The 57671-nt window shown below is 43.0% G+C and carries 50 protein-coding genes (1 of these 50 running past the window's edge); 29 read left to right on the forward strand and 21 right to left on the reverse strand.

The window, feature by feature from the left end; translation table 11 throughout:
- The first annotated feature begins 339 nt into the window (after positions 1 to 339).
- Positions 340 to 741 carry a DUF2569 domain-containing protein gene (locus tag LG003_RS14460; protein ID WP_262981025.1) on the forward strand — a complete coding sequence of 134 codons (402 nt, stop codon included), beginning with the start codon at positions 340 to 342 and terminating at the stop codon, positions 739 to 741.
- A 1111-nt stretch (positions 742 to 1852) separates the two neighbouring features.
- Here LG003_RS14460 and LG003_RS14465 read toward each other — a convergent pair.
- Together LG003_RS14465 and metK are read right to left on the reverse strand one after the other, a co-directional pair.
- On the reverse strand, positions 1853 to 2377 hold the full coding sequence (locus tag LG003_RS14465; protein ID WP_262981026.1) for a SprT family zinc-dependent metalloprotease: 525 nt from the start codon (positions 2375 to 2377) through the stop codon (positions 1853 to 1855).
- Between the two features lie 275 nt (positions 2378 to 2652).
- Entirely contained in the window at positions 2653 to 3825 is a 1173-nt protein-coding gene (gene metK / locus LG003_RS14470) for a methionine adenosyltransferase (RefSeq protein ID WP_011147846.1), read from the reverse strand.
- A 632-nt stretch (positions 3826 to 4457) separates the two neighbouring features.
- Here metK and speA point away from each other — a divergent pair.
- Both speA and speB read left to right on the forward strand, forming a co-directional pair.
- A complete protein-coding gene (gene speA / locus LG003_RS14475) occupies positions 4458 to 6362 on the forward strand; it encodes a biosynthetic arginine decarboxylase (protein ID WP_112878574.1) in 1905 nt (634 codons plus the stop codon).
- Positions 6363 to 6533: 171 nt separating this feature from the next.
- On the forward strand, positions 6534 to 7457 hold the full coding sequence (gene speB, locus LG003_RS14480) for an agmatinase (RefSeq protein ID WP_112878573.1): 924 nt from the start codon (positions 6534 to 6536) through the stop codon (positions 7455 to 7457).
- 230 nt (positions 7458 to 7687) lie between these two features.
- Here speB and LG003_RS14485 read toward each other — a convergent pair whose 3' ends face one another.
- Positions 7688 to 8455, reverse strand: a complete 768-nt coding sequence (locus LG003_RS14485; RefSeq protein WP_262981027.1) for an AraC family transcriptional regulator — start codon at positions 8453 to 8455, stop codon at positions 7688 to 7690.
- Between the two features lie 105 nt (positions 8456 to 8560).
- Between LG003_RS14485 and LG003_RS14490 the strand changes: the two genes are divergently transcribed.
- Positions 8561 to 9730 carry an MFS transporter gene (locus LG003_RS14490; protein WP_262981028.1) on the forward strand — a complete coding sequence of 390 codons (1170 nt, stop codon included), beginning with the start codon at positions 8561 to 8563 and terminating at the stop codon, positions 9728 to 9730.
- Between the two features lie 4 nt (positions 9731 to 9734).
- On the opposite strand, the gene LG003_RS23505 is transcribed toward LG003_RS14490, so the two are convergent.
- The 8 genes from LG003_RS23505 to leuA form a co-directional block, all read right to left on the reverse strand.
- A complete protein-coding gene (locus tag LG003_RS23505) occupies positions 9735 to 10001 on the reverse strand; it encodes a hypothetical protein (protein ID WP_158537788.1) in 267 nt (88 codons plus the stop codon).
- A gap of 210 nt (positions 10002 to 10211) precedes the next feature.
- A complete protein-coding gene (locus LG003_RS14500) occupies positions 10212 to 10925 on the reverse strand; it encodes a TerC family protein (RefSeq protein WP_112878569.1) in 714 nt (237 codons plus the stop codon).
- A gap of 92 nt (positions 10926 to 11017) precedes the next feature.
- Positions 11018 to 11704, reverse strand: a complete 687-nt coding sequence (gene mutH, locus LG003_RS14505; protein WP_262981030.1) for a DNA mismatch repair endonuclease MutH — start codon at positions 11702 to 11704, stop codon at positions 11018 to 11020.
- A gap of 584 nt (positions 11705 to 12288) precedes the next feature.
- A complete protein-coding gene (gene sgrR / locus LG003_RS14510) occupies positions 12289 to 13950 on the reverse strand; it encodes an HTH-type transcriptional regulator SgrR (protein WP_112878567.1) in 1662 nt (553 codons plus the stop codon).
- Between the two features lie 448 nt (positions 13951 to 14398).
- Positions 14399 to 15004, reverse strand: a complete 606-nt coding sequence (gene leuD, locus LG003_RS14515; protein ID WP_112878566.1) for a 3-isopropylmalate dehydratase small subunit — start codon at positions 15002 to 15004, stop codon at positions 14399 to 14401.
- Positions 15005 to 15012: 8 nt separating this feature from the next.
- Entirely contained in the window at positions 15013 to 16422 is a 1410-nt protein-coding gene (gene leuC, locus LG003_RS14520; RefSeq protein ID WP_112878565.1) for a 3-isopropylmalate dehydratase large subunit, read from the reverse strand.
- A 1-nt stretch (position 16423) separates the two neighbouring features.
- Positions 16424 to 17515: a 3-isopropylmalate dehydrogenase gene (leuB, locus tag LG003_RS14525; RefSeq protein ID WP_262981031.1), complete on the reverse strand. Its 1092-nt coding sequence runs from the start codon at positions 17513 to 17515 to the stop codon at positions 16424 to 16426.
- A gap of 2 nt (positions 17516 to 17517) precedes the next feature.
- The gene (leuA, locus tag LG003_RS14530; RefSeq protein ID WP_262981032.1) at positions 17518 to 19080 is read right to left on the reverse strand and encodes a 2-isopropylmalate synthase; all 1563 of its coding nucleotides are present in this window, start codon (positions 19078 to 19080) and stop codon (positions 17518 to 17520) included.
- A gap of 957 nt (positions 19081 to 20037) precedes the next feature.
- Between leuA and leuO the strand changes: the two genes are divergently transcribed.
- The 3 genes from leuO (at position 20038) to LG003_RS14545 (ending at position 23955) form a co-directional block, all read left to right on the forward strand.
- Positions 20038 to 20982, forward strand: coding sequence for a transcriptional regulator LeuO (leuO, locus tag LG003_RS14535; RefSeq protein ID WP_112878561.1), 945 nt, complete (start codon positions 20038 to 20040; stop codon positions 20980 to 20982).
- 237 nt (positions 20983 to 21219) lie between these two features.
- Positions 21220 to 23019: an AMP-dependent synthetase/ligase gene (locus LG003_RS14540; protein ID WP_262981043.1), complete on the forward strand. Its 1800-nt coding sequence runs from the start codon at positions 21220 to 21222 to the stop codon at positions 23017 to 23019.
- A gap of 369 nt (positions 23020 to 23388) precedes the next feature.
- A complete protein-coding gene (locus LG003_RS14545) occupies positions 23389 to 23955 on the forward strand; it encodes an RBBP9/YdeN family alpha/beta hydrolase (RefSeq protein WP_262981033.1) in 567 nt (188 codons plus the stop codon).
- 153 nt (positions 23956 to 24108) lie between these two features.
- Here LG003_RS14545 and LG003_RS14550 read toward each other — a convergent pair whose 3' ends face one another.
- A complete protein-coding gene (locus LG003_RS14550; RefSeq protein WP_262981034.1) occupies positions 24109 to 24678 on the reverse strand; it encodes a tetratricopeptide repeat protein in 570 nt (189 codons plus the stop codon).
- 462 nt (positions 24679 to 25140) lie between these two features.
- Complete coding sequence (locus LG003_RS14555) at positions 25141 to 25320, reverse strand: hypothetical protein (protein ID WP_205072949.1); 180 nt, start codon at positions 25318 to 25320, stop codon at positions 25141 to 25143.
- A gap of 446 nt (positions 25321 to 25766) precedes the next feature.
- On the opposite strand from LG003_RS14555, the gene ilvI reads away from it, so the two are divergent.
- The 19 genes from ilvI to lpxC all read left to right on the forward strand — a co-directional run bounded on the left by ilvI (position 25767) and on the right by lpxC (position 47482).
- On the forward strand, positions 25767 to 27494 hold the full coding sequence (ilvI, locus tag LG003_RS14560; protein WP_112878555.1) for an acetolactate synthase 3 large subunit: 1728 nt from the start codon (positions 25767 to 25769) through the stop codon (positions 27492 to 27494).
- A 2-nt stretch (positions 27495 to 27496) separates the two neighbouring features.
- Positions 27497 to 27988: an acetolactate synthase small subunit gene (gene ilvN, locus LG003_RS14565; protein WP_167405300.1), complete on the forward strand. Its 492-nt coding sequence runs from the start codon at positions 27497 to 27499 to the stop codon at positions 27986 to 27988.
- Between the two features lie 87 nt (positions 27989 to 28075).
- Complete coding sequence (cra, locus tag LG003_RS14570; protein WP_112878554.1) at positions 28076 to 29083, forward strand: catabolite repressor/activator; 1008 nt, start codon at positions 28076 to 28078, stop codon at positions 29081 to 29083.
- A 596-nt stretch (positions 29084 to 29679) separates the two neighbouring features.
- Entirely contained in the window at positions 29680 to 30138 is a 459-nt protein-coding gene (gene mraZ / locus LG003_RS14575; protein ID WP_011147826.1) for a division/cell wall cluster transcriptional repressor MraZ, read from the forward strand.
- Between the two features lie 2 nt (positions 30139 to 30140).
- Positions 30141 to 31085: a 16S rRNA (cytosine(1402)-N(4))-methyltransferase RsmH gene (gene rsmH / locus LG003_RS14580; protein ID WP_112878553.1), complete on the forward strand. Its 945-nt coding sequence runs from the start codon at positions 30141 to 30143 to the stop codon at positions 31083 to 31085.
- Positions 31082 to 31402 (forward strand): cell division protein FtsL, encoded by a 321-nt coding sequence (gene ftsL, locus LG003_RS14585; protein WP_041380284.1) that lies wholly within the window; start codon positions 31082 to 31084, stop codon positions 31400 to 31402. Before rsmH ends, ftsL begins: the two co-directional genes overlap by 4 nt.
- A gap of 28 nt (positions 31403 to 31430) precedes the next feature.
- The gene (locus LG003_RS14590; protein ID WP_262981035.1) at positions 31431 to 33197 is read left to right on the forward strand and encodes a peptidoglycan glycosyltransferase FtsI; all 1767 of its coding nucleotides are present in this window, start codon (positions 31431 to 31433) and stop codon (positions 33195 to 33197) included.
- A complete protein-coding gene (gene murE / locus LG003_RS14595) occupies positions 33184 to 34671 on the forward strand; it encodes a UDP-N-acetylmuramoyl-L-alanyl-D-glutamate--2,6-diaminopimelate ligase (protein WP_112878550.1) in 1488 nt (495 codons plus the stop codon). Before LG003_RS14590 ends, murE begins: the two co-directional genes overlap by 14 nt.
- Positions 34668 to 36047 (forward strand): UDP-N-acetylmuramoyl-tripeptide--D-alanyl-D-alanine ligase, encoded by a 1380-nt coding sequence (gene murF, locus LG003_RS14600; protein WP_112878549.1) that lies wholly within the window; start codon positions 34668 to 34670, stop codon positions 36045 to 36047. The genes murE and murF overlap by 4 nt, the downstream gene beginning before the upstream one ends.
- The gene (mraY, locus tag LG003_RS14605; protein ID WP_011147820.1) at positions 36041 to 37123 is read left to right on the forward strand and encodes a phospho-N-acetylmuramoyl-pentapeptide-transferase; all 1083 of its coding nucleotides are present in this window, start codon (positions 36041 to 36043) and stop codon (positions 37121 to 37123) included. Before murF ends, mraY begins: the two co-directional genes overlap by 7 nt.
- A gap of 2 nt (positions 37124 to 37125) precedes the next feature.
- The gene (murD, locus tag LG003_RS14610; RefSeq protein WP_262981036.1) at positions 37126 to 38436 is read left to right on the forward strand and encodes a UDP-N-acetylmuramoyl-L-alanine--D-glutamate ligase; all 1311 of its coding nucleotides are present in this window, start codon (positions 37126 to 37128) and stop codon (positions 38434 to 38436) included.
- Positions 38436 to 39629, forward strand: a complete 1194-nt coding sequence (ftsW, locus tag LG003_RS14615) for a cell division protein FtsW (RefSeq protein ID WP_112878547.1) — start codon at positions 38436 to 38438, stop codon at positions 39627 to 39629. Before murD ends, ftsW begins: the two co-directional genes overlap by 1 nt.
- Positions 39626 to 40693: an undecaprenyldiphospho-muramoylpentapeptide beta-N-acetylglucosaminyltransferase gene (gene murG, locus LG003_RS14620; protein ID WP_262981037.1), complete on the forward strand. Its 1068-nt coding sequence runs from the start codon at positions 39626 to 39628 to the stop codon at positions 40691 to 40693. The genes ftsW and murG overlap by 4 nt, the downstream gene beginning before the upstream one ends.
- Before the next feature lie 55 nt (positions 40694 to 40748).
- Positions 40749 to 42224 (forward strand): UDP-N-acetylmuramate--L-alanine ligase, encoded by a 1476-nt coding sequence (murC, locus tag LG003_RS14625; RefSeq protein WP_112878577.1) that lies wholly within the window; start codon positions 40749 to 40751, stop codon positions 42222 to 42224.
- Entirely contained in the window at positions 42217 to 43137 is a 921-nt protein-coding gene (locus LG003_RS14630; RefSeq protein ID WP_112878545.1) for a D-alanine--D-alanine ligase, read from the forward strand. Before murC ends, LG003_RS14630 begins: the two co-directional genes overlap by 8 nt.
- 1 nt (position 43138) lies before the next feature.
- Positions 43139 to 43945 carry a cell division protein FtsQ gene (ftsQ, locus tag LG003_RS14635; RefSeq protein ID WP_262981038.1) on the forward strand — a complete coding sequence of 269 codons (807 nt, stop codon included), beginning with the start codon at positions 43139 to 43141 and terminating at the stop codon, positions 43943 to 43945.
- Positions 43946 to 43986: 41 nt separating this feature from the next.
- Positions 43987 to 45243, forward strand: a complete 1257-nt coding sequence (ftsA, locus tag LG003_RS14640; RefSeq protein WP_011147813.1) for a cell division protein FtsA — start codon at positions 43987 to 43989, stop codon at positions 45241 to 45243.
- 62 nt (positions 45244 to 45305) lie between these two features.
- Entirely contained in the window at positions 45306 to 46466 is a 1161-nt protein-coding gene (ftsZ, locus tag LG003_RS14645; RefSeq protein WP_112878543.1) for a cell division protein FtsZ, read from the forward strand.
- 98 nt (positions 46467 to 46564) lie between these two features.
- The gene (lpxC, locus tag LG003_RS14650; protein WP_112878542.1) at positions 46565 to 47482 is read left to right on the forward strand and encodes a UDP-3-O-acyl-N-acetylglucosamine deacetylase; all 918 of its coding nucleotides are present in this window, start codon (positions 46565 to 46567) and stop codon (positions 47480 to 47482) included.
- A gap of 143 nt (positions 47483 to 47625) precedes the next feature.
- Here lpxC and LG003_RS14655 read toward each other — a convergent pair whose 3' ends face one another.
- Positions 47626 to 48153, reverse strand: a complete 528-nt coding sequence (locus tag LG003_RS14655; RefSeq protein ID WP_112878541.1) for a DUF721 domain-containing protein — start codon at positions 48151 to 48153, stop codon at positions 47626 to 47628.
- 32 nt (positions 48154 to 48185) lie between these two features.
- Here LG003_RS14655 and secM point away from each other — a divergent pair, with 32 nt between their 5' ends.
- The 3 genes from secM to mutT all read left to right on the forward strand — a co-directional run bounded on the left by secM (position 48186) and on the right by mutT (position 52009).
- Complete coding sequence (gene secM / locus LG003_RS14660; protein ID WP_112878540.1) at positions 48186 to 48710, forward strand: secA translation cis-regulator SecM; 525 nt, start codon at positions 48186 to 48188, stop codon at positions 48708 to 48710.
- 83 nt (positions 48711 to 48793) lie between these two features.
- Positions 48794 to 51505, forward strand: coding sequence for a preprotein translocase subunit SecA (gene secA / locus LG003_RS14665; protein WP_262981039.1), 2712 nt, complete (start codon positions 48794 to 48796; stop codon positions 51503 to 51505).
- 111 nt (positions 51506 to 51616) lie between these two features.
- Positions 51617 to 52009: an 8-oxo-dGTP diphosphatase MutT gene (gene mutT / locus LG003_RS14670; RefSeq protein ID WP_112895352.1), complete on the forward strand. Its 393-nt coding sequence runs from the start codon at positions 51617 to 51619 to the stop codon at positions 52007 to 52009.
- A gap of 38 nt (positions 52010 to 52047) precedes the next feature.
- Here mutT and yacG read toward each other — a convergent pair whose 3' ends face one another.
- The 7 genes from yacG to nadC form a co-directional block, all read right to left on the reverse strand.
- The gene (gene yacG, locus LG003_RS14675; RefSeq protein WP_011147806.1) at positions 52048 to 52245 is read right to left on the reverse strand and encodes a DNA gyrase inhibitor YacG; all 198 of its coding nucleotides are present in this window, start codon (positions 52243 to 52245) and stop codon (positions 52048 to 52050) included.
- A gap of 30 nt (positions 52246 to 52275) precedes the next feature.
- Complete coding sequence (gene zapD / locus LG003_RS14680) at positions 52276 to 53028, reverse strand: cell division protein ZapD (RefSeq protein ID WP_262981044.1); 753 nt, start codon at positions 53026 to 53028, stop codon at positions 52276 to 52278.
- Positions 53021 to 53644 carry a dephospho-CoA kinase gene (gene coaE, locus LG003_RS14685; RefSeq protein ID WP_262981040.1) on the reverse strand — a complete coding sequence of 208 codons (624 nt, stop codon included), beginning with the start codon at positions 53642 to 53644 and terminating at the stop codon, positions 53021 to 53023. Before coaE ends, zapD begins: the two co-directional genes overlap by 8 nt.
- Before the next feature lie 91 nt (positions 53645 to 53735).
- The gene (hofC, locus tag LG003_RS14690) at positions 53736 to 54935 is read right to left on the reverse strand and encodes a protein transport protein HofC (RefSeq protein WP_112878535.1); all 1200 of its coding nucleotides are present in this window, start codon (positions 54933 to 54935) and stop codon (positions 53736 to 53738) included.
- Between the two features lie 2 nt (positions 54936 to 54937).
- Positions 54938 to 56380, reverse strand: a complete 1443-nt coding sequence (gspE, locus tag LG003_RS14695) for a type II secretion system protein GspE (RefSeq protein WP_262981041.1) — start codon at positions 56378 to 56380, stop codon at positions 54938 to 54940.
- 45 nt (positions 56381 to 56425) lie between these two features.
- Entirely contained in the window at positions 56426 to 56848 is a 423-nt protein-coding gene (ppdD, locus tag LG003_RS14700; RefSeq protein WP_112878533.1) for a prepilin peptidase-dependent pilin, read from the reverse strand.
- A 326-nt stretch (positions 56849 to 57174) separates the two neighbouring features.
- Positions 57175 to 57671 carry the 3' portion of a carboxylating nicotinate-nucleotide diphosphorylase gene (gene nadC / locus LG003_RS14705; RefSeq protein ID WP_112878532.1) on the reverse strand. The gene runs 394 nt beyond the window's last position, so the window shows 497 of its 891 coding nt (coding positions 395-891); its start codon lies off the right edge, out of view; its stop codon occupies positions 57175 to 57177.

Raw genomic sequence — 57671 nt, forward strand, 5'->3', positions numbered from 1 at the left:
TAAATCTATGGTCACCCTCGTTGTTGCAACACGCATTTTGATGAATTTGGGGCTTGCTTATGCTTAAATCTATCCGGCGTCACTATAGGCAAGGATGCCCGCGCCTGATGTTCCTAAAAAACCACTCGGCTTTTAATAAGCCATCTTAACCTTTAGGTTTCTCATCAGGCCGATAGGCCGTTCATGTCATCAATTATCAGTCTTCGCAAAACCAGTGGGGTAACGTTTAAATTTATTCATAATGACGCAGGATCAGGCGTCAAATACCGTGTGCTGTGTCGTGATTAGGGGTCACGTCAAGCTGGCTTTGCCCGGTATCCAACTGTCAGACAGGAGGAGATGCTGAGGTTAAGGCAAAACTATTTGTCATTGATAAAAGGGATGTGCACTTTATTTTTGGAGTTGCACTTTATACATCTGTTCTTTTCTTTAGAAAAAAGAATACCTTTATTTTATATTATCCTTTTGGTTTTTACTTCATTATTTGTAATAACCGATTTAACATTGGCTCATTATGTATATAAAATAAAACTGGATTATAATTATCTTTTCTTGCTTTTTAGAACTGTGTTTTATACATATATATGGATACCTTATTTTATTATATATATTACGATTAAAAGAACATTTATACCCGTCATCTTTCAAGTTGCCTCTTTGTTGGCTGCACTCGCTCACCCCGGTCACATAGTTATCTATGCTCCCGGGGATTCACTCCCTTGCCGTCGCGATGCATCTTGAAATCCATTGGGTATATAAAGTAATGATTAAAATTAAACTATTTTGCAAACAATATTCAGCAAGAAACAAGAGCAGGTAAATTTTTTGTAACTAATATTTATTTAAAAAATATGACAGTCAAAACTATCCTAGCCTTGTGAATTGTTCTCAAAAATTAGATAATTTAAATCACGCGTTCATTAAGGTCTGAGTCCTGTATTTTTCTGGGTCCAGACTATTTAATTTCTACCTGATTCGTAAGCGTGTGGAAAAAAGGGTAACAGTGTTATGGTCAAGAAAATGTAGCAGATTTCTTGGATGAAGGTTATGAGATGAATTATATTGGTAGTGTTAGTAAATTGGATAAATATGTTGGTTATGGAATGAAAAAGGAAAATTTGTTTTTTGCATCTCTCCAGAATTCACCTCTTTATCTAAAGTGAAAGGAATTTGTAGTTCAGTTGTTAATAGTGGCTATAATGGAGTAATGATTTTGGCGCCTAATTCTTTCTTTACAGCTAAACAATTAGTTGAATATTATACCGAGATTATCAAGGCCGGGGAAGGGGATAATTCAAAGGTTTTATAGACTTCCGGAAATAATTTCATCATTAAATAAATATTAATATATTTTAAGATGTAAAAGGTGGTTAATTGATTCCTATCAGATAGATGTTCACTCTATACCCAATGGATTTCAAGATGGATCGCGACGGCAAGGGAGAGAATCCCCGGGAGCATAGCAAACTATGTGACCGGGGTGAGTGAGTGCAGCCAACAAAGAGGCAACTTGAAAGATGACGGGTATAAATGTTATCCCTTTCTTCCCTATACAAGGCTTGTATCTGGACTATTTGAGATAGATATGATCCATTATTTTTGTGGTTTATCTTAGACTCAGTTTTTTAACCTGATGGTAATACAGAACCTTAACAGGATTAACTTTAAAATTAATTATTGCTTAATTTTCTTATCTGGAGATTTTAATTTTACTTAAAAAACTTCTTGCTTTTTTAAAATGAGAATCTTTATAAGAATTTTTTGATATAATAAGATGTTGGTTCAATATTATTAGTGTGATTTATATTCAGACAGTGGGGTAATTAAATCATATTTTTATTATTATAAATCTTTATAAATTAGGATTGAAAGAGTCAATTGATTTAACAATAAGCTTTTCTCCGCATTTTTGACAGATATAATGACTTTCTTCTCGCAGAATTTTATTATGGCGTCGTAGGGTTAGTTCATGTTGTTGGCAACTACAGTAATAAGTAAAAGTTTGACTACGTACTGAGTCGACTTTAAATTTGTGTGTACGGCTAGCTGGAACGTTCAGTACTTTTTCCATCATCCAACGCCACTGTTTTCCATGTGGGGGCACTTTCCCAAAGTAGCGATAAACCAATAGATGAGCTAATTCGTGAGGCACAACTTCATTAATAAAAGTTTGTTGATTTTCAATCAATAATACTGGATTAAGGCGGATTTCCCAATTTTTTATATAGGCACTGCCCGCAGTAGTTCCCCTCTGGCGGTAGTTTATTGTAGGTTCAGGAAAATCACGGTTGAGATATAAGTTTGCTTGTTGCAGTTTTTGCTGCAAAATATTCATAATGGCTTGTTGTAGAGAAATTGGAACGTTAACTAATTTCATGTATTGAAAGTAAATAGGCAAGGATCAGTGAATTTTATTAGAAATCCTGAAACAAGCTGATAATAATATTGTTAGGGATTCTTCAATTGTCAGCTAATGCTAAAAAAGCCGAGTTCAGTTATCTAAACCGGGCTTTTTGTTTTTATACCCGTTATCTTTCAAGTTGCCTCTTTGTTGGCTGCATTCGCTCACCCCGGTCACATAGTTATCTATGCTCCCGGGGATTCACTCCCTTGCCGTCGCGATCCATCTTGAAATCCATAGGGTATATATTTTTACATATTCATCGCTGATAGCTTTAGACCCGCAGCATCACGCAGTGCTTCTGCTTTATCAGTGGCTTCCCACGGGAACTGTGGACGACCAAAATGACCATAAGCGGCAGTATCACGATAGATTGGGTGCAATAGATCCAGCATCTGAATCAAACCATGAGGACGTAAATCAAAGAATTCACGTACCAGTAGAGTCAAAGTTGCTGTTGAAACTTTTTCAGTGCCGAATGTTTCCACCATGATGGAAGTGGGTTCTGCAACGCCGATAGCGTAAGAAACTTGAATTTCGCAACGATCAGCCAGACCCGCCGCGACAATATTTTTTGCCACATAGCGTGCAGCATAAGCCGCTGAACGGTCGACTTTGGATGGATCTTTACCGGAGAATGCTCCGCCACCATGACGTGCCATGCCACCGTAAGTATCTACGATGATTTTACGACCAGTCAGACCACAGTCACCCATTGGGCCGCCAATGACAAAACGACCGGTTGGATTAATGAAATATTTGGTTGTTGGATTTAACCATTCAGCAGGCAGTACCGGCTTGATGATCTCTTCCATGACCGCTTCTTGCAGATCTTTCTGACTAATATTTTCAGCATGCTGTGTGGAAAGTACAACCGCGTCAACGCCGACAATTTTGTCGTTATTGTATTGGAAAGTGACTTGGCTTTTAGCATCGGGGCGTAACCACGGCAGTACACCATTTTTCCGAACTTCAGCTTGACGCTGAACCAGACGGTGTGCATAGGTGATAGGCGCAGGCATGAGTACATCAGTTTCGTTGGTTGCATAACCAAACATTAGCCCTTGGTCACCAGCACCTTGTTGCAGGGGATCTTCACGGTCAACACCTTGGTTAATATCCGGTGATTGTTTACCAATGGCACTTAATACTGCACATGAGTTTGCATCAAAACCCATTTCAGAATTAACATAACCAATCTCTCGAACTGTTTGTCGCGTAATTTCTTCAATATCAACCCAAGCGCTGGTAGTAATTTCACCACCAACCATGACCATGCCGGTTTTAACATAGGTTTCGCAGGCAACTCGTGCTTTTGGATCTTGTTCTAGAATAGCATCAAGAACGGCATCAGATATTTGGTCTGCAATTTTATCAGGATGCCCTTCGGAAACAGATTCGGAAGTGAAAAGGTATGTGGTCATTATATAACGTTACCTTAAAATATAATTTCAGTTTGGAAATGGATGGATTAACATCTAGATGGCTATTTTAGGGTAATTCTTATCCATGTGCTAGATTTTTTTAGTTCAGCGAGTAATTTTCATTGGGTGAATGAATAATTTCTTGGTTTGTATGTCAGTTTTGTTCAATTTCATTTTGCAATTTTATGTGATTGCGAGTATAAACTGCGGCCGTAGTTGAACTATTTTTGCTACAGACTCGCAGAAAGCTAACTAGCTTCTGTTTCTCAATCGAGAAAATGGCTCCTTAGATATGAGTCATGTGTGGGGGTGAATGGGGTAATGAACCATTATCTGCTGATTGCTAATGGCCAACAGCCACACTTGTCGTCGGATGTATCCGCGTCTTTTTCCTTTCTTTTCAATATGTCTTTAATTCGATGTTATCTGTTGTCAGCAAACAGGCCGGATATGTCGGACAGTCGTATTGTCACTCGGTAATTTTGTCGTTGTTTAGTAGTAACTAAACGCTTTTTACAACCTGAGAGCATGCTGTTCCCTGATATTTCTCAACACGCGAGATTATGGTGTTTTGGGTTATTTATTAATTACAGGCGAAGGCGAAAAACTCTAACTCCCTTAAGGAGACTGCCATGAATGATAATATCGCTCGTAAAATGCAACAGACTTACAATATTGCATATTGGGGAGGGAGTTACTACTACGTCAATGATCTTGGCAATGTTAGTGTGTGTCCAAATCCTGATTTGCCGGGGGCAAAAATTGATCTTGCGGAATTGGTGAAAAAAGTTCAGCAGGAGCAGAAACATTTGCGTTTGCCGGCGCTATTTTGTTTCCCTCAAATCCTGCAACATCGTTTGCGTTCAATCAATGCTGCATTTAAACGTGCCAGAGAGTTATATGGTTATAAAGGCGATTACTTTTTAGTTTATCCCATTAAAGTTAACCAACAACGCCGCGTTATTGAATCACTGGCCAGTTCCGGTGAACCTTTAGGGCTTGAGGCTGGCTCTAAAGCGGAATTAATGGCAGTGCTGGCCCATGCGGGTATGACTCGTACCGTCATCGTGTGTAATGGATATAAAGATCGTGAATACATTCGTCTGGCGCTAATAGGTGAGAAGTTAGGTCACAAGGTTTATTTGGTGATCGAAAAGATGTCTGAGATTGCCCAAGTATTGGAAGAAGCTGAACGATTGAATGTGATCCCGCGTTTGGGAGTCCGTGCACGTTTGGCATCTCAGGGTTCAGGTAAATGGCAAGCCAGTGGCGGTGAAAAATCGAAGTTTGGGCTGGCGGCAACTCAGGTATTGCAATTGGTTGAGATTTTGCGCGCAGTGGATCGACTTGATAGTCTGCAATTGTTGCATTTTCACCTTGGCTCACAGTTGGCGAATATCCGTGATATTGCAACAGGTGTCCGTGAGTCAGCGCGTTTTTATGTCGAGTTACATAAACTCGGGGTAAATATTCAATGTTTTGATGTTGGTGGTGGACTGGGGGTCGATTATGAAGGGACCCGTTCTCAATCTGATTGTTCTGTGAACTATGGGTTGAATGAATATGCCAACAATGTCATCTGGGGTATTGGTGATGCTTGTGATGAACATGGTTTACCCCATCCTACGGTTATCACGGAATCCGGTCGTGCCCTGACCGCTCACCATACTGTCTTGGTCTCTAATGTTATCGGGGTTGAGCGTAATGAATTTACGCAGACGACACCACCGGCAGAAGATGCTTCCCGCCCGCTCACCAGTTTGTGGGAAACATGGCAGGAGATGCATTCAGAAGGAAATAGACGCTCTTTACGTGAATCGCTGCATGATGGTCAGCTCGATCTGCATGATGTTCATACACAATATGCTCATGGCATGCTGGATTTGACAGAACGGGCGTGGGCGGAAGAGTTATATCTGAATATCTGTCGCCGTATTCAACAGGATCTTGATCCAAGCAACCGTGCTCACCGGCCAATTATTGATGAGTTGCAAGAGCGTATGGCAGACAAATTCTATGTGAATTTCTCACTGTTCCAGTCTCTGCCTGATGCATGGGGTATCGATCAGTTATTTCCTGTGTTACCCATTGAGGGACTGGATAAGCCGTTGGATCGCCGTGCGGTATTGTTAGATATCACCTGTGACTCCGATGGTATTGTTGATCATTATGTGGATGGTGATGGTGTAGCCGCGACCATGCCGATGCCCGCTTATGATCCTGATTGCCCGCCAATGATTGGTTTCTTTATGGTGGGAGCATATCAGGAAATTCTTGGCAATATGCATAACCTGTTTGGCGATACAGCGGCTATTGATGTTTATGTATTCGATAATGGCGAAGTGACCTATAACCAAAGTGAAGAGGGGGATTCAGTCGCGGATATGCTGCAATATGTGAAACTGGACCCTAATGTACTGATGGCTCGCTTCCGTGATCAAGTAAAAGGCACGGATTTGGATACAGGCTTGCAAGAGCAATTTTTACTGGAATTTGAAAGTGGTCTTTATGGCTACACATATCTGGAAGATGAATAATCTTCTGGTGTTAATTAAGCCTCCTGTATACAGATAACGTTATTTAATATAAACCAGATGCGGAGATGCAGAGAAATAGGGTTATCTCAGAAATATCCCATTTCGTCATGGCATGGGCATCCTGGAATTAAATAGCTTTGTTCTGTCGGGAAACTTTTGAGGATATATCTCATGACAATAAGTACCTTGGGCAACCAACAAGATGACTCTCTGGTTTCTAATGCCTTCGGTTTCCTGCGCTTTCCGCTGAATTTCCAGCCATATTCCAGCGATGCAGAGTGGGTAATTACTGGCGTACCATTTGACATAGCAACATCAGGTCGTGCAGGTAGTCGCCACGGGCCTGCGGCCATTCGTCAGGCTTCTACTAACTTGGCATGGGAAAGCCGCCGTTGGCCGTGGGATTTTAAGCTACGCAATTGTCTTAAAGTTGTAGATTGCGGTGATGTGGTCTTCAACTTTGGTGATGCTCAGGATATGAGTGATAAATTACAAGCTCATGCTGAAAAAGTGCTGGCTTCCGGTAAGCGTATGCTCTCTTTTGGTGGTGACCACTTTATTACTTTGCCTTTGTTGCGCGCTCATGCCAAACATTTCGGTAAAATGGCTCTGGTTCATTTTGATGCTCATGCTGACACCTATCCAAACGGTAGCCAATTTGATCACGGTACCATGTTCTATCACGCACCAAATGAAGGGTTGATCGATCCGCATCATTCAGTACAAATTGGTATTCGTACTGAACATGGACGGGACGATGGTTTTACGGTGCTGGATGCTGATCAGGTTAATGACCGTAGTGTGGATGATTTGCTTGCTCAGATAAAAGAGACGGTTGGTGATATGCCGGTTTACCTGACTTTCGATATCGATTGTCTTGATCCAGCTTTTGCGCCGGGTACGGGTACGCCAGTCATTGGTGGCCTGACAACCGATCGTGCACTGAAATTGCTGCGTGGTTTGCAACCGCTAAATATTGTCGGTATGGATGTGGTAGAAGTTGCTCCAGCTTATGATCAGTCTGAAATTACGGCTCTGGCAGGTGCGACTATTGCACTGGAGATGCTTTATTTACAGGCATCTAAGAAGCGCTAAAGAGCACGTAGTCTTAGTATAGTCTTAGGGGATAGTGAAATAAGCTCGTACTGAGTTGTGGCGCTATCCCTTGAAACTCGGCTGTTATTTGGATTGATGTAACCTTTATATGCTTTTCTGGAGGCTCTTTGTCATTTTTTACATGTGAGCATCAATTAACCGGATGTCATATTGAGAGAAAATACTATTGGCTGAAATCAGTGTCAGTCCTTCCATCTGAGATTAAACAATTAGCTGCGCATTGCCATATATGCCCGTGGAGGGCTGCCTACCATATTTTTAAAAAAGGTGGCGAAAGCGCTATCGCTGGAAAAAGCCAGTTGACTGGCGACGTCAGATTGGCCGTATCCCTCTGTTAGTAGCTCAATTGCTTTGATTAGCCGCCATTGTTGCCGCCACTGTTGATAGTTCAGCCCAGTTTCACGCCGGAAGATGCGGCTAATGGTTTTTTCCGATGCGCCGATATAACTAGCCAGCTCGTACAGCGGCGGTACTGTGACCATATCGGCTAAATTTCTCAGGCGGCGGTCACTGGGTAGGGGCAGCAGGGTTAATTCGCGTGGTGCCAGTTGTATCTCATCCAGGCATACCGCTAGAATATTAGCGGTAGCACCGTGCTGCCAGTTGGTGTCGAACTCAGCGATGGCAATGCGCTCCAGCACTTCGCGTAGCAAAGGTGAAGCCGTCAGGACTTCTAAGCATTCAGGCAGACTAGGGTAATGGGAACGATCGAGATACACTGAGCGATAACCTACCACACCGCTGACTTGCACCCGATGCTCTACCCGCGGTGGAATCCAAGCGATACGACCCGGCGGGAGCATGCAGATGCTCTCGTTGAGCATAATGCGCATGCAGCCTTGCTGACTAAACAGTAATTGCCCCATCCTATGCCAGTGTGGGCCAGAGTCATGCTGAGCCAATTCGGCTGCGATGCCCAATACGCTATTGTCGAACGAATCTGGATCAAAGGTATCCTGAGCGTTAAGCCATGTCATATTCTGTCCGATTATGTAAATTTTTTGTCTTTTATATTGTAGCAGACAACAGAGCGAGGATGATACCTTGGTGTCCTTATTTTACCTTCAGTCACAGGACTTGCTATGCAACGCAAACTTACCCTCACACTGGCAACATCTATGATGATGTTTCCCCAAGTGGTGGAAACGATCTACAGCCCAGTGCTTACTCATATTGCTGAAGGGTTTCATGTCAGCGCGGAAATGGCCGCGCAAACTTTGTCTTGTTACTTCTTTGCTTTTGCCTTCGGTGTTGTGGTGTGGGGGCGGATGTGTGATGTGATTGGACGGCGTCCTACGATCCTTGTCGGACTCGCGTTATATATGTTGGCATCGATCTTAGCGGTCTTCTGCGATAGTTTTACCATATTATTGGTGGCGAGGGTGTTGGCAGCCTTTGGTGCGGCGGTGGGATCGGTGGGCACCCAGACCGTCATTCGTGATCAGTTCAGCGGCTACGAATTGGCGCGGGTGTTTTCGGTGATGGGGATAGCTATGGCGGTTAGCCCGGCGATCGGCGTGCTGAGCGGTGCGTTACTGACCCATTATTGGGGCTATCAGGGTGTCTTTAGCGGTCTGGCAATATTAGCGGCGGCGTTGCTGGCTTATGCTGCATGGCAACTGCCAGAAACTCGCCCGCAAGAGGTCGTGAAAAGCTCCTTCTTCGGTACTCTGGGGCGTATGACTAAAGATGGTGACATCTGGCACAGTGCGCTGTTGGTCGCTCTATTCAATATCTGCATGTTCAGTTTTTACCAATTAGCACCGTTCCGTTTTGAAACACTGGGTCTTCCTGCGCAATGGTTTGGCTATACCGGGCTGGTGTTGGCAGCAGGTGTGGGCCTTGGAGCAGCCATTAACAAGCTTCTGATCGCCAAGCACTGGTTATTTACCGCGTTGCTGACACTGGCGTGTGTTCTACTGCTTTCTGGCGGTATCTTGGTGTTCTTGCTGGAAGAAACGGTATGGTTTGTCTTGCCAATGATGCTGGTTGTGATGGCATATGGTATTGCCATTCCCAATATTCTGGCGCGTGCCCTGCGGCACTATAAAGATTGCATGGGAACGGCGGGGGCGATCCTTGGTTTGATGTATTACCTGATGTTAGGGGGCGGCTTGGTTCTGGCAGGGTTAGCGCAACGCCTTGGCGTGGTACTGACAATCAGCAGCATTTGTGCACTGATGCTGGCAGGGAGTATCGTTCGTAGCGAACGGCAACTCGCCTTGCCAGAAGGTGAAAACGAACGCGCCTGAGTATTTAAACGTTGGTCGGTGCTAAATGGCCGCGAATTTCCACGGCGAGCGGGAGGGTGTAGCTACAATCATCGGGGTTAAGCGCACTCAGGTACCACAGCAGGTTCTGTTGCGGACTCAGCGATGTGCGTCGTTCCTCTGCAATTGCAATGGCGTGTTCTGTCGCGACGGCTTTGTTCTCAATATATTCAGCCAGTTTACGAATTGTATTGTGCTGGAAAATATCGGCGATATTCAGGCGGCAACAGAGATCACGTGCGGTGAGGGCCACAATTTTACTTATCGTCAGCGAGTGAGCGCCAAGATTGTCAGTCGTAGCGAAGATAAGAAAACAAATGAGGTTAGCTAAGTATAAAAAATGCCGAAATAACCGGCAATTTTTTGCTGCATAGAATTGAGATGCCGCAGTACTGAACTGGGCATCTATGGCATACTTTTTAAATCAAAGAAGAATATTTTTTAGCGTTATTTAGCGCTATTTCTAATTTCTTTTCTTTTTCCCACGCATGAGATTCAGTGTTTCCACTGCCATTGAGAAGAACATGGCAAAATAGATGTAACCTTTAGGTATATGCACTTGTACGCTTTCCAGAATAAGGGTAAAGCCTACAAGGATTAAGAACGACAGCGCCAGCATTTTGACGGAAGGGTGACGGTCAACGAATTCACCGATAGGACGAGCGGCGAGCATCATGACACAGACGGCTATGATAACGGCTGCCATCATAATGAATAGGTGATCGGACAGGCCAACAGCGGTGATGACTGAATCCAGGCTGAAAATAATGTCCAGCAACATAATCTGGATAATGGCCCCCAGGAAGGAGTGAACAGGACGTTTTAGCTCCCCTTCATTGTCACCTTCGATCGCTTCGTGGATTTCTTTGCTGGCTTTCCAGATCAGGAATAGACCGCCAAAGAATAGGATTAAGTCACGGGCAGAAATGTCATGTTCAAAAACTGTCAATATCGGGTAGGTTAGTCGAATAACCCAGGCAATAGAGGCTAACAGCGCTAAGCGCATTAGCATTGCTCCCATTAGTCCGATCTTACGTGCTTTATTTTGTTGATGGTTAGGGAGTTTTGCCACAACAAGTGACAAAAAGATAATGTTATCAATCCCTAAAACGATTTCTAGAATTGTCAGGGTGGCGAGTGCCATCCAGGCGTGGGGATCAACAATCCATTCTAACATTGCTTATTAAAACCTTAAGGTAAAAATCTAATTATACGCCTGATTAGATGTAAGGTAAGTATGTCGATGTAAAAATCAGTCAGAGCTCAACGTTAAATCAAAAAATGACGGGCCAGTAGAGGAGCAGTGAAATTTTTCCTTAGATAGAACCCGCGAGGCAGAGTCATAATAGGCTGGCCGTGTACGCCGATTGCTTCGGTTAATGCTTTGCTGTTAGCCGCTTTTGGGCGCAACTGTAATACTTCGCCATGACGGGCGGTAACGCTCTCTACTTTGCCAAGCACGATGAAATCCATCAATTCTTCCCAGTCGCGACGTAGTAACTCTTCTTCTTCTTGATTGGGACTCCACAATAAAGGAGAGCCAACCCTGCGTTTGGCTAGAGGGATTTCCCGTTCACCTTCAACAGGTATCCACAGCACTCGCGATAATTTGCGTCTAACATGACAGCTTCCCCAGGTAATACCACTGTTCCCTGTTAATGGTGCAACGCAGACAAATGTTGTTTCTAATGGATAACCTCTTCTGTCTACTGGGATGGTTTTAAGCTCAATACCGATATGTTCGAAATCTTGCTCTGGTTTGCTGCCGGCACTTGCACCCAGATAATATTCTAGCAACATGCCTACCCAGCCTTTATCTCGTTTCAGATTGGGTGGGATAGGTAAATTTGCTTTTGCCGCGAGTTCTCCCATTGATAAGCCAGCCAGAAGTTGGGCGCATTCGAGCAACTGTTGCTCGTTGTCTGGTGGAAGTGGGGGGGAAAACAGTATGTTCATTTGAGATATCCGTTTTTTAGGTCAAAAAACAGCCTTAGTTTCTGTGAATAATAAATCTGAGGTTCATACAATAGCTAAAAAGTGATAATAGCATGATATACAAACATTTTTTATTGCTGTTTCAAATATTGTAAAATTGACTGCCGTTCTTGTTCACCTATTGCTGGTAATAATGAACAGGATCTTACACCATGTTATCCACAGTTTTATGGGATAAGTAGACAAAAATGAGATCACTGGTTTGATTTACAGGTTTGACTAACACTTTTTTCTACAAAAACCACTGTTTTTTGCTTAACTAAAAAGCATAACCTGTGGATAACATAATGTTTGATTGTTTTTTGTTCTCATCAACTAACGTTGTCCATTATAGTTGTGATTGACGCTAGAAATAGCGAGATAAATAGCTGCTATTTCAATGAAAAATAAATACTATTTCATTTTTTGTCTATAGATTGATAATTCATAATATAAAGCTATACCTGAATTACCCCTGCCTTTTTCACATAGATATCCACAGAAAAAGTGAATAAAAGCAAGTTTGCACACCTGTGTATGTTCATAACTCTGGCTTTTTCTGTGAATTACCCTTCATATGGGTTGAACCAGGCAGATTTGAAATCAAACCAACCAAAGGTGTTCATTTTGACTCCCCGCATACTTCTCTGTCCCTGTAACTCAAGCCAGTGGTGGAACAGTGGATGCAACCAATGTTCATCAACTATTTTTTCGCACCACTCTTCAAGCGATAACTCTTGTCGTCGCCATTGTGATACTTCTTTACTTAAGTCATTACCAAGGCACTTTTTCAATAATGGCATCTCGTACAGCGTAGCGAACAGCGAAAATTCCAGAGGATTATAAAAGTTGGCAGTAGCAAGCCAGAGGTCACTTTCGGTGTTACCATTGAACCATGTGTCATAATCCACGATGTTGATTTTCAATTCGACGCCGCACTTGGTCAGTATGGCTTGAAGGATCTGGCTGATTGTGTGGTATTCGTGATGTTGATGACAAAGCGTGACGGTCAGATGGGTAATATCCTCTGGTTTGTTCAATTCGGATATGAGCTTACTGTGATGCCAGCGTAGTAATAAACCATAAGCGGGTGACCAGTGACGTTGATAAAAGGGGTCACAATGCGCTAGCAGATTGATCGGTGTTAGCAGACTGCATAGCCATTGGCGAACGTCTTCTCTCTTACATTTAGTTGAACGATGGTCGTGTAGTAGGAAATAACAGCCTTCTTCTATCCTGCTATCTAGCGAGTTATTATCCGTGCTGTCACTTTCCAGATGCAGAGTTGTACAAACCAGTTTCTCCGCTAATTCTGGTAGAAACCATATATTCACCTGATCAATCAGTGCCCGAAAGCCAAAGTAATTATCAAAGGCACGAATTTGTAGTTTCTGAGCGCTGTTTTTTATGACCTGGTAAGGGCCAGTTCCCACTGGCATACGAGAGAAGTTCGGTAACTTTTGCCACTCTTGAGGCAAGATCATGGCATGTGGGCTGCCGATTAATAAAGGGAGCCAGAGATCAGGTTCTGAAAGAAAAATATCAATCACATAGGGTGTGGGCGTCGTGACTTTTTCAATATGAGAAAAAAGGGGCAGGTTGCGTAATCTTTGTAGCGAAGCGATGACATCCGCCATCTGTAATTCTCTGCCGTGGTGAAAATGGATGGCCGGCCGTAGATAGAAGCGCCAGTGATTTGAGGATAATTGTTGCCAATGATGAGCTAAGTCAGCTTCTGGTTCCCCATTTTCCTCATTTATGCGGGTTAGGCTATTAAATATCTGTCTGACCAGATGAATTTCAGAGCGGCGTAAAGGTGAACCGGGTAGAAGATTAGGGAAAGGGCGATAATAGAGTATCCGCAGTAAGTTTTTTCCCTGACGGAAACGGCGCTCAATCTGGGATAGTACCATATGACGGACTGTATCTTTATCACCAACCAGTTGGACCAACTTCTCAACGTTATGTTGCTCAAGCAACTCTTCAGCTCGTTGTTGTTGAAATTCCCATCCATCACGTAAAAAATTCAGTTGAGAACGTTTCCCTCTCCCGGACTCAGCCTGCCACTGTAACCAACCAGCTTTCTGCATATTGTTGAGCAGTGAACGGATATGGCGTTTTGAACAATGCAGTACATTTGCCAGTTCTTGTAACGTTGTTTCAGCCTCTTTTCCTTGATGGTGTTGCCATAATCGAATGAATTGTTGTTGTAAGCGTGAACTGGGCATAAAAGAGGAACTCCAGAGTATTATTCATCAATTTTTATTTTCTTATATTGCGACGATAATTATCCATATTGAAAGTAGCTCAATAGGCCAGACGAAATCTGGCTTCTCCCCCAATTTTCTTGAGTAATGGTGATTTGCCAGCCAGTAAGAAAGCTTACTGGCTTTTTTTCTTATTGTACATTGTGTACTCTCTACTTCTTTTACATATCAGTTTAAAGCGAGTAATAATCTGGTATTGGAGGCGTTTTGTCCAGCTACTATCGCTATTTCTATCTGTAAATTTATTTTAAATGTGATGGGGAATGGTAGAGTATTAGTTAAAGCCCTTTATATAGCTGAAAATGTGACTGTCTGCATGAGTATAGACGTGGTGGTACTGTTTTTGCCTTTGACACCGATAGAAAAATCCCGTAGTAGAAAACTACGGGATAAATCAATAACGGAAAAATTAACGTAGGAAAATCGGTTGTTCTTGCTCGTAGGTTATTATGGCATCCAGATGTTGTAATGTTAGGCCAATACTATCCAGACCATTCATCATACAGTGGCGCCGGAAACTATCGATTTCAAAATCATAGTCTTTATCGCCAGCATGGACTTTCTGTTGTTCTAGATCGACAGTAAAACGGCAAGCTTTGTTTTGCTGAACCAACTCAAATAGCTCATTGACATCGTCATCGTTCAGTTTTACTGGCAGTAATTGGTTGTTGAAAGCATTACCGTAGAAAATATCCGCAAAACTTGGGGCGATAACAACTTTAAAACCATAATCCGTTAGTGCCCAAGGTGCATGTTCACGGGAGGAACCGCAACCAAAGTTTTCACGAGCCAGAAGGATACTGGCACCCTGATAACAAGGCTGATTTAATACGAATTCAGGATTAGGTTTTTGTCCTGCGTCATCAAGAAAACGCCAGTCATGAAACAGATGCTGACCAAAGCCTGTGCGAGTGACTTTTTGCAAGAATTGTTTGGGAATAATGGCATCAGTATCGACGTTTGCCGCATCTAAAGGAGCAACTAAGCCGGTATGTTGAATAAACTTTTCCATCATTCTCTCCTTTATGACTTCTGTGCTGGATGGCGTATATCGATAAAATGACCATTAATCGCTGCTGCTGCTGCCATCGCTGGACTTACCAAATGGGTGCGTCCACCACGTCCCTGGCGCCCTTCAAAGTTGCGGTTACTGGTAGAAGCACAGCGTTCACCGGGTTGCAGGCGGTCATTATTCATTGCCAGACACATGGAACATCCGGGTAAACGCCATTCAAAACCGGCTTCTATGAAAATTTTATCTAAACCTTCTGCTTCTGCTTGTGCTTGAACGGGGCCTGATCCGGGAACAACGATCGCCTGAACACCAGGTGCAACTTTATGGCCTTGTGCGATGGTTGCGGCAGCCCGTAAATCTTCAATTCGGGAGTTGGTGCAAGAGCCGATAAAGACTTTATCGATCTTCACATCTGTTAGCTTAATACCGGGTTTCAAATCCATATACGCCAGTGCTTTTTCAGCAGATGCTCGTTCAACAGGATCACTAAAAGATTCCGGCGCTGGAATTGTTTGATCAATGGCGATCACTTGTCCAGGGTTTGTTCCCCATGTGACCTGTGGAGAGATCTCTTCTGCATTAATTGTAATAATGGTGTCATATTGTGCATCAGGATCGGATTTCAATGTCTTCCAGTAAGCAACAGCTTGCTTCCATAGCTCTCCCTTCGGTGAGAACTGGCGGCCTTTCATATAAGTAAAAGTGGTTTCATCCGGTGCAACCAAACCCGCTTTAGCACCCATTTCAATTGCCATGTTACATAAAGTCATACGGCCTTCCATGCTAAGTGCTTCAATCGCCTTACCACAGAATTCCACCACATACCCTGTACCACCTGCACTGCCTGTTTTGCCGATGATCGCCAGAACGATATCTTTGGCGGTAATAGCATCACCGACATCCCCCATCACTTCGATTTTCATAGTCTTGGCACGGGCTTGTTTCAGAGTTTGGGTAGCGAGTACATGTTCAACTTCAGAAGTGCCAATACCGAAGGCCAACGAGCCGAATGCTCCGTGCGTGGCAGTGTGGGAATCACCACAAACAATCGTCATGCCTGGTAGGGTTATCCCCTGTTCAGGGCCGATGACATGAACAATCCCCTGATAGGGATGATTGAGGTCATATAATGTGATACCGAATTCGGCACAGTTTTTCATCAACTCTTGCATTTGAATACGTGCCATGTCACCACAAGCGTTAATATCTTTTGTTTGCGTGGATACATTATGATCCATTGTTGCGAACGTTTTACCTGGTTGGTGCACTGGGCGGCCTTTAGTACGCAAACCATCAAAAGCTTGCGGGGAGGTTACTTCATGAACCAGATGACGATCAATATAGAGTAACGGGGTTTCATTAGGTACTTCCCGGACAATATGAGCGTCATATAATTTTTGATATAAAGTCTTAGCCATGTTAAACACCCTCGGCTATATAACGGGCGATAGTGCTGCCCATTTCATCAGTGCTAATTGCTTTACCGTTTCCGGCTAAATCTGTTGTGCGATAGCCCTGTTCCAGCGCGTAGTTAACCGCTTGTTCAATCGCATTAGCGGCGTCATTGTGACCTAAGCTATAGCGCAACAGTAAAGCGGCAGACAGGATCTGGGCTATCGGGTTAGCAATACCTTTTCCGGCAATATCTGGTGCAGAACCACCAGCGGGTTCATACAGGCCAAAACCTTTTTCATTCAGGCTGGCAGAAGGTAACATGCCCATTGAACCGGTAATCATGGCGCACTCATCAGATAAGATATCGCCGAAAATATTAGAGCACAGCATCACATCAAACTGGGATGGATCTTTAATTAACTGCATGGTGGCGTTATCAATATACATGTGATTGATTTCTACATCTGGATACGCTTTTGCAATCTCAGTAACAACTTCTCGCCACAATACGGAACTCTGCAACACATTTGCTTTATCAATAGATGTGACTTTATTACCGCGTTTGCGAGCGGATTCGAAGGCGATGCGGGCAATACGCTCGATTTCAAAACGGTGATAAACCTCAGTATCAAATGCTCGTTCATATTTACCTTGGCCTTCACGTCCTTTGGGTTGACCAAAATAGATACCGCCGGTTAATTCACGGACACATAAAATATCAAAGCCTTTGGCGGCAATATCATGGCGTAAAGGACAAAATACCTCTAATCCAGCATATAAGAGGGCAGGACGTAAGTTGCTGAATAGTTTGAAATGTTTGCGTAATGGCAACAGTGCGCCACGCTCAGGTTGTTCTGCTGGTGGTAAATGTTCCCACTTAGGCCCTCCCACGGAGCCGAACAATATGGCATCAGCCTGTTCGCAACCTGCTACGGTTTTTGCCGGTAGTGAACAGCCGTGGCGATCGATAGCAATCCCACCCACATCATATTCGCTGGTGGTGATACGGATATTGAAACGCTTACGGATTGCGTCCAATATCTTATAGGCTTGTGCCATAACTTCAGGGCCAATACCATCACCGGGTAAAACTGCAATATGATAATTGTTCGACATGTTTACACCATTTCCTTTGTATTTTGCTGTATACGTTGTTTCTCTTTCTTAACTTGCTCTGTACGCCAAACGCAGTTCAGAGCATGAATCATTGCTTTGGCAGAAGATTCAACAATATCTGTTTCCAATCCCATGCCGTGGAAGCGACGCCCAAAGCATTCGACAACGATATTTACCTGACCCAGTGCATTTTTTCCTTGGCCTTTACCTGATAACTGATAAGAAACCAGTTCAACTGGGTATTCAGTTATTCGACTGATTGCCTGATAGACAGCATCTACCGGTCCATTACCTGTGGCAGCTTCTGATTTCACCTCTTTACCACACACTAAACGTACAGCGGCTGTTGTCATCACATTGGAGCCAGATTGGATATTAAAGTTGTCCAGATGGAAAAATTCGGGTTCTTGTTGTTGCAAATTGATGAACGCTAAGGCTTCCAAATCATAGTCAAATACCTGGCCTTTTTTATCTGCCAGACGTAAAAAGGCTTCGTATAAGCTATCCAGATCGTAATCTTTATCCTGATATCCCATCTCTTCCATACGGTGTTTCACTGCGGCGCGGCCAGAACGGGAAGTCAGGTTCAATTGAATTTCTTTCAGGCCGATGGACTCTGGTGTCATAATTTCGTAAGTTTCACGATTTTTCAGTACCCCGTCTTGATGAATCCCGGATGAGTGGGAAAATGCATTGCTACCAACAATTGCTTTATTCGCGGGGATTGGCATATTGCATAATTGACTGATCAACTGACTGGTGCGGTAAATTTCCTGATGGTTGATATTAGTATAAACGCCTAACATTTGCTGACGGACTTTAATCGCCATAATGACTTCTTCCAGTGAACAGTTACCGGCACGTTCACCCAGACCGTTTATCGTCCCTTCTATCTGACGGGCTCCGGATTGTACTGCTGTGATAGAGTTGGCGACAGACATCCCCAAATCATCGTGGCAATGGACGGATATTATCGCTTTATTAATATTAGGAACGCGTTCGATCAAGTTAGTGATGATGCCGCCAAATTGATATGGCGTGGTGTAACCGACAGTATCTGGGATATTGATCGTTGTTGCGCCTGCTTTGATAGCGTTTTCAACGATCCGACACAGATTATCAATAGGTGTACGGCCCGCATCTTCACAGGAGAATTCGACATCATCAGTGTAACGACGTGCCCGTTTGATTGATTGAGTTGCCATTTCCATGACATTTTCGAATGTTTTTTTCAGCTTGGATTCAATATGTAAATCGGAAGTGGCTAAAAAAACGTGGATCCGAAAAGCGTCTGCAATTTTTAATGCTTCTGCAGCCACGTCAATGTCTTTTTCTACACAACGGGCTAAGGCGCAAACACGGCTATTTTTTATCTGCTTAGCGATCGTCTGTACAGATTCAAAATCACCAGGAGAGGAAACTGGAAAACCGACTTCCATGATATCAACACCCATTTTCTCCAAGGCCAAGGCAATCTGGAGTTTTTCGTTCACACATAAGCTGGCTTGTAATGCTTGTTCTCCATCACGTAACGTGGTGTCGAAGATAATAACTTGCTGGTTCATATGTACGTTCCTCTCATGGTTGTTTTTTGCGCCCAGCAGGTAAAAAAAAACCGCGCTTGGCGCGGGTTCTTGTTAATGTCTGGTTTGGACCAACTCTGTTTTGAATCAACTCTGTTTTCTGTCCACCAGCATACCGCGCATATCAGATACGATGAGTAGTAGGTTTAGTAGACAAATTGAGTGAATCATATCGATCCAACCTTTCAGTAGTATTAATGAGTATTTGTGATTCATATGCTTTTATTGATACGTTATCTTAAAAGTGATGTCAAGAATTCATTTAGGCATATGATTCTTGGTTTTACTTTTCTCATGGTGGTAAATTGAAGTGTTGATCTGTTTATATTTAAAAAGCTTTTATTTTATCCTTTTTTGTTCTGGTTTGACTTTAATGATAAGCTCTGATTTATATAAAAAATAGCGCATTATACTGATTAATTAAAATTAAGTATTTTTTGTGTGATGAGCTGGAAGTCGATTTGTATTTTTCCGAAAAACATCATTTGTCATTGGAAAAATAGATACAAATAGGAAGTTATGTTATATATCTTTGAAAAAATAATTCTATAATATAATAACTCTGATAAAATTGTTTAATAATAATAAGTCAGTAATTTTATTGTGAATTGTGTAATTCTTTGATTTATCATCATATACAAAATATCAGGGTGAATAAATTGTTAACGTAATTGTACTTTTTTGTGAATGAATAATGAGCACTACATTGTCTACTAATTGAAATTATATATTTTTAACATTAATAAGGGGATGCGCTGGTTAGCTATGCGTATTCAGATTTGTACAAGGACGAGTCTTAATTATTTGTTATCGAAATGATTAAGACAATTGATCTCGTTAATAGTTAGAGTCATCGTAATATCTGAGTAATAAATGAAGGTATTTCCGATGTTTTGTTATTAGCCGGGATCATCTGCATCAGTTTAGTGGAGTTAAACAATGGCTGAATACACCTCAGTAACTGCAACCAAAAAAGATCCAAATGAAATTCATTTACGTAATGTGGATCTCAATCTGTTGACTGTTTTTGATGCAGTTATGCAAATGCAGAATGTAACACGTGCGGCACAGATATTAGGAATGTCACAACCGGCTGTCAGTAATGCGGTTTCTCGTTTGAAGCTAATGTTCAATGATGAATTATTTGTGCGTTATGGGCGTGGAATACAACCGACGGCAAGAGCTCATCAATTATTTGGTCCAGTCCGTCAGGCATTACAACTGGTATATAACGAGTTACCTGGGGTTGGTTTTGAACCTGATAATAGTGATAGGATTTTTAGTCTTTCAATTTGTAGCCCTCTAGATATTAGACTGGCTGCAAAAATAGTTGAACAGGTGAAACAAAATACACCCAATCTGGGGGTGACGATTAGATCATATCTACATGATAATATTGAACATCAGCTCAGGTATCAGGAAACTGAGTTTGTCATTAGCTATACGCAGCTAGAACGTATGGATTTTCATCATTACCCGTTATTCAATGATGAGTTGGTTTTGGCTGTTTCTAATCATCATCCAAGAATTGAAAATAGTATTAGTGAGCAGCAATTGTATGAGGAACATCATGCCGTTGTATCATTGGATAATATATGTTCATTCAGCGTTCCCTATTATGATGGAGGTGAACGTTTGCGTTCGGTGGTTTATCAGGGGACCGATTTGAATAGTGTGTTGCATATTGTCTCTCAAACCTATTTGGTTGCGATTGCGCCAAAATGGTTAGTTGAGCACTATAACGAACAATTAGCAATAAAAGCGGTTTCATTACCGTGGGATAAAGTAAGTCGTCCGTGTTATTTGGTTTGGCATGAATCTACAACGAAAGATAAAGGGCATCAATGGATGAAATCGTTGTTGAGTCAACTTAGTAGCAGATAATTAACTTGAAAACTCACTACTGGATAAGGGTGGTGAGTTTTTTTATTTTATCACAAATTTTTCAACTTTTGAGAAATAGGCTTTTCCTGTTGTTCAGGAATCGGTAGACTGCAAGGAAATAGCTAACACCTGTAAGCTGAAAAGCGAATAAGTGATGCGAAAAGGTATTATCAGAGAATAAAATTACTGTTTTTTCTCCGATAAGAAAAAAGTTTTTCGAACAGGAAAAAAATTGTGATAACTAAAAATTTACATCCTTATCACTTGATAAACCGGTTGCAACAACAAATCAAACAACACCCAGAGAAAATTGCTTTTCGCCAATGGTCTCCGGCTGAACAACTCGAACTAAACTGGAATGATATTGGTAAAAAGACCAATGCTATTAGCCGGGCGTTGTTGGAGATTGGCATTGATGTGCAAGAAAAAATTGGCCTATTTGCACATAACAGCATGGCGTGGTCATTGGCAGATATCGCTGTATTACAACTTCGGGCGGTCACTGTCCCTCTGTATGCAACCAGTAGTCAAGAACAAGCTGGTTTCATACTTAATGATGCTGGTGTGCGTATTTTGTTTGTTGGTGGACAGCCGCAGTATGATGTTGCTATTTCTTTGACAGAACGTTGCCCTCAGTTAAGTCACATTATTGTCTTAGATGAATCAGTCGATTTGCGGGATTGTTCATTAGCTCAGCATTTATCTGATTTCATGGCCGATAATAAATTACAACATCAATCTGCGTTGGAAACCCGTATTGCTAACCACAATCTGGATGATCTTTTTACACTTATTTATACGTCTGGTACCACGGGTGAGCCTAAAGGCGTCATGCTTGATTACCGCAATTTAGCCTATCAGTTGTATTCACATGATCATATCTTGACATTAACTGATCAGGACATTTCTTTGAGTTTTCTGCCGTTATCCCATGTCTTTGAACGCGCATGGAGTTTCTATGTCATGCATGTAGGAGCACAAAATGTTTATCTGACCGACACTAATTTTGTTCGTCAAGCGATGGCGGATGTCCGCCCGACAGTGATGTGTGCAGTGCCGAGATTTTACGAAAAAATTTATAGTGCGGTTTTTGAAAAGGTTTCTAAGGCTCCTTGGCATCGAAGAAAACTTTTTAATTGGGCGATTAAATGTGGTGAGCGTCAGTTTTTACGTAATTTGCAAAGTAAAAAAAGCTGTCCTTGGTCAACAGCAATGCATCGACTGGCTGATAAATTGGTGTTGAGTAAATTGCGAAATGTGTTGGGGGGCAGAGTTCGGTTTTTACCTGCTGCTGGCGCACGTCTGGACGAAACGATTATCCTGTTTTTTCTCGCTGTTGGGATAAATATCAAATATGGCTATGGTATGACAGAGACTTGTGCCACGGTTTCCTGTTGGGAAGAGCAAGGTTATATATTTGGTTCTATTGGTAAACCCTTGCCTGGCATTGACGTCCGTATCGGTGGAGAAGATGAGATACAAGTGCGTGGCCCAATTGTGATGAAAGGCTATTTCAATAATCAGCAAGAAACCACCAAGGCATTTACTCAAGACGGTTGGTTGCGTACAGGTGATGCTGGTAAGTTGGATGAAAATGGTAATTTGTTCATTACTGAACGTCTGAAAGATTTGATGAAAACATCGAATGGTAAATATATTGCTCCTCAAATGATTGAAAGCACGTTAGGGCAAGATCGTTTTATTGAGCATGTTGCTGTTATTGCTGATGCCCGTAAATTTGTATCCGCTCTTATCGTGCCTTGTTATGAAGCATTGGAAGAGTATGCAAGGTCAATTAATCTCAAATATCATGACCGGGTTGAATTACTGCGTCATAGTCAGATTATCGATATGTTTGAGCAACGCTTGAAAGAGGTGCAGAAAAACTTTGCTCACTTCGATCAGGTAAAGCGTTTCATATTACTGCCAAAACCATTTTCAATGGAAACAGGTGAATTAACTCCAACACTGAAATTGAGGAGGAAAATTATTATGCAGCGTTACCATGAAGAAATTGAATCTATGTATCAGGATTGATTTTCGGGATTTTCTACAAAGAGTTAGTGTTACCGGTTATTCAGGGAAAGTATGAGGGATATTGTAGTAATATCCCGCTTTGGGTTTATCCCATGAATGCCCGGCTTTAAAGAATTCAATATTGGACTAATAAACTTTTATCCCGCCTTAAAATCACAGATAAATTATACTATCTAAGATTATTCTGTAATTGTTAAATATTACAGATCGAATGAGCATGATTTTATGAGATTAGCATTACTTTCTTGGTGAATCATAGAGAATATATTGGTTGACAGTATTGTGCTATTCCTGTATTAAATATATGAATAAGATAATGGTAAAGTTTATATGGTAAATAAAATATAATTTGTATAATTAGGTGAATTGATGAATTTTGATAATGTAGTTATTGTTCATGGTCTTATGGCGACTCCTGATCATCATTGGTTTCCTTGGCTTAAAGCTCAGTATGAAAAGTTAAATGTTAATGTGATCGTGCCGGAAATGCCTGAATCTCATGCTCCTTCCCCCCATTTATGGCAAGAAAAATTGCAGGAGAGTATACCTAATCCTAATGAAAGAACACTTTTTATCGGGCATAGTCTAGGCTGCATTACTACACTCCGTTACATCGCATCTTTACCTGATAATATAAATATAGGGGGAGTTGTATTAATCGCGGGATTTTATGAAAAGTTATCAACTTTACCTGAATTAAATATATTTACTGAGGAGAACTTGAATTTTCGTCCCCTCATACAGAAAATAAAACAACGAATAGCGATATTATCGCTTAATGATGAGATTGTATCGCCACAGTTTACATTAAATTTAAGTCAGCAGCTCCGGGCTGAATTATATGGTTTCCCTGATGGCGGGCACTTTTTAGATCGCGACGGTTTTACTGTTTTTCCTAAGCTAGAAAAGGTATTAAAAGATAATTCAATGTTGTGAATCAGAGTTTCCTTATATAATGAATGTGACCGGTTTTTTCATGTTTTATGTAATTATGATAGGGTTTGTGTGTTTTAAATAAGTTGTCAAAATATCATTTACCTACTGTAAAATAACCCGCTCTGAATACAGAACGGGATTATAAGTATATTTTTAGTTACTTTTTTCTACTAATGGGATGGGTTTATATCCCATGAGAATTAAGAATTCATCCCAATGATTTATTATTTCTTGAGATATTCCTTTTTCCACAGTGCCCTTTTCAGCATTTATTTTAATATAATGATATGCCTTTTCTAAATCTTGCGGGCTATTCCCTGAACCATATAAATAATTTACCCCTATTATCTGATATCCATTTATTATTCCAGAATCTCCGGATCTCTTAAGTAGATCATTGGCTTTTATTTGATCTTCTTGTACTCCATAACCAAAACTATAAATTATACCGAGATTATATAAAGATTCCGCATGGTTTTTATCTAACTCTAAGGCCTTGCCATAATACGCTATGGCTTTTTGGTAATCCCTTTCTGATTCCTTTAATGAATTGTCAGTATAAAGTTTGCCTAATAAAAAATAGGCATCAGCGCTACCATTCTGAGCTTGTTTTTCCAGTTCCCGAAACTCTTCAACTGTTCTCGGTACTTTCAGTGGAAGTTCCTTAACCATACCTGTATATTTAATTCCATCAAATACAGTTCTAGGAATATTTGTTTCCATCGGTTCATCGGAGCACCTTGGGGAGCTACATGCAAGGTTATAGAAGGTGCGTTTTCAAAGTATGAAAGTTTATCGTCAGGTATGATTTCTTGATAGTTTTCAAATATTCCTACTGTTTTATGTTTAGGTTGTTGTAGTGCTTCATCAGGCATATGTGGTTTCTTCCTCATTGATTTAAAAAATAATTCTTATCTTCCAGATAAAGTGTTACTGAATTGGTTCTTTTTGTTTTAAAAGATGAATTGAGAAGTAATTGTCGTTCCAAAAAGCTTTCTTCGGTTTTGGTTTTTAACAGATTGAGCACATAGTCAATCATTTTCCGTCGGTCAGTTTTTATTTCTACCATTATGTTCATATTGGCAACTAGTATCATTTGTTCACCATTAACAGTCAGATAATTTTTATCTAACTGAATGATAATCGAATAAATTAGGTTGTATCTATTTATATTTCTTAGGACGATTATTGAATTGAGGGACACAACTTGGTTTTCTTGGCACGAAATGAAATGTTGTCTATCTGCATTCCAGACAGCTCTACATAAGGCAGGCGGAAAAAATCTTTTTTGATACTTTTTGTCTTTAAACCCAATTTATTAGCAGCAAGTAACCATAGGGTTTTATCTAATCCTGCAAGCGCCAAACCAGACTTCATCAAACATTAGAAGTTAAAATTGAACTATACCCAATGGATTTCAAGATGCATCGCGATGGCAAGGGAGTGAATCCCCGGGAGTATAGCAAACTATGTGACCGGGGTGAGCGAGTGCAGCCAACAAAGAGGCAACTTGAAAGATAACGGGTATATATATTGGATAATACCTATACGTTGTCATTCTTTTTAGGTATAGCCACTCATATTCTGCTTGTCCTTAGCTTCTTGATAGCAAGATAACGCTTGCAAGAGACATCTTGAATTTTCAGAAAGTGGTTATTCTTCCTTGTACTCACATTGCTAACACCCGTTTCTAGCGTTATGTTAATTGACTCAGCATCAATATATCGCTGAGAGGCCATTCGTCTTACTAAAATAAAAGTGGAAGTAACTTCTGATTTATTAACTTGCAAACAGAGCCTGGAGGAAAACCTATGGAGATGTTATCAGGAGCTGAAATGGTCGTCCGATCATTAATTGATCAGGGCGTTAAGCATATATTCGGTTATCCGGGGGGGGCAGTACTGGATATTTATGATGCCCTGCATACGGTTGGGGGCATTGAGCATATCCTGGTACGTCATGAGCAGGGGGCAGTTCATATGGCTGATGGTTATGCTCGTTCTACCGGGAAGGTTGGTGTGGTATTGATCACCTCCGGTCCAGGAGCAACTAATGCCATTACCGGTATTGCCACAGCTTATATGGATTCAATTCCAATGGTTGTATTGTCCGGTCAAGTCGCCAGTTCGTTGATTGGTAATGATGCATTCCAGGAATGTGACATGGTAGGGATATCCCGCCCGATCGTAAAACACAGTTTTTTAGTGAAAAAAGCAGAGGATATTCCGAAGGTACTGAAAAAAGCCTTCTATCTAGCTTCCAGTGGTCGTCCGGGACCCGTCGTTATTGATTTACCGAAAGACACGGTAAATCCGGCAGTAAAATTACCCTATATTTATCCTGATCAGATAAGTATGCGTTCTTATAATCCAACGATTCAAGGACACAAAGGGCAGATTAAGCGGGCATTAAGAAAACTATTGAATGCGAAAAAACCAGTCATATATGTAGGCGGGGGGGTGATTAACGCAGATTGTTCAGCAGAATTACTGGTATTGGCAGAAAAGTTCAATATCCCTGTTGTGAGCTCCCTGATGGGATTAGGCAGTTTCCCTGCAACTCATCCGCAAAGCCTGGGCATGCTCGGTATGCATGGTACATTCGAAGCTAACAAAGCAATCCATAATTCAGATGTGATTTTTGCTGTCGGTGTACGTTTTGATGATCGCACCACCAATAATCTGGAAAAATATTGCCCGGAAGCAACGGTATTACATATTGATATTGATCCAACATCAATTTCGAAAACGGTTTCCGCAGATGTACCTATTGTTGGTGATGCTAAACAGGTGCTTGGACAGATGCTGGCGTTGCTGGAGACAATGGAAGACACGCAAGATCCAGATGCGCTAAAAGATTGGTGGTTATCTATTCAGCAATGGCGTAGCCGTAAATGTCTCAGTTTTGATCGCAGCGGTGAAAAAATAAAACCACAAGCGGCTATCGAGGTTCTCTATCGTCTGACGAAAGGGGAAGCTTATGTCACTTCAGATGTTGGGCAGCATCAGATGTTTGTTGCATTGCATTACCCATTTGATAAACCAAGGCGTTGGATCAGTTCCGGTGGTTTGGGAACTATGGGATTTGGTTTACCGGCTGCTTTGGGCGTTAAACTGGTGAAACCGGAAGCGACGGTAGTCTGTGTTACGGGGGATGGCAGTATTCAGATGAATATTCAGGAGTTGTCTACCGCGTTGCAATATGGGTTGCCGGTACTGGTTCTGAACTTGAATAATCGTTTCTTGGGGATGATAAGACAATGGCAAGATATGATTTATGCCGGTCGTCACTCTCAATCTTATATGGAATCCTTGCCTGATTTTGTCAAATTGGCTGAAGCTTACGGTCATGTTGGCATTTCTATTCAACGTTATGATGAATTGGAAAGTAAATTGGCTGAAGCCTTGAAAGAGGTGATTGAAAATCAGCGGCTGGTATTTGTTGATATCACTGTGGATGAAACTGAACATGTATATCCTATGCAGATCCGTGGAGGAGCAATGGATGAGATGTGGTTAAGCAAAACGGAGAGAACCTGATTATGCGCCGGATTTTATCTGTATTACTTGAAAACGAATCAGGGGCTTTGTCCCGGGTTGTTGGTCTGTTTTCCCAACGTGGCTACAACATTGAAAGTTTAACTGTTGCTCCAACCGATGATCCGACATTATCGAGGATGACAATTCAGACTAAGGGCGATGCAAGGGTACTTGAACAGATTGAAAAACAGTTGCACAAGTTGGTAGATGTGTTACGAGTCAGCGAGTTGGCGCCGGGTTCTCATGTAGAGCGTGAGATTATGCTAGTCAAATTGCAGGCCAGTGGATATGGACGTGAAGAGATCAAACGCAGTACTGACATCTTCCGTGGGCAGATCGTTGATGTGACTTCGACCTTATATACCGTACAGTTGGTGGGAACCAGCGATAAATTGGATGCCTTTCTCGATGCTGTTCGGGATGTTGCTGAAATTGTTGAAGTTGCTCGTTCGGGTATTGTCGGTGTCTCTCGTGGGGATAAAATTATGCGATGAAAAATCGCAAACTGCGGGGCTATGTGCATACATTTATCAGGCTCTGCGATAAAGTAGGGCCTTTTTGGGGTCTATGAAGGAGTTAATGTGAAACTGGATGAAATCGCCCGCCTTGCAGGTGTTTCACGCACAACGGCCAGTTATGTAATTAATGGTAAAGCCAAGCAATACCGTGTCAGTGATAAAACGGTAGAAAAAGTGATGGCAGTGGTCAGAGAGCATAATTACCATCCTAATGCTGTGGCAGCCGGTCTCCGTGCAGGACGTACCCGTTCTATTGGTTTGGTTATTCCAGATTTAGAAAATACCAGCTATACCCGTATTGCTAATTATTTGGAACGTCAGGCTCGTCAGCGTGGCTATCAGTTATTGATAGCCTGTTCGGAAGACCAACCTGATAATGAAATGCGCTGTGTTGAACACCTGCTACAACGTCAGGTGGATGCAATTATTGTTTCTACCGCATTACCGCCGGAGCATCCTTTTTATCAACGCTGGGCAAATCGTTCTTTGCCTATTATTGCTCTCGATCGGGCACTCGAAAATGAACACTTTATCAGCGTAGTGGGTGATGATTTTGAAGATGCAAAGATGTTGGCACAAGAATTTCGCCAATTCCCTGCTGAATCTGTGCTTTATCTCGGTGCATTACCTGAATTATCGGTCAGTTTTCTGCGTGAACAGGGGTTCCGTGAAGCATGGAAAGATGACCCTCGTAAAGTGATGTATCTTTACTCAAACAGCTATGAGCGTGATGCGGCTGCTGAAGTGTTCACCACATGGTTAGAAACTCATCCAATGCCACAAGCGTTGTTCACCACCTCTTTTGCCCTGTTACAGGGAGTCATGGATGTTACGCTAAAACACAGCGGTCGTTTACCAAATCAATTGGTTATTGCGACTTTTGGTGATCATGAATTATTGGATTTCCTTGAATGTCCAGTGCTTTCTGTAGCGCAGCGTCATCGTGAAATTGCTGAACGGGTATTGGAACTGGTGTTAACAAGTCTGGATGAAAAGCAGAAGCCAGGGCCAGGTATCACACGGATACATCGTGACTTATGTCGTCGAGGAAGCCTGAGTCGGAAAATATAATAAAAACCCCTCATTAATTTTCTGATGGGGGGTTTTGGTTGTCAGATCTGTCTTAAAAGAAGTGTTTCAGCGCGAGCAAATAGCAATTTCGTTCATACATAAATTATTCAGTAGAAAGAAGCGCATGGAACAGCGCTTATTTGAGTTTGGGATTTGTCTATTTATCCCCGTTTTTTTACCGTCTTTTATATATTAAATTGATTTTAATAATATTTATTTTGTGGTTTTTTGCTGCTAGTTAGTTTGAGTGTTGAATGCATCAAATAGAATGATAAACATTGCTGCACGGTGGTTAAATAGTAATGAAATGTAAATTATGTAAATAAATTAATCACACAACTATTTTTTCATTATTTTGCCGTAAACATTTATTCTCCCTGTGCTTGTAAAATTATTCAGAATTATCATGGTGTTAATTATTATTGATATTGCTAAATTTAATAATTATGCCTCCCAACAGCCAAAATCCTGCCATCAAATATAGCTAAAGCGCATCGGCTCTGGCTTGACAAGGTTTTCGTCCCATCCGTAAACTCCTTATTGTGGGGATTAGTGGGATAAAGTGGTAATTTTTGATCACCAGGGGCGACCTGAGGATGTTTCGTGGAGCAACGCAGATAAATCTCGATAGCAAGGGGCGGCTCACCGTACCTACCCGATACCGGGCTATGCTAAATGAGGAATCACAAGGGCAAATGGTTTGTACCATTGACCTTCATCAACCGTGCTTGTTGCTTTATACATTATCTGAATGGGAAATTATTGAAGAAAAACTTTCTCGCTTATCCAGCATGAACCCGGCGGAGCGTCGGGTGCAACGTTTACTTTTAGGTCATGCCAGTGAATGCCAGATGGATAGTGCAGGACGTCTTTTATTAGCTAATACATTGCGTCAGCATGCAGGGCTAGTCAAAGAGGTCATGCTGGTTGGTCAGTTCAACAAATTTGAACTGTGGGATGAACAGGCTTGGTATCAACAGGTTAAAGATGATATTGCGGCTGAGCAATCCACACAGGAACCTTTATCAGTACGGCTACAGGAATTATCACTATAAATATGGCAAATAGTCATTTTAAACATACCAGCGTATTGTTGGATGAAGCAGTCAACGGGCTGAATATTCGTGAAAATGGCATCTATATTGATGGCACATTTGGCCGTGGAGGGCATTCACGTCTGATTTTGTCGCAATTGGGGACGGCAGGTCGCTTAATTGCCATTGATCGAGATCCTCAGGCGATTGAAGTGGCGAAAGCAATTACAGATCCACGTTTTTCAATTGTACATGGGCCATTTTCTAAATTGGCTCACTATACAGAAAAAGCCGGGCTAATCGGCAAAATTGATGGTGTATTACTGGATTTAGGTGTTTCTTCGCCTCAGTTGGATGATCCGGAACGCGGTTTTTCTTTTATGCGTGATGGGCCGCTAGATATGCGGATGGACCCGACTCGCGGGCAGTCAGCAGCAGAATGGCTGATGAACGCAACAGCAGATGATATTGCCTGGGTATTGAAAACATTTGGTGAAGAGCGTTTCGCCAAACGCATTGCCAGAGCAATTGTGGCACGCAATCAGGAAGAGCCAATTATCCGAACAAAAGCGCTAGCCGATTTGATTGCTCAGGCCAGCCCGGTAAAAGAAAAACATAAGCATCCAGCAACCAGGAGCTTCCAGGCTATTAGGATCTATATCAACAGTGAGCTGGAAGAGATTGAGCAGGCGCTGGAGGGAGCATTACAAGTGCTTGCACCGCAGGGGAGACTTTCAGTGATTAGTTTCCATTCGCTGGAAGATCGGATTGTTAAACGATTTATTCGTCAGAATAGTCGAGGGCCACAAGTACCGGCAGGATTGCCACTCACAGAAGAGCAACTGAAAGCACAAGGTGGGCGTAGCTTGAAATCGATTGGCAAGATGAAACCTCCAGAGGAAGAAGTGGCTAATAACCCACGGGCTCGTAGTTCTGTTTTGCGTTTTGCTGAAAAAGTTAGTGAATAATGGCAGGTGAACGTCACGGATTAACCGGTATTATCGGCAGCGATTTGCTCAAGAATGCCAAGATACCGTTAATTCTTCTAGTCGTTGTACTGGTTTCGGCCATAGTTGTTGTAACTACTGCACATGAAACCCGTTTGTTGACGGCTGAAAGAGAGCATCTGGTGGTGGAACGTGATGCATTAGATATCGAGTGGCGCAATTTGATCCTCGAAGAAAATGCTTTGGGTGATCACAGCCGGGTTGAGCGGATAGCTGTTGAAAAAATGCATATGCAGCATGTTAATCCTGCTCAGGAAAACATTGTTGTTTCACAGTGAGTTAATTTAATTATTAAAAAGGTAAGAGATGAAAGCAGTACGCTCCGTGAAGTTAAAAAGGCAAGAAGATAAAGCCAGTTTTGTTAGCTGGCGTTTTGCTTTGTTATGCGGGGGGATTGCTGTAGCTTTAATTGCCTTATTGTTGAGAGTGACTTATTTGCAGGTCATCAATCCTGATCAACTGGTTAAAGAAGGTGATTTACGTTCCCTGCGCGTGCAATCAGTCCCTACCGCTCGCGGTATGATCAGTGACCGAATGGGCCGACCTCTGGCTGTTAGCGTTCCAGTCAATGCTGTTTGGGCAGATCCGAAAGAGGTATTTGAACAAGGGGGAATTACGGGTGATACCCGCTGGAAAGCTTTATCTGATGCCATTAATTTGCCTCTTGAGCAGCTTATTGACAAAGTTAGCGTTAATCCAAAAGGCCGTTTTGTTTATTTAGCGCGTCAGGTTAACCCATCAGTTGGCGATTATATTCATAAACTGAAATTACCGGGAATTTATTTGCGTCAGGAATCCCGGCGTTATTATCCGTCAGGTCAGGTAACGGCACATATTATTGGCGTGACCAACGTTGATGGTCAGGGTATTGAAGGCGTAGAAAAAAGTTTTGATCGTTGGTTGACGGGGCAACCGGGTGAGCGGACTGTACGCAAAGATCGCTTTGGCCGTGTTATCGAAGATATTTCATCTGTGGATAGTCTGGCGGCACACAATCTGGTATTGAGTATTGATGAACGTTTACAGGCGCTGGTTTATCGCGAATTAACCAATGCGGTGGCCTTTAATAAAGCAGAATCCGGTACAGCGGTGTTGGTGGATGTTAATACCGGAGAAGTGCTGGCAATGGCAAACAGCCCATCTTATAACCCAAATAATCGCATCAATACGCCAAAAGAAGTAATGCGTAACCGGGCTATCACCGATATTTTCGAGCCAGGTTCCACTGTTAAGCCGATGGTGGTAATGGCTGCGCTGAATGATGGTATCATCAAAGAAAATACCGTTATTAATACAGTACCTTATAGGATAAGCGGTAAGGAAATCAGAGACGTATCCCGTTATCCGGAATTATCTATCACTGGTATTTTACAAAAATCGAGTAACGTCGGTGTTTCTAAGCTAGCGTTGGCGATGCCCGCGACAGAATTGGTGGATGTTTATTCACGTTTTGGGTTAGGAAAGGCGACCAATCTGGGGTTGGTTGGAGAAAGCAGTGGCTTATATCCAACAGGAAAACAACGGTGGTCAGATCTTGATAGAGCGACCTTTTCTTACGGTTATGGGCTGATGGTAACACCATTACAGTTAGCGCGGGTCTATGCAACGATTGGTAGTTTGGGTATTTATCGTCCTCTGTCAATTACCAAAGTTGATCCACCTGTGCCAGGCACAAGAGTATTTCCTGAACCAATTATGCGCACAGTCGTTCATATGATGGAAAGTGTGGCTCTGCCCGGCGGCGGCGGAGTGCGAGCTGCGATAAAAGGTTATCGGATTGCAATCAAGACGGGTACAGCTAAGAAAGTTGGGCCGGATGGCAAATATGCTAGTCGATATATCTCTTACGCCGCAGGTGTTGCCCCTGCAAGTAATCCAAGATTTGCACTGGTTGTGATTATTAATGAGCCACAGGCAGGTAAGTATTACGGTGGTGCGGTTTCTGCGCCGGTATTTGGCACCATCATGGGGGGTGTTCTACGCATCATGAATGTGGAGCCAGATGCTTTGGCGGCAGGTGATAAAAACGAATTTGTGATTAATAAGAAAGAGGATACAGGTGGCAGATCGTAATCTACGCGATTTACTTGCGCCATTGGGTATTGACGCCCCAGTGCGTGCGTTACGCGAAATGACATTGGACAGCCGTAAATCGGCTGCCGGAGATCTGTTTGTTGCCATTAAAGGGCACCAGGCAGATGGTCGAGACTACATTCCTCAAGCCATCGCACAAGGGGTTGCGGCGGTTATTGCAGAAGCCCGGGGCGAGGCCAATAGCGGAACCGTACAGATTATGCACGGTGTTCCGGTTGTTTATGTGAACGATTTGAATAATAAGTTGTCACAGTTAACTGGTGAGTTTTATTGTCACCCTGGTGATAAATTGCACTTGATTGGTGTAACCGGAACCAATGGTAAAACAACCACTACCCAATTACTTGCTCAGTGGAGTCACGGATTGGGGGAAACCAGTGCCGTGATGGGAACTGTCGGTAATGGTTTACTGGGGCATGTGGCGCCAACTGAAAATACCACAGGCTCGGCTGTTGATATTCAACTGGATTTGCAACAACTTGTTCGGCAAGGGGCGACTTTTGCGGCAATGGAAGTCTCTTCTCATGGACTGGTTCAGGGGCGTGTAGCTGCGTTGCCGTTTGAAGCGGCAGTGTTTACTAATTTGAGCCGTGATCATCTCGATTATCACGGTGATATGGAACACTACGAAGCCGCTAAATGGCTGTTATTTTCTACTCATAATGTGAAGCAACAAATCATTAATGCTGATGATGAGACTGGATTGAAATGGTTGTCCCGTTTACCGCAAGCGGTTGCTGTGACGATGGAAAACTGTCTGCCGGAAAATTGGCAGGGGCGTTGGTTAGCGGCGCATGAAATAAAGTATCACGATAAAGGGGTATCCATTACCTTCGAGTCCAGTTGGGGAGGCGGTACAATTGATAGCGCCCTGATGGGAGCATTTAATGTCAGCAACCTGTTGTTGGCGCTTTCCACCTTATTAGCTTTGGATTATCCGCTGGAAAAACTGCTTGCAACAGCTTCCTGCCTGGAACCTGTCTGTGGACGAATGGAAGTATTCACTGCACCGGGCAAACCAGTTGTCGTTGTTGATTATGCTCACACACCTGATGCGCTGGAAAAAGCTTTGATGGCTGCACGTTTGCATTGTCAAGGTAAGCTTTGGTGTGTTTTTGGTTGTGGTGGTGATCGTGATAAAGGTAAACGCCCATTGATGGGGGGCGTTGCAGAGCAGTGGGCCGATTATGTGATTGTTACTGATGATAATCCGCGTAATGAAGAACCACAGGTAATTGTTGCTGATATTTTGACGGGTTTTCTTGATCCGGGGAGTGCGATAGCGATTCATGGCCGTGTTGAAGCGGTAACCAGCGCTATTATGCAGGCAAAAGCAGATGATGTTGTATTAATAGCGGGTAAAGGCCATGAAGATTATCAATTGGTTGGCCATCGCCGCTTAGATTACTCAGACCGGTTGACTGTTGCTCGGTTATTGGGGGTGATTGCATGATTTCCCTCACTTTGCAACAACTGGCGCAAGTAACGGATGGCGTATTAAATCAGGTGACTGAACAGCAGGCTGCAAATATTTGTATCAGTGATGTGACTACAAACAGCCGTCAGGTTGGAAATGGCAGTCTGTTTATTGCTTTGAAAGGTGAGCGTTTTGATGCTCATGACTTTTTTGCTGATGCTGTAAAAGCCGGTGCCAGTGCTTTGCTCGTCAGCCGCGTATTGGATATTAACTTTCCACAGGTCGTGGTTAAAGATACTCGTTTAGCAATGGGTAAATTAGCGAGTTGGGTTCGCCAGCAGAGTAATGCCCGTGTTGTTGCGTTGACGGGGTCGTCCGGCAAAACATCGGTAAAAGAGATGACCGCAGCGATTTTGCGCCAATGTGGCAATACGCTCTATACCGCAGGTAACCTGAATAATGATATCGGTGTGCCGCTGACATTGTTCAGGCTGACAGAACAACATGAGTTTGCTGTGGTTGAATTAGGTGCAAGCCATGTTGGTGAAATTGCCTATACCGTAGAAATGGTTCGGCCGGAAACGGCATTAGTCAATAACCTGTTTGCTGCGCACTTAGCGGATTTTGGCTCTCTGGCGAGTATTGCAAAAGCTAAGGGCGAGATTTTTACCGGTCTTTCAGAGAAAGGTACGGCCATTATCAATATGGAAAGCAATGATTGGACTCACTGGCAGCAGGTTATTGGCGACAAAACAGTACAGCGTTTTTCCATGCAACAAGCATCAGGTGCTGATTTTTACGCTACAGATGTTCAGGTTAAACAACTGACTACGGATTTTTGTCTGCATACGCCTATTGGTAGCACAGAAATCAATTTGCCGTTGCCTGGAAAACACAATATCGCCAATGCGTTAGCGGCCAGTGCGTTAGCAATTTCTGTTGGCGCAACCCTGCGAGATATCCGTTTGGGCTTGTCTGAGCTGAAAGCGGTACCAGGGCGGTTGTTTCCAATCAATCTGGCAGAAGGAAAATTGCTGCTTGATGATACTTATAACGCCAATGTCGGTTCAATGACCGTTGCAGTTCAGGTGTTATCACAGATGCCGGGTTACCGAGTGCTGGTTGTTGGCGATATAGGGGCATTGGGTGAACAGTCAGCAGATTACCATCGTCAGATTGGTGAAACCGCAGCTTCTCGCGGTATCGATAGTGTGTTCAGTGTGGGCGAATTAAGTATTCATGTTAGTGAAGCGAGCGGTTGTGGTCAGCATTTTGCGGATAAAGCTGCATTGATCGCAACATTGGTTCCACTATTACAACAACACAAAGTCTTTTCAGTGTTAGTTAAAGGTTCGCGTAATACCACAATGGAAGATGTTGTCCACGCATTACAGGAGAGCTTCACATGTTAGTTTGGCTGGCCGAATATTTGGTCAAATATCACTCCGGCTTTAACGTCTTTTCTTACTTGACGTTTAGGGCTATCGTCAGCCTGCTGACTGCTTTGGCTATCGCATTGTGGATGGGGCCGCGTATGATCGCCTTTCTGCAAAAATTACAAATTGGGCAGGTTGTTCGCAATGATGGGCCGGAATCTCACTTTAGCAAACGTGGTACGCCGACGATGGGTGGTTTGCTGATTTTACTTTCAATTACGATTTCTACACTGTTGTGGGTGCGCTTGAATAACCCCTATGTTTGGTGCGTGCTGATTGTGCTGATTGGTTACGGCATTGTTGGTTTCGTGGATGATTACCGCAAAGTTGTGCGCAAAGATACTAAGGGGTTGATTGCCCGTTGGAAGTATTTCTGGCAGTCCGTCCTGGCGTTGGGGGTGGCGTTTGCAATGTACAGTTTCGGTAAAGATACTCCGGCAACACAATTGGTCGTGCCATTCTTTAAAGATGTGATGCCGCAACTGGGTGTGCTTTATATTCTGTTGACTTACTTTGTGATTGTCGGAACCAGTAATGCAGTGAATTTGACTGACGGATTGGATGGTTTGGCAATTATGCCAACCGTTTTTGTTGCCGCGGGTTTTGCTTTGGTGGCATGGGCGACAGGTAATGTCAATTTTGCTAACTATCTGCATATCCCTTATCTGAGCCATGCTGGTGAGCTGGTTATCGTCTGTACTGCGATTGTTGGCGCAGGACTAGGTTTCTTGTGGTTCAACACTTATCCGGCTCAGGTTTTCATGGGGGATGTGGGCTCTTTGGCATTAGGTGGTGCACTGGGGACGATTGCTGTGTTGCTACGCCAAGAGTTTCTACTGGTGATTATGGGCGGTGTATTTGTGGTGGAAACCCTGTCAGTTATTTTACAGGTGGGTTCTTTTAAACTGCGCGGGCAGCGTATTTTCCGTATGGCGCCTATTCACCATCATTATGAATTGAAAGGCTGGCCAGAACCGCGTGTTATTGTGCGTTTTTGGATTATTTCTCTGATGCTAGTGCTGATTGGCTTGGCAACATTGAAGGTACGTTAATCATGGCAGATTATTTGGGTAAAAAAGTCGTCATTATCGGGTTGGGGCTAACGGGTCTCTCCTGTGTTGACTTTTTTATGGCACGAGGTGTGATCCCTCATGTGATAGATACTCGTGCGGTACCACCCGGCAAGGATAAACTGCCCGATGGTGTTGAGTGTCACAGTGGAAGCCTGAATGTTGGCTGGTTGATGGATGCTGACTTGATTGTTGTAAGCCCAGGCGTTGCCTTGGCAACGGCGGAATTGCAGGCTGCGGCTAATGCAGGTATTGAAATTGTTGGTGATATCGAGTTGTTTTGCCGTGAAACAACAGCCCCGATAGTCGCCATTACCGGCTCTAATGGTAAAAGTACCGTTACCAGTCTTGTCGGTGAAATGGCGAAAGCGGCTAATTGGCAGGTGGGTGTTGGCGGTAATATTGGCCTACCTGCATTAGAATTGTTGAAGAAATCTTGTCAGCTTTATGTCTTAGAGCTCTCCAGTTTCCAGTTGGAAACTACATATAGTCTGAACGCAACAGCCGCCACTGTGCTTAATGTGACTGAGGACCATATGGATCGTTATCCTCAGGGGGTATCTCAGTACCGGGCAGCTAAACTGAGGATTTATCGTCAGGCGAAAAGATGCATTGTGAATGCTCAAGATCCCTTGACACTGCCTGAAACGGGTATGGATAGCCGTTGTGTCAGCTTTGGTGTCGATTGTGGTGACTACCAGCTTGATAGTGAAAATGCTTTTTTGAAAGCTCACAACCAATCACTGCTGGCGACAAATGAAATTAAGCTGACTGGACGACATAACTACGTCAATGGGTTGGTTGCATTGGCTTTAGCTGATGCGGTTGGTATTCCTCGTGAAGCCAGTTTGGCAACATTGACGGTTTATCCGGGACTTGACCACCGTTTCCAGCTTGTTCGCCTGAACAACGGGGTGCGTTGGATTAACGATTCTAAGGCGACCAATGTTGGTAGTACGGTGGCGGCGCTTGATGGTCTGAACTTGGAGGGCTCGCTTTATTTGCTGTTAGGTGGTGATGGCAAGTCGGCAGATTTTTCTCCGCTTAAACCTTTCCTGAGCGGGAATAAAGTTCAGCTTTACTGCTTTGGTCGGGATGGAAAACAGTTGGCTCAACTACGCCCGGAAATAGCGATATTGACTGAAACTATGGAACAGGCGATACGTGATATTGCTCCGCGTCTGGTGGCTGGTGACATGGTGCTGTTATCTCCTGCTTGTGCAAGCCTTGATCAGTTCCGTAATTTTGAACAGCGTGGTCATGAGTTTACCCGCTTGGCAGAGGAGTTGGGCTGATGTCTATTCCGGGATTCAGTAGATTAAAAGACTGGGTTATTGGTGGCCGTGAAACTGATGCCGCCAATATGGTGTTGTATGATCGCACACTGGTTTGGCTGACACTCGGATTAGGAATTATCGGCTTTGTTATGGTGACATCAGCATCGATGCCGGTTGGGCAGCGTCTTGCAGAAGATCCGTTTCTGTTTGCTAAGCGTGATGCGATTTATCTCTTGCTGGCTTTCGGGTTGTCATTGATTACATTGCGTATCTCAATGGATTTCTGGCAACGCTATAGCAATCTGATGCTGCTTATTTCCGTTATTTTGTTGCTGGTTGTCCTGGTGGTGGGAAATTCAGTAAATGGTGCATCGCGCTGGATTGCCATTGGGCCTTTGAGGATTCAACCTGCTGAGTTATCGAAACTTTCTCTATTTTGCTATCTCGCCAGTTATTTGGTGCGCAAAGTAGAAGAAGTGCGGAATAACTTTTGGGGATTCTGTAAGCCAATGGGCGTGATGGTCGTGTTAGCGGTGTTACTTCTGGCTCAACCTGACTTGGGAACAGTGGTTGTACTGTTTGTAACAACGTTGGCAATGCTATTTCTGGCCGGGGCAAAATTATGGCAGTTTCTAGCAATTATTGGTTCAGGGGTATTCGCGGTGGTTTTGTTAATCATTGCTGAACCTTACCGTATACGCCGTGTAACTTCCTTTCTGGATCCTTGGGAAGATCCATACGGCAAAGGTTATCAATTAACGCAATCTTTGATGGCTTTTGGTCGAGGGGAATTTTTAGGGCAAGGACTAGGAAATTCAGTACAGAAACTGGAATACCTGCCGGAAGCACATACTGACTTTATTTTCTCTGTTTTGGCAGAAGAATTAGGTTACGTAGGTGTGGTTTTGGTGTTGTTAATGATATTCTTCGTCGCTTTTCGCGCAATGACGATAGGTCGTCGCGCATTACAGATGGATCAGCGTTTTTCGGGTTTTCTGGCTTGTTCGGTGGGTATTTGGTTTAGTTTCCAAGCTCTGGTTAACGTTGGGGCCGCCGCAGGTATGTTACCGACTAAAGGTTTGACTTTACCTTTGATTAGTTACGGTGGTTCAAGTTTGCTGATTATGTCGACAGCTATCGTATTGCTATTAAGAATTGATTTTGAAACACGCTTGGCAAAAGCTCAAGCGTTTGTAAGGAGCCCCCGATGAGTGGCAAAACCCGGCGTTTGATGGTGATGGCAGGTGGAACTGGAGGACATGTCTTCCCTGGTCTGGCTGTAGCTCATCATTTAAAAGACCAGGGCTGGGACGTTCTCTGGTTGGGAACAGCGGATCGTATGGAAGCCGATTTAGTGCCAAAACATGGCATTGATATTGAATTTATTCAGATTTCTGGTCTGCGAGGTAAAGGGATCAAAGCATTGTTGGCTGCCCCGGTCCGGATTTTCAAAGCAATTCGTCAGGCAAAGGCGATTATGCGTCGCTATCAGCCAGATGTCGTGCTTGGCATGGGGGGATATGTTTCTGGTCCCGGCGGCATTGCTGCGTGGATGTGCGGTGTTCCGGTTGTATTGCATGAACAGAATGGTATTGCCGGGCTGACAAACCGGTGGCTGGCTAAAATCGCTACGACTGTTTTACAAGCATTTCCCGGCGCATTTCCAAAAGCGCCCGTTGTTGGCAATCCTGTTCGCGAAGATGTGTTGACACTGCCTATACCTGAACAACGTTTGACAGGGCGTGAAGGTCCGATTCGAGTTCTGGTTGTTGGTGGCAGTCAGGGGGCGAGAATTCTTAACCAGGCAATGCCTGAAATTGCTGCCCGTATGGGTGATAAAATTACTCTTTGGCATCAGACAGGCAAAGGGGCTAAAGAAAGTGTTCAGAATGCCTATGACAATTTAGTTAAATGCGAACATAAGATTACTGAATTTATTGACGATATGGCACAAGCTTATGCTTGGGCTGATGTGGTGATTTGTCGTTCTGGCGCGTTGACGGTTAGTGAAGTGTCAGCGGTGGGATTACCTGGGATTTTTGTGCCATTTCAGCATAAAGATCGTCAGCAATACTGGAATGCGTTACCTCTAGAAAAGGTTGGCGCAGCAAAAATATTGGAGCAACCCCAATTTACGGTTGATGCAGTAATCGAATTATTAACTCAGTGGCAACGGCCGCAATTGCTGGAAATGGCGGAAAAAGCCCGTTCAGCAGCAATTATTGATGCAACTGAGCGAGTATCGGCGGCATTAATCGATGCGGCAAAAAAATGATTTAGACCGCCTTAAAAGGGGCGGTGAAGCAAACATATATAGTGAAGAAGAAAACGTGAATACACAACAACTGGCGAAATTAAGAGTTTTCGTGCCTGAGATGAGAAAAGTCAGGCACATCCACTTTGTTGGCATTGGTGGTGCTGGCATGGGGGGGATCGCCGAAGTGTTGGCTAATGAAGGTTATCAGATCAGTGGATCTGATTTGGCCCCAAACCCGGTAACTCGGCAACTGACTAAGTTGGGCGCTCAGATTTATTTTAATCATCGTCCTGAAAATATACTGGATGCCAGTGTTGTTGTGGCTTCAAGCGCAATCTTGGCGGATAACCCGGAAATTGTTGCTGCTCGTGAGGCCCGAATTCCGGTTATTCGCAGAGCAGAGATGTTGGCAGAACTGATGCGCTACCGTCATGGTATTGCTATTGCCGGGACTCACGGTAAAACGACAACAACAGCGATGATTTCTAGCATCTATGCACAGGCTGGTTTAGATCCCACTTTTGTTAATGGTGGTTTAGTTAAAGCAGCAGGAACGCATGCTCGTCTTGGCAGTAGCCGTTATTTAATTGCGGAAGCTGACGAAAGTGATGCTTCTTTCTTGCATTTGCAGCCGATGGTGGCGGTCATTACGAATATCGAAGCAGACCATATGGATACCTATCATGGTGACTTCGAAAACTTGAAACAGACGTTTATCAACTTCTTGCACAACCTACCTTTTTACGGACGTGCAGTCATGTGCATTGATGATCCGGTTGCCAAAGAGTTAATTCCTCGTGTTGGGCGCTATATCACGACGTATGGTTTTAGTGAAGAAGCGGACGTACGTATCACCCATTATCAGCAAAAAGGTGCTCAGGGATATTTTACTGTTAGTCGTCAAGATATGGCGGATCTGAAAGTCGTATTGAATGCACCGGGTCGCCATAATGCGCTGAATGCGGCGGCGGCAGTGGCTGTTGCGACTGAGGAGGGGATTTCTGGCAGTGATATTTTGGCTGCGTTGGCAGGTTTTCAGGGAACCGGGCGCCGTTTTGATTTTTTGGGGAATTTTCCTCTGGAACATGTTAACGGCAAAGGTGGCAGTGCGATGTTGGTTGATGATTATGGTCATCATCCAACGGAAGTGGATGCAACCATTAAAGCCGCTCGTGCTGGCTGGCCGGATAAACGGATTGTGATGATATTTCAACCTCATCGTTATACCCGAACTCGTGATTTGTACGATGACTTTGCCAATGTATTGAATCAGGTAGATGTATTGCTGATGTTGGATGTTTACTCTGCGGGTGAAGTGGTTATTCCGGGGGCAGATAGTCGTTCGTTGTGCCGTACTATCCGTAGCCGCGGTAAGTTAGATCCGATTTTGGTCTCTGATCCGGCAAAGGTGACCGCTGCATTGGCACAGGTGCTGGATGGTAATGATTTAATTCTGGTTCAAGGGGCCGGCAATATAGGCAAAATAGCGCGTAATCTGGCTGAAACGAAATTACAGCCATCTTTGAATGAGGAAAAACACAATGGCTGAGAAAGTCGCGGTACTGTTGGGAGGAACTTCCGCTGAGCGTGAAGTTTCGCTGTTATCGGGACAAGCCGTGTTGGCTGGATTGAGAGAAGCGGGTATTGATGCACATCCAGTTGATACAAAAGATTTTCCTGTGACTCAACTTAAAGAAGCTGGATTTGAGAAAGTCTTTATCGCGCTTCATGGGCGTGGTGGGGAAGACGGTACTTTGCAAGGTGTATTGGAATTTTTGCAGTTACCCTATACCGGTAGTGGCGTGATGGCCTCTGCACTGTCAATGGATAAATTGCGGACAAAACAGTTATGGCAGGGAATTGGGTTGACTGTTTCGCCATATGTTTCAATTAATTCTCAGCAATTTGAACGATTGACTGATTCTCAACTCCAAGAATATGTAGCAGGTTTAGGTTTGCCATTAATTGTTAAGCCAAGTCTGGAAGGTTCCAGTGTTGGTATGACTAAGGTTGATGAGATTTCAGAGTTGCGTGGCGCATTAGAGGCAGCGTTTCGTTATGACGTTGACTTGCTGGTAGAAAAATGGTTGAACGGCCCGGAATACACAGTAGCCATCCTTGGTGATACGGCTTTGCCTTCTATTCGTATTCAACCCGCTGCTGTTTTTTATGACTATGATGCAAAATATTGGTCTGAAGAAACACAATATTTTTGTCCAAGTGGCTTAAGTGATGAAAAAGAGCAGCAATTGACAGAACTGGCGCTTAAAGCTTATCAGTCAGTTGGGTGCAGTGGTTGGGGGCGAGTTGATGTCATGATGGATACTGATGGTGATTTCTATCTGTTGGAAGTGAATACCTCTCCGGGGATGACCAGTCACAGCTTGGTGCCGATGGCTGCGCGTCAGGCGGGATTAAGTTTTTCACAGTTGGTGGTAAAGATTTTGGAGTTGGCTGATTGATATGTCTCAAGCGGCCCTGAAAGTGAGGGGACGGGATAATGAAAATAGCAGTTCCCGTCCTAGTAACGGCTCTTACCTGGCAGGGCTTATCTTCTTCCTGATGGTACTTGGGACCATTATTTGGGGAGGTTTGGCCGTCCTTAACTGGATGAAAGATGCTAACAGATTGCCTATTTCAAAACTGGTGGTAACGGGTGAGCGTCACTACACTACCAACGATGATATCCGGCAGGCAATTTTGTCACTAGGGCAACCGGGAACTTTCATGACGCAGGATGTGAATATCATTCAGCAACAAATTGAACGGATGCCGTGGATAAGGCAAGTCACTGTCCGTAAACAGTGGCCTGATGAACTGAGAATTCATCTGGTAGAATATATCCCTTATGTGCGCTGGAATGACACACAGATGCTGGATGCCGAAGGTCAGGTATTCAGCATTCCGGCTGAATGGGGAGCTAAAGGGTATTTCCCGATGCTTTATGGCCCACAAGGCAGTGAAAAAGAAGTACTTGATGGTTACCGAGCCATGGCTAAACTTCTCGCTGCCAATAAACTGAAATTAAAAGCGGCGGCAATGACTGCGCGTCGTTCCTGGCAACTGATTCTGGATAATGGTATCCAGCTAAAGCTGGGAAGAATGGATACAACAGGCCGTATTAAACGTTTTATCGAGCTTTATCCGCTGTTACAGCAGAACACAGAGAAAAGGGTAGATTATGTGGATTTGCGTTATGACAGTGGTGCCGCGGTAGGTTGGGCATCTTTACCAATTGGTGATCCTAATGCTCCGGTCAAAGGGCAATAAACAATTACTGGCAATAATTATATGAGGCAGGCAGAACAACGATGATCAAATCGACGGACAGAAAATTAGTAGTTGGCCTAGAGATTGGCACAGCAAAGGTATCTGCCCTTGTTGGTGAAATTCTGCCCGATGGTATGGTTAATATTATCGGGGTGGGAAGCTGTCCATCCCGCGGTATGGATAAAGGCGGTGTAAACGACCTAGAGTCGGTTGTTAAATGTGTACAGCGGGCTATCGATCAGGCTGAATTGATGGCAGATTGTCAAATTTCCTCTGTTTATCTGGCGTTATCTGGAAAACATATCAGTTGTCAGAATGAAATCGGGATGGTTCCTATTTCCGAAGAGGAAGTTACTCAGGAAGATGTGGACAATGTTGTTCATACTGCCAAATCAGTTCGTGTACGTGATGAATACCGAATACTGCATGTTATTCCGCAAGAATATGCTATCGATTATCAGGAAGGCATTAAAAATCCGGTGGGGCTTTCCGGTGTACGTATGCAGGCGAAAGTTCACTTGATTACCTGTCATAATGATATGGCGAAGAATATTGCAAAAGCCGTTGAACGCTGTGGCTTGAAAGTCGATCAGCTTATTTTTTCCGGGTTGGCTGCCAGCTATGCTGTTTTGACCGAAGACGAGCGTGAATTGGGCGTTTGCGTGGTAGATATTGGCGGAGGGACGATGGATATTGCGGTGTATACCGGCGGAGCGCTGCGTCATACCAAAGTTATTCCTTATGCCGGTAACGTTGTCACCAGTGATATTGCTTATGCCTTTGGTACGCCACCAAGCGATGCAGAAACGATAAAAGTACGCCACGGTTGTGCACTAGGTTCGTTGGTCAGCAAAGATGAAAGTGTGGAGGTACCTAGTGTCGGTGGACGCCCACCACGTAGCTTACAGCGTCAGACGTTGGCTGAAGTCATTGAGCCGCGTTACATCGAATTACTGAATTTAGTGAATGATGAAATCTTGCGATTGCAGGAACAGTTACGCCAGCAGGGGGTTAAACACCATCTGGCGGCGGGTATTGTCTTGACTGGCGGTGGTGCTCAGATTGATGGTTTGGCTGAATGCGCTCAGCGTGTGTTTCATGCTCAGGTGCGTATCGGTCAACCTCTTAATATTACTGGTCTGACGGACTATGCGCAGCAACCCTATTATTCAACAGCGGTAGGGTTGCTGCATTACGGAAAAGCCTCTCATCTTAATGGTGATGCGGATATTGAAAAACATGTTTCAGTGAGCCGTTGGTTTAAGAGAGTCAGTAGCTGGCTGAAAAAAGAGTTTTAATTTTATACAGAGACTACATCTATTTTTAGTCTCGATATAAAGGCATAAAGCGGAGAGAAACTATGTTTGAACCAATAGAATTAACCAATGACGCGGTGATTAAGGTCATCGGCGTCGGCGGCGGCGGCGGTAACGCTGTTGAGCACATGGTGCGTGAACGCATCGAAGGTGTTGAATTCTTTGCAGTAAATACGGATGCTCAGGCATTGCGTAAAACTGCTGTCGGCCAGACTATCCAGATTGGTAATGGTATTACTAAAGGTTTGGGGGCGGGTGCAAACCCGGAAGTTGGTCGTACTGCTGCTCAAGAAGATCGGGATGCATTGCGTACTGCGCTTGATGGTGCGGATATGGTATTTATCGCTGCCGGTATGGGCGGTGGTACCGGTACTGGCGCCGCGCCTGTGGTGGCTGAGATTGCAAAAGAGCTGGGAATTTTGACAGTTGCTGTGGTGACTAAGCCTTTCAATTTCGAAGGTAAGAAACGTATGGCGTTTGCCGAACAAGGGATCACTGAATTGTCCAAGCATGTAGATTCATTGATTACTATCCCTAACGACAAACTGTTAAAAGTACTTGGCCGCGGCATTTCACTCCTGGACGCTTTCGGCGCAGCTAATGATGTTTTGAAAGGTGCGGTTCAGGGTATCGCTGAACTGATCACGCGTCCAGGTCTAATGAATGTTGACTTTGCTGATGTGCGTACCGTGATGTCCGAAATGGGCTACGCTATGATGGGTTCCGGTATTGCGCAGGGTGAAGATCGTGCGGAAGAAGCTGCTGAGATGGCGATATCCAGCCCATTGCTGGAAGATATCGACTTGTCAGGCGCTCGTGGTGTTCTGGTTAACATTACTGCTGGCTTTGATCTGCGTTTGGATGAGTTCGAAACAGTGGGTAACACGATCCGAGCATTTGCATCTGATAATGCAACTGTCGTGATCGGCACCTCTCTGGATCCAGACATGAATGATGAGTTGCGTGTGACTGTGGTTGCCACGGGTATTGGTATGGATAAACGTCCTGAAATTACGTTGGTTACCAATAAGTCTTCTCAGTCAAGTGTAATGGAACACCGTCATCAGCAAATGCCTGGCGGTATGTCTTCATTGTCTGAAGAAAATAAACCAGCAGCAAAAGTGGTGAATGACCAAAGCGTACAAACTAGCAAGGAGCCTGATTATTTGGATATTCCTGCATTTTTGCGTAAACAGGCCGATTAATAGCTAAAAAATTGGATTCTCCGCTTTTTGTGCTAAACTTGCCCGCCAATCATAGTGTATAGTGGTTGGCAGGATGGATAACATTGCGAGATAAAACGATGATCAAACAAAGGACACTTAAACGTATTGTTCAGGCGACTGGTGTCGGTCTACATACCGGCAAAAAAGTCACGCTAACAATGCGCCCAGCACCGGCTAACACCGGGGTCATCTATCGCCGCACTGACTTGAATCCACCGGTTGATTTTCCGGCAGATGCAAAATCCGTGCGTGATACTATGCTCTGTACTTGCCTGGTAAATGAGCATGACGTGCGAATCTCAACGGTTGAGCACCTGAATGCAGCGCTTGCGGGGTTAGGTATCGATAATATTATTATCGAAGTTGATGCGCCAGAAATTCCCATTATGGATGGTAGTGCCAGCCCGTTTGTTTTCCTGCTGTTGGATGCGGGTATTGAAGAGCTGAACACATCTAAAAAATTCCTGCGTATTAAGGAAACCGTGCGTGTGGAGGAGGGGGATAAGTGGGCAGAGATGGCGCCTTATAATGGTTTCAGCCTGGATTTCACTATTGATTTCAATCACCCTGCGATTGATTCAAGCACTCAACGTTACTGTCTGGATTTCTCGGCAGAAGCGTTTGTTCGTCAAATCAGTCGTGCACGTACATTTGGCTTTATGCGTGATATTGAGTACTTACAATCTAAAGGGTTGTGTTTAGGTGGCAGCTTTGATTGTGCGATTGTTGTTGATGACTATCGTGTGCTTAATGAAGATGGCTTGCGTTTTGAAGACGAATTTGTCCGCCATAAAATGCTGGATGCAATTGGTGATCTGTTTATGTGTGGCTATAACATCATTGGCGCATTTACTGCGTTCAAATCTGGTCATGCGTTGAACAATAAACTATTGCAGGCAGTTCTGGCGCAAGAAAGTGCATGGGAGCTGATTACTTTCGAAGATGAAGCTGAAATGCCATTGGCTTTTCGTGCTCCATCAACTGCAATGGCATAACTCTCTAGTATGCTGATAATAATTCAATGATATATCAGTGGGTTATGTTATCAGTGATTTTGTTCTCGCTGATGTTTTTTACTCGGCGTTAACACTATTCAGCGTTAGCACTTATCAGCGTTAGCACTTAAATTTATTTAGCGTTATCGCTTAGTCGTTTTAGCTGTACTGGCACTCTCTCCGGCCAGTGCAGCTAGTCGTTCTAATCTTTCCTTCAGCTTTTTTGGACTACGGTTCGCTAGCATTATTAATTCTTTCGCACTCTCTTGACTTAACTGACGTGTCGGTAAAGTTTTATGATCATCGCTCATCGTTTTTGCGAAGCTCTGCGCACTATTGCCATGCTTAATCATGAGTGATGGGTTAATCCTGATGTCGATAGATGACAATGATGGTAGAATTTCGCTTCTTAGTGTAGAAAGCAGCGTTGGCAGCTCGTAACGTAATCTGGTCATCCAACTGGCGTTTCCTGCTTCCAGTACCAGAATTTGTTTGCGATAATTAGCGACCCGGCACCACGGATGTAATTGTGCGGGAAGCAAGCTGACAACGGCACGGTTAAGTTTTAACAAAGCGACGGCACGTTGCTGGATAACATGAAGCGGGCTTTTCTCAACGGCGGCGGCGTCTTCAAAAAGAACATCTAATGATTGTGGGCGGCTATCGCGCATAATGAAAGTAGCTCCGGTATGATGAAGGATTAATGGGTATTCTAAATCTTTGGCGACAATTTGGCAGACGTTATTTCTGGTCACATCTGTTATTAGGGGTGGTTGCGGCAAGTATTGGCGTTCCTACCATTTTAGCGGGTGTTACCGATAATATTTCACAAGCTAATACCTCGCCTAGCCAGAGTTGGCAAAATCAGGCTTTATCGGCTTTTGATAATCTATTCTCATTGCAGAATGTTCAACACCAGCCAGCCAATGGCGTTAATTACTGGCAACAACATGCTGTACGTAACGTGATAAGACAGCTTTCTTTTGCTTTTTCTGTTTCGCAACCTATGAGCGATGAAACAGCAAAACAAAGTATCCGGTTAAGTTCTTGCAGTATTCAGCAGCTTGTTCTGGAAACCCTGAATACACTATTAGTTCGGGAACCTAAGCCACCTGAACCAGTCTTAGATATACTGTTCCTGAATGTTGCATCACAATCTTCTTATACTCCGACGTTTTGGATTGCTAAAGCCCAAGGTATCCGTGCAGGTCCTACTGCTTACCTCTGAATCTTCGTTTTTTTACAAATTTTCGAAATAAATAACTATTTGCTGGCTGCGAGATAACGGCCTTATCTGAGATGTAATTAACTATGCTGATTAAATTATTAACAAAGGTTTTTGGTAGTCGTAATGACCGTACACTGCGCCGTATGCGTAAAGTTGTTGATGTCATCAACCGCATGGAGCCAGAGTTTGAAAAATTGTCTGATGATGAATTGAAGGGTAAAACAGCCGAATTCCGTGCCCGTTTGGAAAAAGGCGAATCGCTGGAAAATCTGTTACCTGAAGCGTTTGCAACAGCACGTGAAGCAAGTAAGCGCGTGTTTGCTATGCGTCATTTCGACGTTCAGTTACTGGGTGGTATGGTTCTGAATGAACGTTGTATTGCGGAGATGCGCACTGGTGAAGGTAAAACACTGACAGCGACTTTGCCTGCTTATTTGAATGCATTAACTGGGCATGGTGTTCACGTAGTCACTGTGAATGATTATCTGGCGCAGCGTGATGCCGAAAATAACCGCCCATTGTTTGAATTTCTGGGATTGAGTGTTGGTATTAACCTGCCAGGTATGCCGGCACCCGTTAAACGCCAGGCATATGCGGCGGATATTACCTATGGTACTAACAACGAATATGGCTTTGACTATCTTCGTGACAACATGGCATTTAGTCCGGAAGAGCGTGTTCAGCGTAAATTGCATTATGCGCTGGTGGATGAGGTTGACTCCATTCTGATTGACGAAGCGCGTACCCCATTGATTATTTCCGGCCCGGCGGAAGACAGCTCTGAACTTTATATCAAGGTCAATAAGCTGATCCCTAAACTGATTCGCCAGGAAAAAGAAGATTCAGAGACTTTCCAAGGAGAAGGCCACTTTTCTGTTGATGAGAAATCCCGTCAGGTTAACTTGACAGAACGCGGTCTGGTTCTGGTTGAGCAATTGTTAGTGGAAGCGAAATTGATGGAAGAAGGTGAATCTCTGTATTCACCCACTAACATCATGTTAATGCACCATGTTACAGCCGCACTACGTGCCCATGCGCTGTTTACCCGTGATGTTGACTATATCGTGAAAGAGGGTGAAGTCATTATTGTTGATGAGCATACGGGCCGTACTATGCAGGGGCGTCGCTGGTCTGATGGATTGCATCAGGCTGTTGAAGCTAAAGAGGGTGTAGAAATTCAGAATGAAAACCAAACGTTAGCTTCAATTACCTTCCAAAACTACTTCCGGTTGTATAAAAAACTGGCGGGTATGACCGGTACGGCAGATACAGAAGCGTTTGAGTTTAGCTCTATTTATAAGCTTGATACCATTGTGGTTCCGACAAACCGTCCAATGATCCGTAATGATTTGCCAGATCTGGTTTATATGACCGAAGCTGAAAAAATTGAAGCTATCATTGAAGATATCCGAGAACGTACCAGCAAGGGGCAACCTGTATTGGTGGGAACTATTTCTATTGAAAAATCTGAACTGGTTTCCCGTGAACTGACTAACGCGGGTATCGAGCACAACGTACTTAACGCCAAATTTCATGCAATGGAAGCGGATATTATTGCTCAGGCGGGTCAGGCGAGTGCGGTAACTATTGCGACTAACATGGCTGGTCGTGGTACAGATATTGTGCTGGGTGGCAGTTGGCAGGCAGAAATTGCTAAATTGACAGAGCCCACAGAAGCTCAGATTGAAGAGATTAAAACCGCATGGCAGGAGCGTCATGACATGGTTCTGGCTGCGGGTGGTTTGCATATTATCGGTACGGAGCGTCATGAGTCTCGTCGTATTGATAATCAGTTACGCGGGCGTTCCGGGCGTCAAGGGGATGCGGGATCATCCCGTTTCTATTTATCAATGGAAGACTCACTGATGCGTATTTTTGCCTCTGATCGTGTCACTGGCATGATGCGTAAACTGGGTATGAAACCGGGTGAGGCGATTGAACATCCGTGGGTAACCAAAGCCATTGCTAATGCTCAACGTAAAGTGGAGAGCCGTAACTTCGATATACGTAAACAATTGTTAGAATACGATGATGTTGCTAACGATCAGCGCCGTGCTATTTATGCTCAGCGTAACGACTTGCTGGATGTGAGTGATGTTAGTGAAACCATTGGTAGCATTCGTGAAGATGTATTTAAAGCAACCATCGATGCTTATATTCCCCCTCAATCTCTGGAAGAGATGTGGGATGTGGAAGGTTTGCAGCAACGTTTAGTGACTGATTTCGATTTAGAGTTGCCGATCAAAGAGTGGTTGGATAAAGAGCCTGAGTTACACGAAGAGACGTTGCGTGAGCGTATCCTTGAACAGGCTGTTGAAGTCTATAAACGTAAAGAAGAGATTGTTGGCATTGAAATGATGCGTAATTTCGAAAAAGGTATCATGTTGCAGACTCTGGATATGTTGTGGAAAGAGCATCTGGCAGCAATGGATTACCTACGTCAGGGGATCCATCTCCGTGGTTATGCTCAGAAAGATCCAAAACAGGAATATAAACGTGAATCTTTCGCTATGTTTGCAAACATGCTGGAATCGCTGAAATATGAAGTGATTAGTACATTGAGCAAAGTTCAAGTGAGATTGCCGGAGGAAGTAGAGGCATTGGAGCAACAGCGCCGGGCGGAAGCTGAACGCTTGGCAAGGCAACAGCAATTAAGCCATGAGGTTGAAAAAGGCGCATTGATGTCTACAACAGAAGCTCAGATTGCCAGTGGAGCTCGTAAAGTAGGCCGTAATGATCCTTGTCCTTGTGGATCGGGTAGAAAATATAAACATTGCCACGGGCGCTTGCAGTAACAATGAAAAGGCGGGAAACCGCCTTTTTACTGTTAGTTTTAAGTGAGCAACGTTGGATATAGCATTTAGTTGTTGAGCAATCAAAAAAATAGATGAAGAAGTAAGGGTAATATGGAAAAGAAACACCTGCATATAGCCGCTGGGATTATCAGAAATACGCAACATGAAATTTTTATTACTCAGCGTCATGCTGATGCCCATATGGGTGGTTTCTGGGAATTCCCTGGTGGGAAAGTTGAGAAAGAAGAAACGCCTGAACAGGCTTTAATACGTGAGTTACAGGAAGAAATTGGTATTACAGTTACTCATTATGAGCTGGTAAAAACGGTTGAACATGATTTTCCTGACAGGTTGATTACTCTGTATTTCTTCTTGGTGGATGAATGGGAAAATGAACCTTTCGGTAAAGAAGAGCAACTTTCTCGGTGGGTATTACAGAAAGATTTAATTGCTGATGAATTCCCGCCTGCTAATCGCAGCATTGTTGCATTACTTACTGCTTGAGTTGTCAATAGCCGCATTATTAATAACGCGGCTATTTATTATTGCTCAGGTTGTCCACTCCAATCATCACTATCGGAGTTTTCACTTTGGCTTGGTATCCGTTTCTCTTCATTTGCCCACTGGCCTAAGTCAATTAATTGACAGCGTTTACTGCAAAATGGGCGATATGGGCTTATTTCTCCCCAAACCACAGTCTTACCGCATGTTGGACATTCAATCGTGAGTAATTCAGACATAATAATTTTCCTGATAATTAGTTCGTAATATTAACAGCATGCCAATTCAAATGGTAAATGAGCTGGCACGGAGCCTTTTTCACTATCTAATGGTAAAAAACGAATAGCAAAGCGGGTCTTATGACCGGAAATTTGGGGAAACAATAAAGGTGTTAATGGCAAACGTAATCTTAGTAAATCTGCGCCTTCTGCTGTATTCTGATGGAAACCGTTTTTACTGATTTCTGAACGAAAAATAGCAGATTGGCGGATGAGTTCTAAAATACCTTCCAGGGCTTGTTGGAGAGGTAGCAAACTATCAATCCAGAATGCGACCATTTTATCTCTTTGTGATTGTGGTAAGTGAAGCCATAGATGTAAGGTGGGTATATCAAAACCACAACAGCCACTGGGAATACTGAGACGCTGGCGCACCAGGCTGATAATTTTATCTTCTTTGAGGGATTGCCCCAGCCGTGGAGCTTTACTTAATGCGATAGCTCGCTCTTTCAATTTTAATCTGAAACTATTGACGATATTAATATCAACATCGGGTATTTCAGCCCATTGTTTTAATTTTGCCTGTTGGCGTTCTAACTCTTTTAGCAATTCAGAACGTACTTCCCCTCGTTCTAGCACTTCAAGTAGCTCAGTCACAGTGCGGAAGAAGGCGAGGCTGCTTGCTAGTGAGTCTAGATGGCGTTGACTGGTGAGTTGTTGCAGAGAAGATTCAATTCTCAACCATGCCCGCATTTTTTCATTCAGTGGGTGTTCAAAAATGATTGTAGAAGTTGTGTCACTCATCATGATTATCCTGCCTGGCTGATCCAGCTAACTTTAAATATTGTTGATGTAGTTCGGCAACACGAGGAGCAATTGCCTGTACGTTATCATGATTTGAGATAATGTCATCGGCATAAGCCAGCCTCTCGCTACGGGATGCCTGGGCAGCCAAAATATTTTCAACCTGTTGGTTGCTAATACCATCACGAGTGGCTACCCGGCTGATTTGTAATTCAGGTGAAACGTCAACGACTAAAATCCGATCTGCCAAATGCCTTAAATTATTTTCGACTAATAATGGAATAACCCAAATAACATAAGGTGTCGTTATCTGTTCTAATTGCAGTCGGGTTTCTTGATGTATTAGAGGGTGAAGAAGTTGATTAACCCACTGTTTTTCTTGATTGTTTGTGAATATTTTCTGGCGTAACAGTGCTCTGTTAAGGTTACCATCGGGTGTCAATATGTCATGACCAAAGTGTTCTGAAATGGTTTGTAAGGCAGGCGTTCCAGGAGCAACGACTTCTCTGGCAATAATATCTGCGTCAACAAGAGGAACACCAAGCGCTGCAAAAGCATTGGCGATGGTGGTTTTACCGCTGCCAATCCCACCTGTGAGTGCAATAATATAAGTCATCCTATCCCTTAATATTACTTGATACTATTTCGGGATTGTAACCGAAAGGGGGCAGATGACCTAGAGACAAAGCGACAGAATCATTTTTGCTTTAGGTGAGTATTGTACCCAGTTGAAAAATGGGTAAATACATTGCGAGCAATAGCGTACCGACAATAATTGCTATTATGACTATAAGTATTGGTTCTAGTAACTGGGTCATATTATCAGAAATCTCCAATGCTTGTTGTTGGTACCAATTAGCGAGATTGCCTAATAATAGCTCCAGATTGCCAGATTCTTCACCAACACTGACAAACTGCTGACACAGAGCAGGAAAACAAGATTGTTGTTTCAGTGTTTCGCTCATTGGTACCCCTTGATTAATTTGAGATCGTAAGAATTTAGTCGCTTGCAGAAATACCGGATGATTTATTGATGCAATAGCACTGTCTAACCCTGCGGTGAGTGTTAGGCCGGCTTTTTGTGTCATAAACAGAATATGGAAAAGTTGTCCTAATTGCTGACAACTAATTAATTTTGCAATAACGGGTAAACGTAACATTAGATTTTTTTCACGAGTAATCCATATTGTATGGCGTTGACGTAATTGTAGATAAAATAGGAACAGTATAATTAATCCAGTAACACCATAGCCACCGTATTGAATCAGCCAGTTGGAAGTGATTAATAAACTGCGGGTGAGCAGAGGAAGTTGTGCATCAAATGAATGATAAATATGTTCAAATTCAGGTAAAACAAAAATAAGCATCAATAAAATAATGATGCTGGCAACAATGGTAATAATCAGAGGATAACGTAGTGCTTTTGCTATTTTCTTCTGTAACTTATCTTGTTGCTCCTGTTGTTTAACCAATAATTGACAGCAGACTTCTAATTGCCCGGTTAATTCACCAACAGAAATAAGTTGACAAAATAAAGGTGGGAATAGAAATGGATAATTTTTTAATGAGGAGGAAAATGATTCTCCACGGGTAATTTTCTTGCTAATATCTAATAATACACAGTGCCATAATGGATGAGCACATTCTCGAATAAGAATGTTGAGGCAATTCAGTAATGGCATTCCTGATGATAATAGTGTTGCCAATTGACGAATGAAATTCAAACGGTAGGCAATTTGTTGTTGATGATAAAATATCAATTTTTCACATTTTATATTATAAGGTTGCAATCCAGAATGAATAAGCTGATGATATAAAACTTTCCTGTTATCACATAGTGATTTCCCTTTTGATATTTCGCCTTTGTTGTTCACTGCTTGCCAATTATAAAGATAATGAATTTTCATTATTATTCCTGACCTGTGACTTGATAAATTTCTTCTAATGTCGTGATACCTTGTTCCACTAATAAAACACCTGATGAAAGTAAAGTGTCTTTTCTTTGAGCCATAATGGTTTTTTGCACATTTTTAGGATTCTGTTCTGATAATATTTGTTGAATATCATAAGTTATTTCTAAGAATTCATAAATAGCCGTTCGGCCATAATAACCGGAGAAACAATGCTCACAACCAACTGCTAACCATTGCTTAATAAATAGAGAATTATTTTCAATATTAATAATGGTTTCTTCTGTTTGTTGCTTGCGGCAATGAAGACATAATTTTCTGACAAGTCGTTGGGCGATAATTAATTTGATACAAGAAGCAGCCATATAACCTGAAATACCCAGATTTTGTAGGCGCGATAATGTATCTATGGTTGAATTAGTATGTAATGTAGAAAGAACCAAATGACCTGTTTGTGCCGCTTTTACTGAAATTTCGGCTGTTTCGCCATCACGTATTTCTCCTACCATAATGACATCAGGATCTTGGCGTAATAGTGCCCGTAATACTTTGGCAAAATTGAGCTCGATTTTGCTATTAGTTTGTGTCTGATTAATGCCATTCAGTGGGATCTCGACGGGATCTTCTACACTACAAATATTCTTTTTATTCTGATCCAGATATTGTAAGCAGCTATATAAAGTTACGGTTTTTCCACTACCCGTTGGACCAGTCACTAAAATCATTCCTTGTGGTAATGCGAGTTTTTGTCGGAGCTGATTCAATAATGGGTCAGGAATACCTAATTGATCTAACGATAATTGCTGCATTGTATTTAATATTCTAAGCACAACTTTTTCTCCGTGTATGGTTGGCAAAGTCGCCATACGGATAGCATAGTTGTGTCGGGTGTCAGACCAATCAAATTGTCCATCTTGAGGTAACCGTTTTTCAGCAATATTCAATTTCGCCATTATTTTAAGGCGTGCGGCAATGCTTGCATTCATTTGATGAGATGGCGAAGACAAGAGGTGTAATGCGCCATCAACCCGGATACGGATATGATAACCCTGTTGGAAGGGTTCAAAATGAATATCGGATGCACGCCGCTGAATTGCAGTTAATAAAGTTTGATTAATAAGTTGAATGACGGGGGCATCATTTTCATCTGTATTGATATCAGCTTTAAGTGGTAATAGAGAGGATTTTTCCTCTGGTACATGATTCAGTGAAATATTTTGATGTAATACTGATTCGATCCTTGCCAGTGGCCAAATTTCTACATTAACAATACATCCGGAAATAAAACGTAATGCTGATAATAAATCATCATTGGGTAATTCGCTGCTGGCAATTGTTATCGTATTATCATCTTTTTTTATTACAACAGATTGGTGGCGTTGACAAATATCATGAATTTCTCTTTCCATCAATGTGTTTTCTGCCGTTGAAAGTGAGTTCATTATTGATTGCTTCCTGTGTAAATATGTATTGATAAGGGTAATGAATTAAAATTCAAATATTTCCTGACAACGGCTCTTTAATGAACTATTTGTTGATTCACATTTATTATTCCATTTAATTGTACCTGTTTGTGTATTTTGTATCGGCTTTAATGTAACGCTGAGATTTTTAAGACTCTGTTGCCCGTTAATGATCACTTCTCCATTTTTAACTGAAATACTCCCGATATATCTGCTGTTATGACCTTTGGGAATTGATGGTATTCCTGTATTGCAACCTATGAAATCTTCAGCTTCAAAACTGCAAAGCTCTATACCTGATTTGTAAGGCACAATAGTTTGTAGCATATCTGTTAAAGCGGCTTTCTGAATATATCCCTGATAACTAGGAATACCAATGGCACTTAAGATGGAAATGATAGCAATAGCAACCATGATCTCCATTAAAGTAAATCCTTGTTGTTTCATATTCTTTCTCCGTGTTGTGGTATTGCGATATAGAGAATGAAGGAAAGAGGAAAAAATGAAACAGGATGTATAAAGGTTATGGAATTGACTCGAAAAAGAATTTCTGAATTGCAAGGTTTGCAAAAATATTTACGGTGGTGTTCGCAAATTTGTGAGTAACTAATTGCTGATTTGCACCACCATCAATATCATTATTGCTATACCCAATGGATTTCAAGATGGATCGCGACGGCAAGGGAGCGAATCCCCGGGAGCATAGATAACGATGTGACCGGGGTGAGTGAGTGCAGCCAACAAAGAGGCAACTTGAAAGATAACGGGTATAATTACTGAAAGCGCATTGAGAGATCTAATGCTCTAATATGTTTGGTGAGTGCTCCAACAGAGATAAAATCGATACCTGTTTCAGCATAGCTGTGCAGAGTATCCAGGGTGATATTACCGGATACTTCTAAAGCGACTTTTCCTGATGTGATAGCGACGGCTTCTTTCATCATTGGGATAGTAAAATTATCTAGCATAATAATATCAACATTAGCCTTGAGTGCCAGAATGAGTTCATCTAGCGTTTCTACTTCGACTTCAACAGGGACATCAGGGTGAGAATAACGAGCTTTATCTACTGCCTGTTTAATAGAGCCATTGGCAATAATATGGTTTTCTTTAATAAGGAAAGCATCGAATAATCCGAGGCGGTGATTATTACCACCTCCGCAAAGTACGGCATATTTTAAGGCTGTGCGTAGTCCTGGTAGCGTTTTGCGTGTATCAAGTAATTGAGTTTTTAAACCGGTAAGACGGTGAACATAATGACTGACTTCCG

Origin of the sequence: Photorhabdus kleinii (assembly GCF_025384885.1) — a bacterium.
Lineage (GTDB): Bacteria > Pseudomonadota > Gammaproteobacteria > Enterobacterales > Enterobacteriaceae > Photorhabdus > Photorhabdus kayaii.

Bases quoted from the DNA above. Each gene is read 5' to 3' on its own strand.
- LG003_RS14460 (WP_262981025.1), top strand. From the start codon at position 340: ATGCTGAGGTTAAGGCAAAACTATTTGTCATTGATAAAAGGGATGTGC.
- LG003_RS14465 (WP_262981026.1), bottom strand. From the start codon at position 2,377: ATGAAATTAGTTAACGTTCCAATTTCTCTACAACAAGCCATTATGAAT.
- metK (WP_011147846.1), bottom strand. From the start codon at position 3,825: ATGACCACATACCTTTTCACTTCCGAATCTGTTTCCGAAGGGCATCCT.
- speA (WP_112878574.1), top strand. From the start codon at position 4,458: ATGAATGATAATATCGCTCGTAAAATGCAACAGACTTACAATATTGCA.
- speB (WP_112878573.1), top strand. From the start codon at position 6,534: ATGACAATAAGTACCTTGGGCAACCAACAAGATGACTCTCTGGTTTCT.
- LG003_RS14485 (WP_262981027.1), bottom strand. From the start codon at position 8,455: ATGACATGGCTTAACGCTCAGGATACCTTTGATCCAGATTCGTTCGAC.
- LG003_RS14490 (WP_262981028.1), top strand. From the start codon at position 8,561: ATGCAACGCAAACTTACCCTCACACTGGCAACATCTATGATGATGTTT.
- LG003_RS14500 (WP_112878569.1), bottom strand. From the start codon at position 10,925: ATGTTAGAATGGATTGTTGATCCCCACGCCTGGATGGCACTCGCCACC.
- mutH (WP_262981030.1), bottom strand. From the start codon at position 11,704: ATGAACATACTGTTTTCCCCCCCACTTCCACCAGACAACGAGCAACAG.
- sgrR (WP_112878567.1), bottom strand. From the start codon at position 13,950: ATGCCCAGTTCACGCTTACAACAACAATTCATTCGATTATGGCAACAC.
- leuD (WP_112878566.1), bottom strand. From the start codon at position 15,004: ATGATGGAAAAGTTTATTCAACATACCGGCTTAGTTGCTCCTTTAGAT.
- leuC (WP_112878565.1), bottom strand. From the start codon at position 16,422: ATGGCTAAGACTTTATATCAAAAATTATATGACGCTCATATTGTCCGG.
- leuB (WP_262981031.1), bottom strand. From the start codon at position 17,515: ATGTCGAACAATTATCATATTGCAGTTTTACCCGGTGATGGTATTGGC.
- leuA (WP_262981032.1), bottom strand. From the start codon at position 19,080: ATGAACCAGCAAGTTATTATCTTCGACACCACGTTACGTGATGGAGAA.
- leuO (WP_112878561.1), top strand. From the start codon at position 20,038: ATGGCTGAATACACCTCAGTAACTGCAACCAAAAAAGATCCAAATGAA.
- LG003_RS14545 (WP_262981033.1), top strand. From the start codon at position 23,389: ATGAATTTTGATAATGTAGTTATTGTTCATGGTCTTATGGCGACTCCT.
- LG003_RS14550 (WP_262981034.1), bottom strand. From the start codon at position 24,678: ATGGAAACAAATATTCCTAGAACTGTATTTGATGGAATTAAATATACA.
- ilvI (WP_112878555.1), top strand. From the start codon at position 25,767: ATGGAGATGTTATCAGGAGCTGAAATGGTCGTCCGATCATTAATTGAT.
- ilvN (WP_167405300.1), top strand. From the start codon at position 27,497: ATGCGCCGGATTTTATCTGTATTACTTGAAAACGAATCAGGGGCTTTG.
- mraZ (WP_011147826.1), top strand. From the start codon at position 29,680: ATGTTTCGTGGAGCAACGCAGATAAATCTCGATAGCAAGGGGCGGCTC.
- rsmH (WP_112878553.1), top strand. From the start codon at position 30,141: ATGGCAAATAGTCATTTTAAACATACCAGCGTATTGTTGGATGAAGCA.
- LG003_RS14590 (WP_262981035.1), top strand. From the start codon at position 31,431: ATGAAAGCAGTACGCTCCGTGAAGTTAAAAAGGCAAGAAGATAAAGCC.
- murF (WP_112878549.1), top strand. From the start codon at position 34,668: ATGATTTCCCTCACTTTGCAACAACTGGCGCAAGTAACGGATGGCGTA.
- mraY (WP_011147820.1), top strand. From the start codon at position 36,041: ATGTTAGTTTGGCTGGCCGAATATTTGGTCAAATATCACTCCGGCTTT.
- murD (WP_262981036.1), top strand. From the start codon at position 37,126: ATGGCAGATTATTTGGGTAAAAAAGTCGTCATTATCGGGTTGGGGCTA.
- ftsW (WP_112878547.1), top strand. From the start codon at position 38,436: ATGTCTATTCCGGGATTCAGTAGATTAAAAGACTGGGTTATTGGTGGC.
- murG (WP_262981037.1), top strand. From the start codon at position 39,626: ATGAGTGGCAAAACCCGGCGTTTGATGGTGATGGCAGGTGGAACTGGA.
- LG003_RS14630 (WP_112878545.1), top strand. From the start codon at position 42,217: ATGGCTGAGAAAGTCGCGGTACTGTTGGGAGGAACTTCCGCTGAGCGT.
- ftsQ (WP_262981038.1), top strand. From the start codon at position 43,139: ATGTCTCAAGCGGCCCTGAAAGTGAGGGGACGGGATAATGAAAATAGC.
- ftsA (WP_011147813.1), top strand. From the start codon at position 43,987: ATGATCAAATCGACGGACAGAAAATTAGTAGTTGGCCTAGAGATTGGC.
- ftsZ (WP_112878543.1), top strand. From the start codon at position 45,306: ATGTTTGAACCAATAGAATTAACCAATGACGCGGTGATTAAGGTCATC.
- lpxC (WP_112878542.1), top strand. From the start codon at position 46,565: ATGATCAAACAAAGGACACTTAAACGTATTGTTCAGGCGACTGGTGTC.
- LG003_RS14655 (WP_112878541.1), bottom strand. From the start codon at position 48,153: ATGCGCGATAGCCGCCCACAATCATTAGATGTTCTTTTTGAAGACGCC.
- secM (WP_112878540.1), top strand. From the start codon at position 48,186: ATGGGTATTCTAAATCTTTGGCGACAATTTGGCAGACGTTATTTCTGG.
- secA (WP_262981039.1), top strand. From the start codon at position 48,794: ATGCTGATTAAATTATTAACAAAGGTTTTTGGTAGTCGTAATGACCGT.
- mutT (WP_112895352.1), top strand. From the start codon at position 51,617: ATGGAAAAGAAACACCTGCATATAGCCGCTGGGATTATCAGAAATACG.
- yacG (WP_011147806.1), bottom strand. From the start codon at position 52,245: ATGTCTGAATTACTCACGATTGAATGTCCAACATGCGGTAAGACTGTG.
- zapD (WP_262981044.1), bottom strand. From the start codon at position 53,028: ATGAGTGACACAACTTCTACAATCATTTTTGAACACCCACTGAATGAA.
- coaE (WP_262981040.1), bottom strand. From the start codon at position 53,644: ATGACTTATATTATTGCACTCACAGGTGGGATTGGCAGCGGTAAAACC.
- hofC (WP_112878535.1), bottom strand. From the start codon at position 54,935: ATGAAAATTCATTATCTTTATAATTGGCAAGCAGTGAACAACAAAGGC.
- gspE (WP_262981041.1), bottom strand. From the start codon at position 56,380: ATGAACTCACTTTCAACGGCAGAAAACACATTGATGGAAAGAGAAATT.
- ppdD (WP_112878533.1), bottom strand. From the start codon at position 56,848: ATGAAACAACAAGGATTTACTTTAATGGAGATCATGGTTGCTATTGCT.